This is a genomic window from Photorhabdus sp. RM322S (assembly GCF_042879395.1).
Taxonomy (GTDB): domain Bacteria; phylum Pseudomonadota; class Gammaproteobacteria; order Enterobacterales; family Enterobacteriaceae; genus Photorhabdus; species Photorhabdus khanii.
Genome location: NZ_JBHFKW010000033.1, coordinates 1 through 54,911, shown reverse-complemented (window position 1 = coordinate 54,911; position 54,911 = coordinate 1). Strand labels below are relative to the sequence as shown.

Annotated in this window: 50 protein-coding genes and 2 pseudogenes; 34 read left to right on the top strand and 18 right to left on the bottom strand. The window is 42.6% G+C overall.

Annotated features, from left to right (window positions below):
• The 13 genes from ACGF63_RS17760 to ACGF63_RS17700 form a co-directional block, all read left to right on the top strand.
• Positions 1 to 541, top strand: a 541-nt coding sequence (locus ACGF63_RS17760; RefSeq protein WP_387632429.1) for a recombinase family protein, incomplete at its 5' end; no start/stop codon positions are given.
• Positions 542 to 640: 99 nt separating this feature from the next.
• Positions 641 to 1,813, top strand: a complete 1,173-nt coding sequence (locus ACGF63_RS17755) for a phage tail sheath protein (RefSeq protein WP_387632427.1) — start codon at positions 641 to 643, stop codon at positions 1,811 to 1,813.
• A gap of 10 nt (positions 1,814 to 1,823) precedes the next feature.
• Entirely contained in the window at positions 1,824 to 2,339 is a 516-nt protein-coding gene (locus tag ACGF63_RS17750; RefSeq protein ID WP_387632425.1) for a phage major tail tube protein, read from the top strand.
• 83 nt (positions 2,340 to 2,422) lie between these two features.
• Complete coding sequence (locus ACGF63_RS17745) at positions 2,423 to 2,740, top strand: phage tail assembly protein (RefSeq protein WP_387632422.1); 318 nt, start codon at positions 2,423 to 2,425, stop codon at positions 2,738 to 2,740.
• Positions 2,741 to 2,754: 14 nt separating this feature from the next.
• Positions 2,755 to 2,874 (top strand): GpE family phage tail protein, encoded by a 120-nt coding sequence (locus ACGF63_RS17740; protein WP_200875311.1) that lies wholly within the window; start codon positions 2,755 to 2,757, stop codon positions 2,872 to 2,874.
• Positions 2,867 to 5,710: a phage tail tape measure protein gene (locus ACGF63_RS17735; protein WP_387632419.1), complete on the top strand. Its 2,844-nt coding sequence runs from the start codon at positions 2,867 to 2,869 to the stop codon at positions 5,708 to 5,710. The genes ACGF63_RS17740 and ACGF63_RS17735 overlap by 8 nt, the downstream gene beginning before the upstream one ends.
• Position 5,711: 1 nt before the next feature.
• Positions 5,712 to 6,197 carry a phage tail protein gene (locus ACGF63_RS17730; protein ID WP_387632416.1) on the top strand — a complete coding sequence of 162 codons (486 nt, stop codon included), beginning with the start codon at positions 5,712 to 5,714 and terminating at the stop codon, positions 6,195 to 6,197.
• Between the two features lies 1 nt (position 6,198).
• A complete protein-coding gene (locus ACGF63_RS17725) occupies positions 6,199 to 7,422 on the top strand; it encodes a phage late control D family protein (RefSeq protein WP_387632414.1) in 1,224 nt (407 codons plus the stop codon).
• A gap of 72 nt (positions 7,423 to 7,494) precedes the next feature.
• Positions 7,495 to 7,716: an ogr/Delta-like zinc finger family protein gene (locus tag ACGF63_RS17720; RefSeq protein ID WP_387632411.1), complete on the top strand. Its 222-nt coding sequence runs from the start codon at positions 7,495 to 7,497 to the stop codon at positions 7,714 to 7,716.
• Between the two features lie 277 nt (positions 7,717 to 7,993).
• The gene (gene asd / locus ACGF63_RS17715; RefSeq protein ID WP_387632409.1) at positions 7,994 to 9,100 is read left to right on the top strand and encodes an aspartate-semialdehyde dehydrogenase; all 1,107 of its coding nucleotides are present in this window, start codon (positions 7,994 to 7,996) and stop codon (positions 9,098 to 9,100) included.
• Positions 9,101 to 9,275: 175 nt separating this feature from the next.
• Complete coding sequence (locus ACGF63_RS17710; protein WP_239002586.1) at positions 9,276 to 10,034, top strand: DUF4225 domain-containing protein; 759 nt, start codon at positions 9,276 to 9,278, stop codon at positions 10,032 to 10,034.
• Positions 10,035 to 10,379: 345 nt separating this feature from the next.
• Complete coding sequence (locus ACGF63_RS17705) at positions 10,380 to 10,691, top strand: hypothetical protein (protein ID WP_152964067.1); 312 nt, start codon at positions 10,380 to 10,382, stop codon at positions 10,689 to 10,691.
• 239 nt (positions 10,692 to 10,930) lie between these two features.
• Positions 10,931 to 11,245: a hypothetical protein gene (locus tag ACGF63_RS17700; RefSeq protein ID WP_152964066.1), complete on the top strand. Its 315-nt coding sequence runs from the start codon at positions 10,931 to 10,933 to the stop codon at positions 11,243 to 11,245.
• Between the two features lie 218 nt (positions 11,246 to 11,463).
• On the opposite strand, the gene ACGF63_RS17695 is transcribed toward ACGF63_RS17700, so the two are convergent.
• The 5 genes from ACGF63_RS17695 to dnaA form a co-directional block, all read right to left on the bottom strand.
• Positions 11,464 to 11,943, bottom strand: a complete 480-nt coding sequence (locus tag ACGF63_RS17695) for an Hcp family type VI secretion system effector (RefSeq protein WP_132353413.1) — start codon at positions 11,941 to 11,943, stop codon at positions 11,464 to 11,466.
• 138 nt (positions 11,944 to 12,081) lie between these two features.
• Positions 12,082 to 14,496 (bottom strand): DNA topoisomerase (ATP-hydrolyzing) subunit B, encoded by a 2,415-nt coding sequence (gene gyrB / locus ACGF63_RS17690; protein WP_152964065.1) that lies wholly within the window; start codon positions 14,494 to 14,496, stop codon positions 12,082 to 12,084.
• A gap of 19 nt (positions 14,497 to 14,515) precedes the next feature.
• Positions 14,516 to 15,607: a DNA replication/repair protein RecF gene (gene recF / locus ACGF63_RS17685; RefSeq protein ID WP_152964064.1), complete on the bottom strand. Its 1,092-nt coding sequence runs from the start codon at positions 15,605 to 15,607 to the stop codon at positions 14,516 to 14,518.
• A 21-nt stretch (positions 15,608 to 15,628) separates the two neighbouring features.
• Positions 15,629 to 16,729, bottom strand: a complete 1,101-nt coding sequence (gene dnaN / locus ACGF63_RS17680; RefSeq protein WP_152964063.1) for a DNA polymerase III subunit beta — start codon at positions 16,727 to 16,729, stop codon at positions 15,629 to 15,631.
• 4 nt (positions 16,730 to 16,733) lie between these two features.
• Positions 16,734 to 18,122, bottom strand: a complete 1,389-nt coding sequence (gene dnaA, locus ACGF63_RS17675; RefSeq protein ID WP_036845344.1) for a chromosomal replication initiator protein DnaA — start codon at positions 18,120 to 18,122, stop codon at positions 16,734 to 16,736.
• 692 nt (positions 18,123 to 18,814) lie between these two features.
• Between dnaA and rpmH the strand changes: the two genes are divergently transcribed.
• The 7 genes from rpmH (at position 18,815) to ACGF63_RS17640 (ending at position 24,362) form a co-directional block, all read left to right on the top strand.
• Positions 18,815 to 18,955: a 50S ribosomal protein L34 gene (gene rpmH, locus ACGF63_RS17670; protein WP_036845347.1), complete on the top strand. Its 141-nt coding sequence runs from the start codon at positions 18,815 to 18,817 to the stop codon at positions 18,953 to 18,955.
• 16 nt (positions 18,956 to 18,971) lie between these two features.
• Positions 18,972 to 19,331 (top strand): ribonuclease P protein component, encoded by a 360-nt coding sequence (rnpA, locus tag ACGF63_RS17665; RefSeq protein ID WP_071992963.1) that lies wholly within the window; start codon positions 18,972 to 18,974, stop codon positions 19,329 to 19,331.
• The gene (yidD, locus tag ACGF63_RS17660; protein WP_036845351.1) at positions 19,295 to 19,555 is read left to right on the top strand and encodes a membrane protein insertion efficiency factor YidD; all 261 of its coding nucleotides are present in this window, start codon (positions 19,295 to 19,297) and stop codon (positions 19,553 to 19,555) included. The genes rnpA and yidD overlap by 37 nt, the downstream gene beginning before the upstream one ends.
• Positions 19,556 to 19,557: 2 nt before the next feature.
• On the top strand, positions 19,558 to 21,198 hold the full coding sequence (gene yidC / locus ACGF63_RS17655) for a membrane protein insertase YidC (RefSeq protein WP_036845353.1): 1,641 nt from the start codon (positions 19,558 to 19,560) through the stop codon (positions 21,196 to 21,198).
• A 99-nt stretch (positions 21,199 to 21,297) separates the two neighbouring features.
• Positions 21,298 to 22,662, top strand: a complete 1,365-nt coding sequence (gene mnmE, locus ACGF63_RS17650) for a tRNA uridine-5-carboxymethylaminomethyl(34) synthesis GTPase MnmE (RefSeq protein WP_036845354.1) — start codon at positions 21,298 to 21,300, stop codon at positions 22,660 to 22,662.
• Positions 22,663 to 22,761: 99 nt separating this feature from the next.
• The gene (locus tag ACGF63_RS17645) at positions 22,762 to 23,043 is read left to right on the top strand and encodes a helix-turn-helix domain-containing protein (protein WP_036845356.1); all 282 of its coding nucleotides are present in this window, start codon (positions 22,762 to 22,764) and stop codon (positions 23,041 to 23,043) included.
• Positions 23,043 to 24,362: a type II toxin-antitoxin system HipA family toxin gene (locus tag ACGF63_RS17640; protein ID WP_036845357.1), complete on the top strand. Its 1,320-nt coding sequence runs from the start codon at positions 23,043 to 23,045 to the stop codon at positions 24,360 to 24,362. Before ACGF63_RS17645 ends, ACGF63_RS17640 begins: the two co-directional genes overlap by 1 nt.
• An 87-nt stretch (positions 24,363 to 24,449) precedes the next feature.
• On the opposite strand, the gene ACGF63_RS17635 is transcribed toward ACGF63_RS17640, so the two are convergent.
• The gene (locus ACGF63_RS17635; RefSeq protein ID WP_387632398.1) at positions 24,450 to 24,968 is read right to left on the bottom strand and encodes a hypothetical protein; all 519 of its coding nucleotides are present in this window, start codon (positions 24,966 to 24,968) and stop codon (positions 24,450 to 24,452) included.
• Between the two features lie 339 nt (positions 24,969 to 25,307).
• Between ACGF63_RS17635 and ACGF63_RS17630 the strand changes: the two genes are divergently transcribed.
• Complete coding sequence (locus ACGF63_RS17630) at positions 25,308 to 26,072, top strand: transferase (protein ID WP_152964061.1); 765 nt, start codon at positions 25,308 to 25,310, stop codon at positions 26,070 to 26,072.
• Here the strand turns inward: ACGF63_RS17630 and fdhD are convergent.
• Positions 26,069 to 26,899, bottom strand: a complete 831-nt coding sequence (gene fdhD / locus ACGF63_RS17625; protein ID WP_152964060.1) for a formate dehydrogenase accessory sulfurtransferase FdhD — start codon at positions 26,897 to 26,899, stop codon at positions 26,069 to 26,071. The two genes, ACGF63_RS17630 and fdhD, sit on opposite strands and share 4 nt — an antisense overlap.
• Before the next feature lie 182 nt (positions 26,900 to 27,081).
• Here fdhD and fdnG point away from each other — a divergent pair, with 182 nt between their 5' ends.
• The 3 genes from fdnG to fdoI are packed head-to-tail and all read left to right on the top strand — an operon-like array spanning position 27,082 to position 31,708.
• A complete protein-coding gene (fdnG, locus tag ACGF63_RS17620; RefSeq protein ID WP_387632394.1) occupies positions 27,082 to 30,129 on the top strand; it encodes a formate dehydrogenase-N subunit alpha in 3,048 nt (1,015 codons plus the stop codon).
• An 11-nt stretch (positions 30,130 to 30,140) separates the two neighbouring features.
• A complete protein-coding gene (fdxH, locus tag ACGF63_RS17615; protein WP_152964058.1) occupies positions 30,141 to 31,070 on the top strand; it encodes a formate dehydrogenase subunit beta in 930 nt (309 codons plus the stop codon).
• Positions 31,067 to 31,708 (top strand): formate dehydrogenase cytochrome b556 subunit, encoded by a 642-nt coding sequence (gene fdoI / locus ACGF63_RS17610; RefSeq protein WP_387632391.1) that lies wholly within the window; start codon positions 31,067 to 31,069, stop codon positions 31,706 to 31,708. Before fdxH ends, fdoI begins: the two co-directional genes overlap by 4 nt.
• A gap of 181 nt (positions 31,709 to 31,889) precedes the next feature.
• Here the strand turns inward: fdoI and ACGF63_RS17605 are convergent, their stop codons facing one another.
• From ACGF63_RS17605 to ACGF63_RS17595, 3 genes are all read right to left on the bottom strand, one after another.
• A complete protein-coding gene (locus ACGF63_RS17605; protein ID WP_387632389.1) occupies positions 31,890 to 32,843 on the bottom strand; it encodes a methyltransferase in 954 nt (317 codons plus the stop codon).
• A gap of 69 nt (positions 32,844 to 32,912) precedes the next feature.
• Positions 32,913 to 33,866: a methyltransferase gene (locus ACGF63_RS17600; RefSeq protein ID WP_152964055.1), complete on the bottom strand. Its 954-nt coding sequence runs from the start codon at positions 33,864 to 33,866 to the stop codon at positions 32,913 to 32,915.
• 424 nt (positions 33,867 to 34,290) lie between these two features.
• The gene (locus tag ACGF63_RS17595) at positions 34,291 to 35,244 is read right to left on the bottom strand and encodes a methyltransferase (protein WP_387632385.1); all 954 of its coding nucleotides are present in this window, start codon (positions 35,242 to 35,244) and stop codon (positions 34,291 to 34,293) included.
• Positions 35,245 to 35,927: 683 nt separating this feature from the next.
• Between ACGF63_RS17595 and fdhE the strand changes: the two genes are divergently transcribed.
• The 8 genes from fdhE to ACGF63_RS17555 all read left to right on the top strand — a co-directional run bounded on the left by fdhE (position 35,928) and on the right by ACGF63_RS17555 (position 45,435).
• Positions 35,928 to 36,857, top strand: a complete 930-nt coding sequence (fdhE, locus tag ACGF63_RS17590) for a formate dehydrogenase accessory protein FdhE (RefSeq protein WP_036845379.1) — start codon at positions 35,928 to 35,930, stop codon at positions 36,855 to 36,857.
• Positions 36,858 to 36,878: 21 nt separating this feature from the next.
• Positions 36,879 to 38,270: an L-seryl-tRNA(Sec) selenium transferase gene (gene selA, locus ACGF63_RS17585; protein WP_387632382.1), complete on the top strand. Its 1,392-nt coding sequence runs from the start codon at positions 36,879 to 36,881 to the stop codon at positions 38,268 to 38,270.
• A 34-nt stretch (positions 38,271 to 38,304) separates the two neighbouring features.
• Complete coding sequence (gene selB, locus ACGF63_RS17580) at positions 38,305 to 40,164, top strand: selenocysteine-specific translation elongation factor (RefSeq protein WP_387632379.1); 1,860 nt, start codon at positions 38,305 to 38,307, stop codon at positions 40,162 to 40,164.
• A 129-nt stretch (positions 40,165 to 40,293) separates the two neighbouring features.
• The gene (locus tag ACGF63_RS17575) at positions 40,294 to 41,943 is read left to right on the top strand and encodes an LTA synthase family protein (protein ID WP_152964051.1); all 1,650 of its coding nucleotides are present in this window, start codon (positions 40,294 to 40,296) and stop codon (positions 41,941 to 41,943) included.
• A 570-nt stretch (positions 41,944 to 42,513) separates the two neighbouring features.
• Positions 42,514 to 42,771 carry an ADP-ribosylglycohydrolase family protein gene (locus ACGF63_RS17570; protein WP_331251382.1) on the top strand — a complete coding sequence of 86 codons (258 nt, stop codon included), beginning with the start codon at positions 42,514 to 42,516 and terminating at the stop codon, positions 42,769 to 42,771.
• An 88-nt stretch (positions 42,772 to 42,859) separates the two neighbouring features.
• Complete coding sequence (locus ACGF63_RS17565; protein WP_387632375.1) at positions 42,860 to 43,780, top strand: PfkB family carbohydrate kinase; 921 nt, start codon at positions 42,860 to 42,862, stop codon at positions 43,778 to 43,780.
• A gap of 46 nt (positions 43,781 to 43,826) precedes the next feature.
• Positions 43,827 to 45,044: an MFS transporter gene (locus ACGF63_RS17560; protein ID WP_387632373.1), complete on the top strand. Its 1,218-nt coding sequence runs from the start codon at positions 43,827 to 43,829 to the stop codon at positions 45,042 to 45,044.
• A gap of 76 nt (positions 45,045 to 45,120) precedes the next feature.
• Complete coding sequence (locus tag ACGF63_RS17555) at positions 45,121 to 45,435, top strand: hypothetical protein (protein ID WP_387632370.1); 315 nt, start codon at positions 45,121 to 45,123, stop codon at positions 45,433 to 45,435.
• Here the strand turns inward: ACGF63_RS17555 and ACGF63_RS17550 are convergent.
• On the bottom strand, positions 45,380 to 46,045 hold the full coding sequence (locus ACGF63_RS17550) for a metalloregulator ArsR/SmtB family transcription factor (protein ID WP_152964049.1): 666 nt from the start codon (positions 46,043 to 46,045) through the stop codon (positions 45,380 to 45,382). The genes ACGF63_RS17555 and ACGF63_RS17550 overlap by 56 nt on opposite strands.
• Positions 46,046 to 46,139: 94 nt before the next feature.
• On the opposite strand from ACGF63_RS17550, the gene ACGF63_RS17545 reads away from it, so the two are divergent.
• On the top strand, positions 46,140 to 47,555 hold the full coding sequence (locus ACGF63_RS17545; RefSeq protein WP_387632367.1) for an MFS transporter: 1,416 nt from the start codon (positions 46,140 to 46,142) through the stop codon (positions 47,553 to 47,555).
• 220 nt (positions 47,556 to 47,775) lie between these two features.
• Here ACGF63_RS17545 and ACGF63_RS17540 read toward each other — a convergent pair whose 3' ends face one another.
• The 6 genes and pseudogenes from ACGF63_RS17540 to ACGF63_RS17515 all read right to left on the bottom strand — a co-directional run bounded on the left by ACGF63_RS17540 (position 47,776) and on the right by ACGF63_RS17515 (position 53,300).
• Positions 47,776 to 49,245, bottom strand: coding sequence for a DNA translocase FtsK (locus tag ACGF63_RS17540; protein WP_051477319.1), 1,470 nt, complete (start codon positions 49,243 to 49,245; stop codon positions 47,776 to 47,778).
• A gap of 374 nt (positions 49,246 to 49,619) precedes the next feature.
• On the bottom strand, positions 49,620 to 50,540 hold the full coding sequence (locus tag ACGF63_RS17535; RefSeq protein WP_152964047.1) for a nucleotidyl transferase AbiEii/AbiGii toxin family protein: 921 nt from the start codon (positions 50,538 to 50,540) through the stop codon (positions 49,620 to 49,622).
• Positions 50,530 to 51,066: a type IV toxin-antitoxin system AbiEi family antitoxin gene (abiEi, locus tag ACGF63_RS17530; protein ID WP_036845408.1), complete on the bottom strand. Its 537-nt coding sequence runs from the start codon at positions 51,064 to 51,066 to the stop codon at positions 50,530 to 50,532. The genes ACGF63_RS17535 and abiEi overlap by 11 nt, the downstream gene beginning before the upstream one ends.
• A 342-nt stretch (positions 51,067 to 51,408) precedes the next feature.
• Positions 51,409 to 51,806: pseudogene (locus ACGF63_RS17525) on the bottom strand (reverse transcriptase/maturase family protein); the annotation flags it as partial.
• Between the two features lie 55 nt (positions 51,807 to 51,861).
• Positions 51,862 to 52,318 (bottom strand): annotated as a pseudogene (locus tag ACGF63_RS17520) (hypothetical protein); the annotation flags it as partial.
• A gap of 214 nt (positions 52,319 to 52,532) precedes the next feature.
• Complete coding sequence (locus tag ACGF63_RS17515) at positions 52,533 to 53,300, bottom strand: helix-turn-helix domain-containing protein (RefSeq protein ID WP_036845420.1); 768 nt, start codon at positions 53,298 to 53,300, stop codon at positions 52,533 to 52,535.
• Positions 53,301 to 53,411: 111 nt separating this feature from the next.
• Here ACGF63_RS17515 and ACGF63_RS17510 point away from each other — a divergent pair, with 111 nt between their 5' ends.
• Positions 53,412 to 54,581 carry an MFS transporter gene (locus ACGF63_RS17510; protein ID WP_387632362.1) on the top strand — a complete coding sequence of 390 codons (1,170 nt, stop codon included), beginning with the start codon at positions 53,412 to 53,414 and terminating at the stop codon, positions 54,579 to 54,581.
• A 139-nt stretch (positions 54,582 to 54,720) separates the two neighbouring features.
• Here ACGF63_RS17510 and ACGF63_RS17505 read toward each other — a convergent pair.
• A partial coding sequence (locus ACGF63_RS17505; RefSeq protein WP_387632360.1) for a hypothetical protein occupies positions 54,721 to 54,911 on the bottom strand: 191 nt, incomplete at its 5' end.

Sequence of the window (54,911 nt, the reverse complement as noted above, 5' to 3'; positions counted from 1 at the left end):
AAACGATCAGAACAGTGATTTACAGCGAAATGCATTATTAAGTATAAATTGTGAACAGATTTTTGAAGATAAAATTAGTGGTAAAACAGCCAATAGACCAGGTTTGAAACGGGCTTTAAAGTTACTTAAAAAAGACGATACATTAGTTGTTTGGAAGCTGGATCGACTGGGACGTAGCGTAAAAAATTTGGTCGCTTTGATTTCTGATTTAAGTGAACGAGGCATTCATTTCCAGAGTTTGACTGATAGCATTGATACCAGTACCGCTATGGGAAGGTTTTTTTTCCATGTCATGAGTGCATTGGCGGAAATGGAACGTGAATTGATCGTTGAAAGGACGAATGCTGGGTTGATAGCTGCTCGTGCTCAGGGAAGAGTTGGGGGCAGGCCAGTATCAATGACGTTATCCGAGCGGCAACAGGCAAAAAGACTGCTAGCCAGTGGTCATAGTCGGAAGAAGCTGTCGCTGATTTATGGTGTTTCTCTCTCCACTATCTATAAATATTTACCAGTTAGGTATTTAGAAAAACCAATAGATTAACTACCTAATTTGTATCATCTTCCACACATTTCCCATTGAGTGATTTAGTAAACCAGATACTTCAACATAGCGGTACACCTTAACAGGAGAACCGCTAATATGGCACAAGAATATCATCACGGCGTCCGTGTACAGGAAATTAACGAAGGTACTCGCACTATTGCGACAGTTAGCACTGCTATTGTCGGTATGGTGTGTACTGCTCCTGATGCAGACGCGAAAACTTTTCCGTTAAATACTCCGGTCTTGATTACCGATGTATTGAGCGCAAGTGGTAAGGCTGGTAAAACCGGAACGTTGTACCAAGCTCTCAAAGCTATTGCAGACCAATCCCAACCCGTCACTGTTGTTGTCCGTGTGGCACAAGGTGAAACGGAAGAGGAAACTGTCACCAACATCATTGGTTCTGTCACTGGTGAAGGCAGAAAAACCGGTATGCAGGCACTATTGGCAGCTCAAAGTCAATTAGGTGTAAAACCTCGTATTCTGGGTGTTCCTGGCTTGGATTCAAAGGCTGTGGCCTCTGAACTGGCAAGTATTGCACAGAAACTGAAGGCAATGGCTTATGCCAGCGCTTATGGTTGTAAGACTATCGCGGAAGTTATCAAATACCGTGAAAATTTCAGTCAGCGTGAACTGATGTTGATTTGGCCTGATTTCCTGAGTTGGAACACGGTTTCTAACAGCGAAGCTATTGCTTACGCTACCGCTCGTGCTCTGGGTCTACGCGCTAAAATTGATGAAGAAACCGGTTGGCACAAAACCCTGTCCAACGTTGGCGTCAATGGTGTAACCGGCCTTTCCGCAGATGTATTCTGGGATTTGCAGGACACCGCAACCGATGCAGATCTGTTGAACCAGAATGGTATCACTACTCTTATCCGTAAAAACGGCTTCCGCTTCTGGGGTTCCCGTACTTGCGCTGATGATCCTCTGTTCCAGTTCGAAAGCTATACCCGTACTGCACAGGTATTGGCCGATACCATGGCTGAAGCACATATGTGGGCAATCGATAAGCCACTAACTCCTTCTCTGGTTCGGGACATTGTCGAAGGTATTAACGCAAAATTCCGTGAGCTGAAATCCGGTGGCTACATCATTGACGGTCATTGCTGGTATGACGAAAAAGCCAATGATAAAGACACGCTGAAAGCGGGAAAACTGACCATTGATTACGATTACACACCTGTACCGCCACTGGAAAACATGATGTTACGCCAGCGCATTACAGATAGTTACCTGATGGATTTCGCAAAAAGCATCAATAGCTAAGGGGGCACTGATGGCATTACCTCGCAAACTTAAATACCTAAACCTGTTTAATGACGGCAACAACTACCAAGGCGTTGTAGAAGAACTTACTCTGCCTAAATTAAGCCGAAAACTGGAAGCCTATCGTGGTGGCGGTATGAGCGGCAGCGTCGCTATAGATTTAGGTCTGGATGAAGGCGCGTTGGATGCAGAATTCACTTTGGGTGGCATGGAATCCCAGCTCTATAAGCAATGGGGTATAGCAAAAGCGGATGGCGTTATGTTGCGTTTCGCAGGTTCTTGCCAGCGCGATGATACCGGTGATGTGGTTGCTGTTGAGGTTGTGATGCGTGGTCGCTTCCAAGAATTTGACCACGGTACTTATAAGCAAGGGGATAACACCCAGACTAAGATCACTGCTAAAAACACCTATTTCAAACTGACATGGGATGGTGAAGTTCTGATCGAAATCGACACCATCAATATGGTTGAAAAAGTCGGCGGAGTAGATCGTCTGGCGCAACATCGCCGCGCTATCGGTCTTTAATTTATACCCTAATCTCATCAGGCTATTTACCTATATCAACGCCTGATGGGATAGGTTCTTAATTGGATAAACAAGGTTGAACCATGACAGAAACACTTATTACTCAAAACGACGATCAGAAGACAATTGTATTAGAAGAGCCACTGGTGCGTGGCAATAGTGATATCACGGAAGTTGTAGTGCGTAAACCTAATAGCGGCGCACTGCGTGGTGCACGGTTACAGGCTCTATTGGAGATGGATGTGGATTCCATGGTGCTGGTTTTACCACGCATCACCACACCAGCGCTAACAAAAAGCGACTTGCTGACAATGTCACCTGGTGATCTGATTAATCTCAGTGTGGAGGTGGTCAATTTTTTGTTGCCGAAGTCGGTCAAGTCCGGTTCCCAGAACGACTAACAGTAGATGAACTGGTGGCAGATATTGCCACCGTTTTTCACTGGTCTCCGGTTGTGACCGACGAAATGTCACTGCCCGAGTTATTGGATTGGCGATATCGGGCTATTTTACGAAGTGGTGCAGAAAATGAGTAATATACAATCACAGTTAAAAACAGTTACAAGCGCTGTTGGTAAGCTGACCCACTCCTTTAAATCTGTTCAGCGAGACAATAGAAAACTGGTGGATTCGGTTTGGAAAATCCGAGATGAATTCAAGCTGTTAAATCAGTCCGTTAATGGTATCAAGCCTATTGTAAAATATGCGCAGGAAACTGCGCAAATGCGCACTTCTCTCAAATTGTTTAATCAGTCAGTCAATAAATCTCTGTCTATCCAGAACAATACGAAGGAGACTGTGCGGATCCACAATGATTTCAGGTTAGTTAATAAGTCAGTTAGTAAATTTCAGTTTATTCAGAACAATACACAGGAAATTGTGAGTTCCCATAATAGAGATAAAGGGAATAAAGACAACCGAAATTTAATTTGGCTAATTATTAACGAATTTAAGTTGTTAAATCAGTCGGTTAATGATCTTAAACCGATTGTAAAATATGCACAGGAAACTACGCGGATTCGTGACGATATCAAATCGTTAAATAAGTCCGTTGATAAACTTCAGTCTGTCTCGAATCATGCACAGGGAGCCGGATCTACTGATAATCAAGACAAAGAGAGTAGACAGAATGGTCGTCTTGGCAGGATCCGAGCGTTTGGCGAGCGTATTACGGACACTGGTGAAAAAGCAAAATCAACCGGGTTTAAGATGCTGGAAACCGGCAAAAATATAGTAATGCCGGGTTATGAATTAGAACCATTAATGTCCAGACTTCAGGTGCTCACTAACGTTGGAAAAAACTCTCCTGAATACGTAATGCAACGTAAACAGATTCGTGAAGAGAGTAAAAGCAGTGGACTTTCAGCTAGCCAAGTTGCACAGGGGCACCTTGCATACGCATCAGCAAGTTATATGCCAGAACAGATAAAAAATATGATGCCTGGCACGATAGCAATATCTCAGGTCAGTGGTATGGATTTGGCTGCTACTGCTGAGATTGGTGTGAGTGCATTGGCTAGTTTTAAGTTACAGTCTAAAGATATGAGTCATGTCAACGACGTGATGGCAGCCACTCTAATTGGTTCCAGAACCACATTGGCGGCGCTGGGTGATGCCATGCAATATGTTGGCCCGAAAGCGGCATCACTAGGGATTGATTTTGAAACTGTTGCTGCTGCTACCGGAAAACTGTCATATGCCAATATCAATGGGGTAGCTGCTGGTGGTGCTCTGGAAAATATTTTAGAGCGATTGGCAAATCCTCCAAAAATTGCAGCTGAGGCGTTGGAACAGCTTAATATCAAAACGCGTGATGCTAAAGGTAACCTACGGGAATTACCTGATATCTTGGCTGAGTTGGATAATAAAACCCGTTCTTTGAATCAAGTTCAACGTGATAGTTATCTTAATGCAATTGGTGGTGACGATGCAGCGCCTGCTTTAGACGTGTTGACTAGCCAAGCCGGGGCGGGAGGATTACAGGCTGAGGTTGGTAAGCTGAAAAGTCCGCAAGTTAATGGAACAGCGCAAAAAGCAGCATCTGAAATAACAAATAACCTCGAAGGTGATATTCAAAAACTTAATGCCGCTTGGCATGATTTGGGTATTCAAATTTTTTCTGGTGTAGATGGACCCTTGAGGAGTGTCACACAGAAAATAACGGTAGTTGTTGACAAAATTGGGGCGTGGATGGAAGCCAATCCGCAGCTGGTCTCTACTTTTGCAACTGTCACAATGGCTGTGGGTGGGATTTTGGTCGTATTCGGCACATTACTACAAGGAATTGGTTCATTATTGTCAATGGTAGTAACGGTAATACCTAGTTTCACCAAACTGAGAAGTGTTGGAGCTGGTTTAGGAAGTGTCTTTAGTTCGCTGGGAAGTATAACCTCAAGGATTGTTGGGTCAATAGGTAATGCCTGGAGAATACTGGCGAACATAGGTGTACAAGCTTTTGGTCTTTTAATTAATACTTTCAATATGTTGAGTAATACCATGATGCTTGTTGGCCGTTTAATGATGGCAAATCCAATCCTTGCCGTTATTAGTTTGATTGCAATGGCAGCTGTTTATATTTGGTATAACTGGGAGTCATTGGGGCCGAAATTCACCCAGCTTTGGGAAGGTATTAAAAATATATTCAGTAGTGCCTTGGAAAATATTAAAAGCTATTTCATGAATTACAGCTTAATAGGAATTATTTACCGGAACTGGGATGAGATTATCAATACCATGCACGGTATGCCAGAGAAATTCCAGAAATTTGGAACTGCAATTATTGACGGACTTTTAAAAGGAATTAAAGAAAAATATGAATTAGTAAAAGATAAATTTTCTTCCATTACTGACTGGTTTAAGTCGTGGTGGAAAGGAGATTCCAAAGCTGAAGTTACGGTAAAAGCATCACAGGAAGTCACTAATAGTACTAATTCTGATGCTGCTACAGTAATTGCTGCTACTGCTCACGATAAAGGCGGCATTGTTCCTGCTGGACGGTTTGGTATTGTTGGCGAATATGGCCCTGAAATTATAAGAGGTCCTATGAATGTTACCAGTCGGAGAAAAACAGCTGCATATGCTGCTTTAGGGTTGTCAGTGGGGGCAATGATGCCATTTATGGCTGCGGCTCAAACGACTCCGATGCATTTCCAGAGCTTGCCGGTTCATGCCTATCCTGAAATTCAGGAAAGAGCGGAAAGAAGTCAGCCGCAGCAACACCGCGAAGCACCGCAATATCACATTTATGTTTATGGTTCACCGGGACAATCTGCACAGGATATTGCCCGTATGGTCAGACATGAGCTTGAGCAGCGGGAGAGTATGCAACAGGCTCGTTTACGTAGTTCATTCTCTGACAGGGAGGATTTTTAATATGATGGCTGCATTGGGTTTATTTGTTTTTATGCTGAAAACTACACCATATCAAAATTTTCAACATAAGCAGTCGTGGCGACATGCTTTTAACAGCCGAGTTGGAATACGGCCTGCCTGGCAATTTTTGGGGCCAGAGAATGACACTATTACGCTTTCTGGGACATTACATCCCGAGCTTACCGGTGGAGCTTTATCATTGCTGGTTCTCAAACTTATGGCTGACAGTGGTAAAGCTTGGTCTTTCATTGGTGGCAATGGCGCGATTTACGGCATGTTTGTCATTGAAAGTATTGATGAAACAAAAACTGAATTTTTTTCAGATGGGGCTGCCCGCAAAATAGATTTTACCCTGACATTACGGCGAGTAGATGAATCTCTGTTTGAGATGTTTGGCGACTTGCGGAATCAACTTTCTGATATTAAAGATAAACTTCCTAGTGTCAAAGATAAACTGGTAGATAAAGTCACAGGGGTGTTCTCATAAAATGGATTGGATACCTAAACTCGATATAGTGACAGGAAAAGATAGTGCTCCGGCATTTCTTCTGGAAATTGATAACAAGGATATCAGTGAGCGTATTCAATCACGCTTGATGTCGCTGACAATGACGGATAACCGAGGTTTGGAGGCTGACCAGCTCGATATCGAGCTGGATGATGCAAACAATATATTACAACTGCCTTCTAGGGGAAATATCCTTTCGCTGGAATTGGGGTGGCATGGGCATCCATTAACTCCTAAAGGTAAATTTATTGTCGATGAAATTGAACACAGTGGAGCGCCTGATAGGTTGACTATCCGTGCGCGCAGTGCCGATTTCCGTGGGATCACCAACACGAAACGTGAAGAGTCTTTCCATAACAAAAAGATTGGTGAGATTGTTCGTACAATTGCCGCCAGAAATAACCTGACAGCTTTAATAGGTAAAGATATTGAGAACATCATTATTCATATCGATCAGACAAATGAATCTGATTGCAGCTTCCTTACCCGGCTAGCAAAGAGGGAAGGGATTGCAGCTTCGATAAAAAATGGTGAATTGATCTTTATTCGGCAAGGGCAGAACAAAACGGCCAGTGGTAAAGATATCCCTATCATAGTGGTAAATCGCCAGTCTGGAGATAACCATAGATTCACTTTATCTGATCGCCAAGCCTATACCGGAGTAACAGCACAGTGGCAGGATACGCGCAATCCAAAGGAAAAACAGACGACCTCTGTCAGCTCAGGAAAAGAGCATAAAGAAGAAAGCAATTTGGAAGAAAAGAGGGAGGTAAAACAGGAAACCTCTATGAAATATACTGAATCAAAAAGTGAGAGTAAAGGAAAAATCCAGTGGGAGAGAGAACAGACAGCTTCAATGGAATTCACTCGATCGGAGAGTATGAATAAGGAAACGACCTATTTGATAGGTAGTGAAGATAACCAGCTAGTGCTTTCTCATATATATCCGGATAAAGCCAGCGCTGTACGTGCTGCCGAAGCTACTTGGAAAAAAATGCAACGGGGAGTGGCGTCATTTTCTATTCAACTAGCTCTGGGACGTGCCGATCTCTACCCTGAAACGCCAGTGAAAGTTATTGGTTTTAAACCAGAAATAGATGCAGCAGAGTGGACTATAACAAGAGCTACTCACATGATAAATCAAGGAGGTTTTACGACAGCGCTAGAGTTAGAAGTAAAAGTTAATGATCTCGATATGAAATAAATGTTCTCTATATGGGATCATATGTTATAATGTTCACGTAATGAGATGGTGTATTAAATAAGGGTAAAGAATATGATCAAATGTCCTCTCTGTGGTAAAGCAGCCCATGCTCGCAGCAGCTTTGAACATTCCTGCCAGACAAAAGAACGTTACAACCAATGTCAAAATATCAATTGTGGTGCAACATTCGTCAGTCATGAAACATTTGTGCGTTTTATTTCTAAGCCGAGTGAAGTGGCAAGTGTGAAGCCGCATCCTAAAGAAAAACCTAAAAGCCAGCTGAGCTTGATTTGAAGATTAAAAGCTAACTTGTAAACACTTTGCCACCGAAAGGTGGCTTTTTTATGGTGTGCCAGTCATGTACAACAACTTGAACCGCTTACAGAACTGATAGGTACAGATAGTGTGAGAAGATGAAGTTCCAAGTTTGCCTCTACATCTATTTGACTTAACTATGTTGCTAAATATCCTATAAATAATTAAGAAATTCACTTGCGTCCCCGGTCATATTTTGTCAGCTTTAGTGTAATTATAATCTCTGATTGACACTCCCCAAGACAGGACAATAACGATGAAAAATGTGGGTTTTATCGGCTGGCGTGGTATGGTCGGCTCAGTATTAATGCAGCGTATGATTGAAGAACGGGATTTTGATATTATTCATCCTACATTCTTCACGACATCACAACATGGGCAGACTGCGCCTGATTTTACAGGTCAACAGGGTACCTTACAGAATGCTTTCGATATTGAGGCGCTTAGTGTTCTGGACATTATTATTAGTTGCCAGGGTGGCGATTATACCAATGAGGTTTATCCAAAGTTAAGAGCAACGGGTTGGCAGGGATATTGGATTGATGCGTCATCAGCGCTGCGTATGAATGATGATTCCATCATTATTCTTGATCCGGTCAATTATGCTCATATTCAGGAAGGTCTTAATAAAGGTATAAAAACTTTTGTTGGTGGTAATTGTACTGTTAGTTTAATGCTGATGTCTTTGGGCGGTTTGTTTGCTAATGATTTGGTTGAATGGGCTTCTGTTGCGACTTATCAGGCAGCTTCTGGTGCCGGTGCCCGTCATATGCGCGAATTACTGGTTCAGATGGGATCTTTGCACATTCAGGTAGCAAAAGAGCTGCAAGAACCGGCATCTGCTATCCTGGATATTGAAAGAAAGGTAACAGATTTCACCCGTAGCGGTTCTTTACCAACAGATCAATTTGGCGTACCACTGGCAGGTAGTTTGATCCCGTGGATTGATAAACAACTTGATAACGGCCAAAGTCGTGAAGAGTGGAAAGGTCAAGCAGAAACCAACAAAATCCTGAATACTGGTAATAATATCATTACTGTAGATGGTTTGTGTGTCCGTATCGGAGCTTTACGTTGCCACAGCCAAGCATTTACTCTGAAATTGAAAAAAGATATTCCGATTCCTGAAATTGAGCAATTACTGGCTGCGCATAATGATTGGGTAAGAGTGATCCCAAATGATCGTGAGCTGAGTATGCGGGAATTGACCCCGGCAGCGGTAACAGGCACGTTGAATACTCCTGTGGGGCGCTTACGCAAGCTGAATATGGGCCCGGAATATTTATCTGCTTTTACGGTAGGTGACCAATTGTTGTGGGGAGCAGCAGAGCCTCTGCGTCGTATGCTGCGTATCCTGGCTTAATCATTTTAATCTATTTATTTATGTGAAAATCCACTCGTTATTTGGGTGGATTTCTCTATATGGCATTTGATGGTTCTGTTGATTGTTTCTTTATTGGTTTATTTTTGTTATATTCCATAAATTATATTTATGATTTGTATCTACCTAGTAAATCATTTTTATGGAGATGACGGGGATGGAACAAGATAAGCTACTGAGTTTAAAAGTAAGAGAATTAAGAGAGCTGGCAAGAACGTTATCTTTTCGCTATATCAGTCATAGTAAAATCAAAATGGATTTTAATTCAGATGTAAATCTTTTTATAGAGGATATATTGGGACGGGTTCGTGTTCATTGTTTATCTTCAAGTGGTGCAATTGAATTAATCCAATTTGAAATAGATCACCTGAAAGAGCAAGCTTTCTATTTAACAGCAAATAGAGTAAAGCAATATGCAATAATTGAAAGGGAAAAAGAGAAATCAAGTTATGCTAATCTTATATTAAAACAGATCGGATTTGTTGGTGGTGGTACTCAGATTCTTGCGGGTTACACAGTCTGTAAGGCTTCTTTGGGGTTAGCATGTGCTTCATTCGGTGCTCCATTAATGGCTCATGGGTACAATAATGTTGTTGAAAATGGATATTATCTACTGTACAGAGAAAATATTAATGGTGGTGTCAGAGAAGGATACAGATATATTGCTAACAAAATAGGTTTAAGTGATAAAGATGCAGATATTACTTATGCAACTGTTGATTTAGCACTTTCAGGTTATGGGATTTTTAGAAAAGTTTTGAAGCCAAGAGAGAAATCTTGGAGTTTATTTAGAAATATTAATAGCGATTTTACCAGAGGATGGAAAGAAATGAATTCTTTAAGCTTAAGTATGGAAATGGCGGTTGATGGTGTTACTCTTTGGAGTGTTTATAAGATAACAGAAGAAGAGAAATAATATGAGCCAGGAGATAATTATATCTACTCAATCGTCTGATATGGATTTTTTAATATATTTTTTATTTATAATGATTTTTTCTATGTTTTTTTTGTTTCTTAAAAAATACACAGAAAGTAAAAAGAGTATTTTTCTATTTATAATTAATATTTTGTTTTTATTTTCTTTTTGCACAGATCAACTAATTATATCTAAATTTAGTTATTCCTTGATTCCACCATTTAGATTTTTAAATTTAAATAATGAGGTAATAAGAGTAAGTGCGGTGATATTTTCAATTTTAATCATGATAATGTTCCCAAGGAAGTTTAAATGTTGACGATAAATTACTGGTGAAAAAGAATAATGGATTATACTGACATTATTATTTCAACTAAATCATCATGGTTAGACATATTGTATTATTATTTTTTTTCTATTATTATGTTATTTATTTTGTTTATTATAAAAAGAATTGTAGAAGAAAGTAGTAATAATATTTTTATTGTTTTTGGTGTTATTTTTGTTCTTATATTATCTAGCATTCAGCTAATTTTAACAGGATATGAATACGATATACCTTATTTTATTAACTTTAAAAGTGAAAGTATAAAGTTTGGGGGTATTATATTTTCAATATTATATGCTTTTTTGATGCCAAGGAAATACTCTAAATAACTTTTGTTTTATAAATGGCTATTTTATCCTATATAAAGGAAAGATCTTTTTAATATTAAGCACAGAAATGGTGGCTGATGGTGTTACTCTTTGGATTATAATAAAATGATAGAAAGATATAAATAATATGAGTCATGGGTTGTTAGAGGCTGTAATGAGCCTGTAATTTCTATTTTAATTATAATTATTTTTTTCAATAAAATTCAAATAGTTATACTGACTTGATAATGGTAACAATAATGAATTATATCGATGTTACAATTTCCACTCAATCTACTTGGCAGGATATTTTTCTGTACTATCTTTTATCATTAACGCTGTTATTTTTTCTTTTTTCCATGAAAATTACTATAGAGAAAAGAAGAAGTTATATTCTCTCTATTCTTGGTTTTTTTGTTATAGTAATATTGGGTTCAATTCAATTGTTTATTGTTAAATATGGTGGTTATGATGAGATTATATCAATGTTTATTAATTTAAATAGTGAGGTAATTAGAGTAGGTAGTGTGATGTTTTCTATTTTATATGCTTGCATGTTACCAAGAAAATATTGAAATTAGTTTTAGATTAGATGCTTATGAAATGAATTTGTTAATGGATAGGATAAGTTTATAATAACTATCTAATTACTGAAAAAATCATAATATGCTTGTTGAGTATTTGTTGATTAAAATAGGAAGTATGATATTCTCTGTTTTATATGCTTTGGTCCTACCAAAAAAAGTTCGTTAATGAAACAAGGCGTGAAGTTAAAACGCCTTGTTTTGCTCTTTTAATAAATCCTATCATCCCAAATACTATAACCGCCAGTACCTGCGATAAGGTGATTCCAGGTAATGTTTGTATATTTTAACGAAATACTTTCCTGTGGTGGAAGCTCATTATGATTCAATGAGTGTGGATGTAACACACTTATTTCAGTGATTGTGGCACCAGTGATTTTTATATTGTAATAACGTTCTTGAGCACCATTTGAGTTAGTTCGGTAAAAATCAATAGAGCATTCAAGAGACTCATTATCAGAAATAGCAACACCAAGTAATGGTGATGATTTGTCGATAGGTTTTTGAATAACAATGGGTTGATGTTCGACGTTTTGAGCTCGTGTTATCGCGTGGCTTAAGCTATAAACTAATATTTGATCAAAGTGGTTTGCTTGATATTTATTACCAATAGAATCAACAGAAGAACATCCCGCTGATATTAATCCTTGTTTCTTTCCCTTTATCGTCATGTAAATCATGTCAGCCATATTATATCCTTAGATTATATTTAAGTGATGTTTTACAGAAACATTAGATAAATTACACTTTATTGGTTATAAATAACAGATAAAAAAGCGCTCATAGAGAATAAATATGAGCGCTTTGGAGATTGTTAAGAATAGCAATTAGATATCAATATTGGCCGCTTTCAGGGCGTTCTCTTCAATAAATGCACGGCGAGGTTCAACAGCATCACCCATCAGGGTTGTGAACAGTTGATCAGTTGCAATAGCATCTTTTACTGTCACACGCATCATACGGCGGGTTTCTGGGTTCATGGTTGTTTCCCATAACTGCTCAGGGTTCATTTCTCCCAGGCCTTTGTAACGCTGTATGGACAGGCCACGACGTGATTCTTTGGTTAGCCAGTTCAGAGCCTGCTCAAAATCAGAGACAGGTTGGCGGCGTTCACCACGCTCAATATAAGCGTCTTCTTCGATCAAATTGGCAAGTTTGTCGCTCAATTGGGTAATACGGTGATATTCACCACCGTGGACAAAATCGAAGTCTAGTAGATAGTCAGTATCAACACCATGTGTACGAACACACAGAACGGGTTCATACATTTGGCGCTCACGGTTTTCATGGAGGCGATAGCTGTAGCTGCTGCTGTGTTGTTCACGGTCATTCAGACGAGTAACCAGCGTTTTAATCCATTCTTCAACTTTGGTTTTATCAAACAGCTCTTCTTCAGTTAGCTTTGGATGATAAATCAGATTGTTCAACAGACTTAGTGGATACAGGCGCTCCATACGTTTAATGATTTTCTGCACGCTATTGAATTCTGTCACCAGTTTTTCCAGTGGTTCCCCTTTCAGGGCGGGTGCGTGTTTGTTGGTGTAAAGTGATGCTCCATCCAATGCAATGGACAGTTGGTACTCATCCATTGCTTCATCATCTTTAATGTATTGTTCTTGTTTGCCTTTTTTCACTTTATACAGTGGTGGTTGCGCAATAAATACATGACCACGTTCAATGATTTCTGGCATTTGACGATAGAAGAAAGTCAGCAACAGAGTACGGATATGAGAACCATCGACGTCCGCATCTGTCATGATGATAATACTGTGATAACGCAGCTTGTCCGGGTTGTATTCGTCACGGCCAATACCGCAGCCCAGCGCAGTGATCAGGGTTGCGACTTCCTGAGAAGAGAGCATTTTGTCGAAACGCGCTTTTTCAACGTTCAGGATTTTACCTTTCAATGGCAAAATTGCCTGATTTTTACGATTACGCCCCTGTTTTGCGGAACCTCCCGCAGAGTCCCCTTCCACTAAGTAGAGTTCGGACAGTGCCGGATCACGCTCCTGACAATCTGCTAGTTTGCCGGGCAGACCAGCTAGATCAAGAGCCCCTTTGCGGCGTGTCATTTCGCGTGCTTTACGGGCTGCTTCACGGGCGCGGGCGGCGTCGATAATTTTACCGACGACGGTTTTAGCGTCATTCGGGTTTTCCAGCAGGTATTCCACCAGCTTCTCGTTCATCAGTGTTTCAACCGCCGTTTTCACCTCGGAAGAAACCAGTTTGTCTTTGGTCTGAGAAGAGAATTTTGGATCAGGTACTTTAACGGAAATAACTGCGACCAAGCCTTCACGGGCATCATCACCGGTGGCGCTGACTTTAGATTTCTTGTTGTACCCTTCTTTGTCCATATAGCTATTGAGAGTACGGGTCATCGCAGTACGGAAACCAACTAAGTGAGTACCACCATCACGTTGCGGGATGTTGTTGGTAAAGCAGTAAATATTTTCCTGGAAACCATCGTTCCATTGCAATGCGACTTCAACACCGATGCTATCTTTTTCTGTAGAGAAATAGAAAACATTGGGATGGATTGGTGTTTTGTTTTTATTTAAGAATTCAACAAACGCCTTAATACCACCTTTATAATGGAAATGGTCTTCAATATTGGTGCGTTTATCAAGCAGGCGGATAGATACACCTGAGTTCAGAAAGGACAGCTCACGCAGACGTTTAGCCAGAATGTCGTGCTGGAATTCAGTGTTGTTACTGAAAGTATCCATGCTCGGCCAAAAGCGGACACGGGTACCGGTCTGTTCGGTTTCACCAACGACTTTTAGTGGGCTTTGTGGCACACCAAGGTGATAAGTCTGTTCATGAACTTTGCCGTCACGGCGGATAACCAGTTCCAGCTTTTCAGACAAGGCGTTAACAACAGAAACCCCTACGCCGTGCAAACCGCCGGAAACTTTATAAGAGTTATCGTCGAATTTACCCCCCGCATGCAGCACAGTCATAATAACTTCAGCTGCTGAAACACCTTCTTCTTCGTGTATACCGGTAGGAATACCGCGACCATCATCCTGTACAGAGACAGAGTTATCGGCATGGATAGTGACGATAACTTCACTACAGTGGCCTGCGAGGGCTTCGTCGATAGCGTTGTCGACAACCTCGAAGACCATGTGGTGTAAGCCGGTACCATCGTCTGTATCACCGATATACATGCCCGGACGTTTACGAACCGCATCCAGCCCTTTTAATACCTTGATACTTGAGGAGTCATATGTATTCGACATCAACGTTTCTCGCTCATTTTTAATCCTGTGGTTGAACCTCTATTTTGCCATTTTCCACGCGAAACATCCTGCTATTTCCATCAAGCATATCTGTGACCTGACCAGGACTTATTGCACTGACAAAGACCTGAGCTTGCGTGGATTTTAGACGTTCGGCCAATAACTGACGGCGGCCGGCATCCAGTTCGGAGGCAAAATCATCAAGCAGATACAGACATTGTTGTCCGCTCTGTCGGGTGAAATATTCACCCTGTGCTAGCCGCAGTGCACACATCAGCAATTTTAATTGACCGCGGGATAGCATATCTTCTACTGGCGTTCCTTCTGCACGGATGCGCAGATCTGCCTTATGCGGGCCGGAAGCCGTGTAGGTTAATGCTCTGTCACGCTCAAACTGGCGTTCCAGCAATTCAGCGTAATCACTCTCTTTGTCCCATCCCTGTTGGAAAGAGAAACTCAATATAAATTCGGGTAAGAACTGTTTACAGGTATCAGCAATATCTTGAGTGATGTTTGTAACGTATTCAGCTCGCCACTGGTTTATCTGGTTGGTCAGGGGTGCCAATTCTTGATCCCAGGGCCGTATCTGGCTGTAGCGGGTAACTTGTCGCAGTGCTGCATTGCGTTGTTTAAGCAGCCGTTTCAAGTTTACCCATGCAGAAAAAAAACGTGGCTCATTGTGGAAACAACCCCAATCAATAAAGGCCCGGCGATACTTTGGCCCGCCATTTAACAGGGTGAATCCTTCCGGGGTAATAAGCTGTATAGGCAACATCTTGGCTAGTTCTGAAATTTTACCGCCATCATTGCCATCAATTCTGACTCTGCTATCGCCATGACGGTTTTTGCTCAAACCGATAGACAGTTCTCGCTCATTCTTCCGTTGTCCTAGTCGTCCATGTAAAACAAATTCATCACAGTCATGACGGATGACTCGCCCAGCCTGAATGCTGCGAAAAGAGCGCCCGTGACCCAGAGTATAAATCGCTTCCAGTATACTGGTTTTGCCGCTGCCATTAGAGCCAACCAGAAAATTAAATCCGGTAGCCAGAGGCAAATCTGCGGCGGCGATATTACGAAAATCGCGGATAAGTAAACGCGTAAGAGTCATATACCTGAAATGTAAATCCTGTTACAGGCGCATTGGCATCACGACATAAGCCGCATTGTGGCTGGCACAGTCTTCTATCTGAACACTGGAAATAGCGTCGGTCAGCAGTAAACGAACCTCTTCACATCTTAATGTGTTGAGTACGTCCAAAACATAACTGACATTAAAGCCTATTTCCATTTCAGTACCTTGATAGCTGACATCAACAATCTCTTCGGCTTCTTCCTGTTCGGGGTTATTTGCTGTGATTTTTAGCTGGTTCTCACTAAAATAGAGGCGAACTCCGCGGAATTTCTCATTAGAGAGAATTGCCGCGCGTGAAAAAGCCTGTTTCAACATATCGCAACTGGCTTCCAGGGTTTTATCTGGGTTCTTCGGTAATACGCGGCGATAATCAGGGAAGCGCCCATCTACCAGTTTAGAGGTGAAAATAAAGTCGCCAACGTGGGCACGAATATTGTTACTGCCGATTTGTAACTGTAACGGCGTATCGCCACCATCCAGCAATCTCATCAGTTCGATAACGCCTTTACGTGGCACGATCACCGAATGGGAAGGCAGATTTTGACCAATTCCCATAGAGCAGACTGCCAGACGGTGACCATCCGTTGCCACTGTCCGCAATTCTTCGCCTTCGGTTTCAAACAACATACCGTTGAGGTAATAGCGGACATCCTGATGAGCCATTGAGAATTGCGTCGATTCAATAAGACGTTTTAGTGTGGCTTGTGGCAGCGAAAATTCCACTTCACTTTGCCAGTCATCAAGATTTGGAAAATCAGCAGCGGGCAATGTAGAAAGCGAAAAACGGCTACGGCCGGAGCGTACCAGCAGGCGGTCTCCATCCAGTTCCACACTGATTTCAGCTCCATCCGGCAAACCGCGCCAGATATCAAAGAATTTACGTGCTGGTACAGTGGTTGCACCTTCTTCATGTGGCAATGAAAGCGCGACACGCGCCATCATTTCCATTTCTAAATCTGTGCCGGTCAGCAATAGAGAACCTTCCGTGACCTGTAGTAATAAATTACCCAGAATCGGTAGAGTAGGGCGCCCACCCAGTGGGCTACTGACTTGTTGCAGTGGTTTTAACAATTGCTCACGTTCGATGATAAATTTCATAGCGCTAGGAAGACAATGTTCTGATTAAGTTAGAAAAATCCTCTTTGATGTCATGACTTTCTTCGCGCAGTTGCTCGATTTTACGACAAGCGTGCAGCACGGTTGTATGGTCACGTCCACCAAAGGCATCCCCGATTTCAGGCAAGCTGTGATTGGTTAACTCTTTTGCCAGCGCCATTGCCATTTGCCTTGGTCGGGCAACGGAACGGGAGCGCCGTTTGGAAAGTAAATCGGCCACCTTGATTTTATAATACTCAGCGACTGTTTTCTGAATATTATCAATGGTAACCAGTTTTTCTTGCAGTGCTAACAAGTCACGTAATGCTTCACGTACAAAATCAATAGTAATCGCCCGGCCGGTAAAATTGGCATTCGCTATTACCCTGTTCAATGCGCCTTCAAGCTCGCGGACATTAGAACGCAGGCGTTTGGCTATAAAGAAAGCGACTTCTCCCGGCAGCTGGATTTCGTTTTCGTCCGCTTTTTTCATCAAAATAGCGACACGAGTCTCCAGTTCCGGTGGTTCAATAGCAACGGTTAGCCCCCAGCCAAAACGGGATTTTAACCGATCTTCTACCCCATTGATCTCTTTTGGATAGCGATCTGATGTCAGAATAATCTGTTGATTACCTTCCAGTAATGCGTTGAACGTATGAAAGAATTCTTCCTGAGAACGCTCTTTATTGGCAAAAAACTGAATATCATCGATCAGTAATGCATCGACAGAGCGGTAATAGCGTTTGAACTCTTCTATTGCATTGTTTTGTAATGCTTTGACCATATCCTGAACAAAACGTTCAGAATGCATATAAACCACCTTGGCGTTTGCCTTACGTGCCATAATACTGTTACCTACGGCATGTAATAAGTGGGTTTTACCCAAACCTGTACCGCCATAAAGGAATAGTGGATTGTAGGCACCACCCGGGTTATCGGCTACCTGTCTTGCGGCAGCGCGGGCAAGCTGGTTGGATTTACCTTCAACAAAGTTATCAAAAGTATGTTTGGGATTAACATTAGAGCGATAAGACAGCTCTGGTTGTACCGCAGTGTTATCCCAACTGGGACGTACTGATGCGTTCTGTGGTGCAGGTGTAACCGGTGTATGAGCAACAACCCTCTGTGGTGGGCTGTCGTTTTGGGAAACGGGTTTATTGCCAACTTCGAAACGTAATAACGGTACTTCTGCCCCACAAAAGTCATTCAACAACCCATTGATATTGTTGATATACTTTTCTCTTACCCAATCCAGAACAAACCGATTTGGGGCATAAAGTGCCAGAGTGTTACCACTTAGCTCTGCCTGAAGGGGGCGTATCCACATACTGAATTCTGTGGCAGGTAATTCATCCTGCAATCGGGCAAGACATTGCTGCCAAAGCGAAAGTGACACGGCGGACTCCCCTAAAACAAGGCCAATTAACAATATAAAGAAATCGGAGTGGTTAGCTCATTAATATTGGGTACAAAACAACGATTCCCTCAGGACAAGGAAGGATCAATTGTCATGTTTATGGCGATTTTTGATGTCATCGCTCACCCATGATCCGCAGATGAGATCCAGATCATGACTTGCGATCATAGCGCAAAAGACGATATAGATCTTCATTCTTTTACACAGTTTAAGCGCTTTTTATCCACAGGTTAAAATTGCCTGTGAAATAAAAGGCTGTAAAAGGTGCTTTAATGTGGTTATGGCATATATCAAACAAAGATCGAGGATAAGCCGATATTTAAGACAAAATCGGGCCTATGATCATAATAGAAAACGAAGATCAACGGGTGATCATTGCGCTTTGCTCAACAGTCCGTATAATATTGCACCCTGCGTGCAATGCCAGAGTTTTTTGCCAGTAGTCGCTGGTGAGGGGTTCTGGTGTAAGCACGGGCAGGTTGTTGGTAAACATTCAACTCAGTAGAAAAGCCGGCCGGCTTGTGTCATGTCAATTGACTCATAGCTGTACATTTTATTACAATCCCGCTTCTTTATATTGATGTTGCGATTGAGGCATCGGTGTCTACTTCTCACTGGTTGCCAACGCGTTTACTGAATCAGTAATAATTTTAAGTTAGGTAGAAATCGCTATGAAACGCACTTTCCAACCGTCCGTACTGAAGCGTAACCGTTCTCACGGCTTCCGCACTCGTATGGCCACCAAAAATGGTCGTCAGGTTCTGGCTCGCCGTCGTGCAAAAGGCCGTGCTCGTCTGACCGTTTCTAAGTAATAAAGCTAACCATCTAGTGGTTACGCTCGCTTTTCCGAGGGAGTTACGCTTGTTAACTCCCAAGCATTTCACGTATGTTTTCCAGCAACCCCAACGGGCAAGTTCGCCAGAGATTACTATCCTTGGTCGCCTTAATGAGCTGGGGCATCCCCGCATCGGTCTTACTATAGCCAAAAAAAATGTTAAACGTGCTCATGAGCGTAACCGGATTAAGCGGTTGGCCCGTGAAAGTTTTCGTTTGAACCAACATAATTTGCCTCCTATGGATTTTGTGGTATTGGTTAAGAAAGGGGTTGCTGAGCTTGATAACCGTGCGTTAACGGAAGCTTTGGGTAAATTATGGCGTCGTCACTGTCGCTTGGCTCGCGCTTCCTGATTGCATTAATCCGGGGATACCAGTTAGTGATAAGTCCACTGCTGGGGCCTCGTTGTCGTTTCAATCCTACGTGCTCTCACTATGGAATTGAGGCGCTACGCAGGTTTGGGATGATAAAAGGCGGTTGGTTAACGGTGAAACGCATATTAAAATGCCACCCTTTACACGAAGGTGGTGATGATCCTGTCCCACCTGAAAAAAACAACGATAACAGAGAACACTAACGATGGATTCGCAACGTAATCTTCTTCTCATCGCTTTGCTGTTCGTTTCTTTCTTGGTCTGGCAAGCATGGGAAGCAGATAAAAATCCGCAACCAACTACAGTACAGGCCACGCAACAAACGGATATGCCTAGCAGTGAGAATCAGGCAGTGCCAGGCAGTGGAAAAGGTAAACTGATCACGGTTAAAACTGATGTGCTCTCTTTGACCATCAATACTCGTGGCGGTGATATTGAAGAGGCTGACCTGTTAGCCCATCCTGATACCCTGGGTTCAAGCAACCCATTCAAATTACTGGAAACAACATCTGCTTTCACTTATCAGGCGCAAAGTGGGTTGACTGGTAAAGATGGCCCGGATAACCCGACAAATAGTGAGCGCCCGCTGTATACCGCAGCACAGGATAGCTATGTATTGGCTGATGGGCAGGATGAATTACGAATCCCAATGAATTTCGTCGCTAAAGATGGTGTTGCTTATGTCAAAACGTTTGTTTTGAAACGTGGTGCATACGCGATTAGTGTGGATTACCGCATTCATAACACGACAGAAAACCCGTTGCAGATGACCTTTTTTGGTCAACTGAAACAGAGTGTTGAATTGCCGAAACATCGTGATACCGGCAGCAATAACTTTGCATTGCATACTTACCGTGGTGCGGCTTACTCTTCAGACGAAACTAAATATAAAAAATACAGCTTTAGCGATATTGAAAGTGAACCGTTATCCGTCGCTACCAAAGGTGGTTGGATTGCCATGTTGCAGCAATATTTTGCTACGGCTTGGGTTCCCGCTGCGAATGAAACCAGCACCTTCTATACTGCCGCGTTAGGTAAAGAGATGGCTGCGATTGGTTATAAAAGTGCGCCAATCTCTGTTGCGGCTAACAGTGAAAAAACGATCTCTTCTACGCTGTGGATTGGCCCGGAAATTCAAGATGAAATGGCCGCAGTAGCTCCTCATCTGGATCTGTCCGTGGACTATGGCTGGTTGTGGTTTATTTCTCAGCCGTTATTTAAGCTGTTGAAATTCCTGCATGGTTTCATCGGTAACTGGGGCTTCTCCATTATCGTTATTACCTTTATCGTGCGTGGTATCATGTACCCGCTGACCAAAGCGCAATACACTTCAATGGCGAAAATGCGCCTGTTGCAGCCTAAATTAGCGGCTATGCGTGAGCGTATTGGTGATGATAAACAGCGCATGAGCCAGGAAATGATGGCGTTGTATAAAGCAGAGAAAGTGAACCCATTGGGGGGTTGTTTGCCTTTGCTGATCCAGATGCCAATCTTCCTTGCTCTGTATTACATGCTGATGGGCTCTGTTGAATTGCGTCATGCGCCATTTGCTGGCTGGATCAATGATTTGTCTGCACAAGATCCTTATTACATCCTGCCATTGCTGATGGGTGTGACGATGTTCGTCATTCAGAAAATGTCTCCGACGACCATCACTGATCCGATGCAGCAGAAGATTATGACTTACATGCCTGTCATGTTTACCATATTCTTCCTGTGGTTCCCGTCAGGTCTGGTTCTGTACTACATCGTCAGCAACCTGGTGACCATTATTCAGCAGCAGTTGATTTATCGTGGGCTGGAAAAACGTGGTCTGCATAGCCGTGAGAAAAAGCCGGCGAAATAAAATATAGCTTCAGTCAGAACGCGTTCTGGTAGTTATAACAGAAAAGGCGGTCATTGGCCGCCTTAACTATTTGAGCTAAAAAGTAAAAGAGAGATAACCATGAATACCACTGATACGATTGTCGCTCAGGCTACCCCACCAGGACGGGGCGGTGTTGGCATTTTACGCGTTTCCGGCCAGAAGGCAGTACAAGTGGCTGAGGTGGTATTAGGGAAAATACCCAAACCCCGTTATGCAGATTATCTGCCATTTCGTGATGCAGATGGCAGTGTGCTTGATCAGGGGATTGCTCTTTATTTTCCTGGTCCCAATTCCTTTACTGGGGAAGATGTACTGGAGCTTCAAGGGCATGGTGGACCGGTTATTCTCGATTTACTGCTGAAACGTATTCTGACTTTGCCTGGTGTGAGAATCGCTAATCCTGGTGAATTTTCTGAACGTGCTTTTCTTAATGACAAACTGGATTTGGCTCAGGCGGAGGCCATTGCTGACCTGATTGATGCCAGTTCGGAGCAGGCTGCCCGTTCAGCGATGAATTCCTTACAGGGTGCCTTTTCTGCTCAGATTCATCAGATGGTGGAAGCACTTACTCACTTGCGAATCTATGTGGAAGCCGCTATTGATTTTCCAGATGAAGAGATCGACTTTCTTTCTGATGGAAAAATCGAAGCCAATCTGGATAAAGTGATGGTTGAACTTGAGCGTGTACGTTCTCAGGCTCGTCAGGGTAGCCTTTTGCGTGAAGGGATGAAAGTGGTTATCGCTGGTCGTCCTAATGCGGGGAAATCCAGTCTACTTAATGCTCTGGCAGGCCGTGAAGCGGCAATTGTGACAGATATTGCAGGTACAACCCGCGATGTGCTGCGTGAACATATCCATATTGACGGTATGCCGTTACATATCATTGATACTGCGGGGCTGCGTGAAGCCAGTGACGAAGTGGAACGTATTGGTATTGAGCGGGCATGGCAGGAAATTGAACAGGCTGATCGCGTACTGTTTATGGTGGACAGTACGACAACCGATGCGGTTGAACCGGTGGAAATCTGGCCTGAATTTATGGCTCGTCTGCCTGAATCACTTCCTATCACCGTCGTTCGTAATAAAACGGATATGACCGATGAAAAGGTGGATATTACTAAAGTAAGTGGTTACTCACTAATCCGTCTTTCTGCCCGTAGTGGTGAAGGAATAGATTTACTGCGCGATCATCTGAAAGAAACGATGGGTTTCAACAGCAATACGGAAGGTGGCTTTTTGGCTCGCCGTCGCCATTTACAGGCATTAAATACGGCGGCAGAGCATCTGCAACAAGGCCATGAACAGCTTGTGGTTGTTCGCTCAGGTGAATTGCTGGCGGAAGAGCTACGTTTGGCACAACAGGCATTGAGCGAGATCACCGGTGAGTTTACTTCTGATGATCTGTTGGGCAGGATTTTTTCGAGTTTTTGTATTGGGAAGTGAATGGGTAAAATTAGTTTAACGGTTTTAGCGTGTAAAATTTGATTTACCTGCTATAGCGTGTGACAATGAGGTTAACTGCTCAAATTGGTTGATCCTGATATGAAAGTAACTAACTCGAAACAGCTCAGTGCATATTTAAAAGATGTCAGGCGCACTCAAAAGCTTTCCCAAGGTAAAGTGGCAAGCAAAGTGGGTATTCGTCAGGACACAGTATCAAGCTTTGAGCAGCACCCAGATTCTACCAAGTTGGAGACCTTCTTTAAGATTCTGTCGGCGTTGAATTTAGAACTCGATATCCGGCCAAGAAACTCTACTGAGATAAATTCGTCAGTGGAAGATGACCGCACAGTGTCAGACCGAGTGTGGAAAGAGGAGTGGTAATGGCAGCGTTGGATGTCTACATGAACGGCTACCGAGTTGGAGTATTCACTAAAACCAATACCGGTGCCCATCACTTCAAATATGATGTGGCTTGGCTTAAATTACCAGGCAGCCGTCCCATTTCACTGTCTATGCCGCTGCGCCACCAGGCCTACCAAGGTGACGAGGTATATAACTTTTTCGATAATTTGCTGCCGGATAACCCGGAAGTCAGAAGACGAATCGTTGCCAGGTACAATGCAGAATCAACACAACCTTTTGATCTGCTGGCTAAAGTGGGCCAAGACAGTGTTGGGGCTTTGCAACTGGTACAACAAGGCACTCCCGCCAATGATATCAAGAAGATTGAATACAAGCCCTTGTCTGAGGCGGAACTGGAGAAAGTGCTGACCGGCTATCAGGATGATGCGCCATTGGGGATGATCGAAGGCGAGGAAGATTTTCGCATATCCATTGCTGGCGCACAGGAAAAAACAGCGCTTTTAGATATTGATGGACATTGGTATTTACCGTTAAATGCCACGCCGACAACACACATCATCAAACTTCCCATCGGCAAAATTGAGAGTCATTCATACTCCATTGATATGTCTGACAGTGTGGAAAATGAATATCTATGCATGTTGATTGCGAGGGAGTTTGGGCTGTCTGCTCCTCACTGTTTAATGATGAAAGTGGGAGGGATAAAAGCACTGGCAGTAGAACGATTTGATCGCAGGTATTCATCTGACAACAGTTGGATTATGCGACTGCCTCAGGAAGACTTTTGTCAAACCTTGAACGTGCCTTCAGTGAAAAAATATGAGAGCCATGGTGGTCCAGGGATTACCGAGATCATGTCCTACCTCTTGGGCTCGGTTAATGCTCAATTTGACCGTTATGTGTTTATGAAGGCTCAGGTGTTGTTTTGGTTATTGGCTGCGACAGACGGCCATGCAAAAAACTTTTCACTGTTTATCGAGGCTGAGGGGAGTTATCGGCTAACGCCTTTTTATGACATCCTTTCCATGTATCCTGTATTCGGAGGCAGAGGGCTTCATCCCCGAGATGCCAAATTGGCAATGGGGCTAACGGGGACAAAAGGTAAGAAGTACAAAATAGAGCAGATATTTCCAAGACATTTCTTTCAAACAGCCAAGGCTGTTGGGTTTGATAAGGATGCTATGGCAAGAATTCTTATTGAGTATGCTGAGACTGTTGATACAGTTATCATGGATGTCAAAAACCAGTTGCCAGCAGATTTCCCTGCCCATATCAGTGACTCGATATTGGGAGGACTGCAAGTCAGAGCTAAACGTCTGGTAATTGGATGGGATTAACATTCTCGTCATCAATATTGTCTACTGTAGATGAAGCACAGAAATAATTATCCCCCAAAGAATATCATTCTGGGGGATAAGAGAACATTAACGTCCCAATGCTTTGTTTATTAACCCAGTGGCAATGTTACAACCATTGGGTTTTGATATTTCTGAGTGTGCGCAATCTACCAACTCTACGGTTATTCTGTTGGAGCATTTTAGCTGGTCGATAAAGTATTTTTCATCGTTGGAGAAAAACAACGACGTAGGTTTTACTGATTTCACATCCAGGTAATCGCGGATACGTGAACCAAAGATGCAAATAAAATGCTGAACGGGTAAATTTCTATCATTAGAAAGTCGCCAGGCTACTGTCGCGCCGATACTGAATCCAACCAGTATCACTGGAGTGTTGATATATGTAAGGGTATCCCTTACTTTGCATGTGTATTTATCTATTGATGAAACGTTATGGAAATATTCGTACATCGCCTCTTGATTATTTGGAGTTTCATTTTCTTTTTCGTAAGGGGAAATGAATGATACATCACCACTTAAACGTTCCGTAATTAATTTTGCGTGTTCTGAAATTCCATGGATATCCGTTAAAAATATAAATTTCATTTAATTATCATTGGGTTGGTTTAGTGTAATATTAACATACATGAGTTAGTTATATAACTAAATTGATGTTGTTTGATTTGTTGAATAATAAGTTGTTGTAGTTGGCCCCATGTTAATATATTATTTTTTGTTGTTATGAATTCAATTGAAGTGAGTTTTCATTATCTCTTCACTTTTAATTCATTATAAGTATAAAAAATTCTAAGTTGTTAATAGTTATTACCTTAATAACACCCGGCTTATCCATTGCCAGGTCATGAGGTTATTGCTGTTCTGTTTAACTGTCAACTAATGATTTTTTTATCAGCCTTACAGATTATATTTACTGGAAATCGTACTTTGAAAGCACAAATTATTATTCAGTCCGCAGCACAACGACCTGATTTAAAAGATGCCGCTGATGAGATTATTTATCATAACTGGCCTTTGTTTATGCAGAATTCTCCAATGGGAGATGAGTATTGGGACGAATTATTTAAGCCAGACTTTAGCCATTTTCAACAATTTGCTATTTTACAGCAAGGGGAAAAACAGCGGTTAATTGGTGTTGCTAATTCAGTGCCTTTCCCTTGGGAAGGAGGTTCATTGGAACAACTGCCGGATAGTGGCTGGGATGAAGTTTTACGCCGAGGTATGCTTGCCCGTGGAAAGACGGGGACGAAAATGTTGTCGGCATTATCAGTAACGGTATCTCCTGAATTTCGGGGTAAGAATTTACCGGCATTGCTTATTGGTGGTTTAAAGCAAGTGGCGATTAAAGTCGGGTTGAAAGGATTGGTTGTTCCTGTCAGACCAACGTTGAAGAAGTGCTACCCTTTACAGGATTTCGCACAATACTGCGAATGGAAAAATGACAAAAATGAACCTTTTGATCCTTGGATTCGGACGCATTGGCGGCTGGGAGCGAGGATTATTCAACCTGCCATGCGCTCAATGTATATCGATGCTACGCTTGATAAATGGCAGGAATGGACAAGCATGAAATTCCCGCAAAGTGGTCAGTATGTTATTCCTGGTGGTTTAGTGCCGTTGGTAGTGAATGTACAACAAACAGGCTATTACATTGAGCCCAATTTATGGATGTCTTACAGCCTGAATGATTAATCTATTAACCGCTCAACATGGGTATAAACCGTTGCCCTGCCGGGTTTACAAAAACCAACCAGTGTCAGATTACATTGATCAGCGACTTCTACAGCCAGTGAAGTCGCTGCTGAAACAGCAAATAAAATCTCAACGCCACAGGTAGCAGATTTTTGTACCATTTCATAGCTGGCACGGCTGGATACCAGAACAGAGCCTTGTTGCCAGCCTGCTTTGGCTTTCATTCCCAGCATCTTGTCCAACGCAACGTGACGGCCTACATCTTCGCACCCCCCCAATAACTCACCTTTTGGACTGATCCAACTTGCCGCATGAGTACAACCGGTCAGTGCGCCAATATCCTGAACATGAATCAATTGGGAAAGGGCATAATCAAGATGGCTTAATGAAAAGGTTTGAGTGAAAGGCAGTGGGATAATTGGACGAAAAATATCAGAAAGTTGTTCTGTACCGCAGATCCCGCACCCCGTCCGTCCTGCCATATTGCGCCTGCGCTCTTTTAACCCAGCAAAGCGGCGGCTGGAAAGCTCTATTTGCAGCTCAATTCCGCCACGACAATTGACGAGAATATCAACGCCCCGAATTTCTTGTTGAGATTCAATAATGCCTTCAGACAGTGAGAACCCAATAGCGAAATATTCGAGATCTTTGGGACTGGCCATCATCACAACATGTGAGATACCGTTGTAGACCAAAGCCACAGGAATTTCTTCTGCAACCCAATCGGCTTTGAGTGTATTGAGCTGATACTTTTGTTGCACATTCGTTTGTTTTGCACCTTCAATCACATCAAATTGCAACAACTTCCCTGATCTTGTGTTATGCATTAAATAAATTACCTAATAGTGTTGCTACATAATAATAATGTGGAAAAAAGAGTCTATACTATTTGTCAGACAATGAATCTGATCACGCTACGGAAAGTGATTAATAATAGAGAACACATTCAAGATTTTTCCCGTGAGGGAATGGATGGTTGTTTAAGACAATGTGAATGAGGAGATCCCCCATGCAAGTCAGCAGAAGGCAGTTCTTTAAGATCTGCGCTGGCGGTATGGCGGGTACGACGGTGGCAGCGTTGGGCTTTGTTCCAACTGCGGCTCTTGCACAAACACGTAGCTATAAACTATTACGTGCGCGTGAAACCCGAAATACCTGTACGTACTGCTCTGTCGGTTGTGGACTGTTGATGTACAGCCTTGGCGATGGCGCAAAAAATGCGAAAGAAAGTATTTTCCATATTGAGGGTGATCCAGATCACCCGGTGAACCGTGGCGCGCTGTGCCCTAAGGGGGCGGGTCTGATTGACTTTATCCACAGCGAAAGCCGCCTGAAATATCCAGAATACCGTGCTGCCGGTTCTGACAAATGGCAACGTATCTCTTGGGATGAGGCATTTGATCGCATCGCTAAGTTAATGAAAGCCGATCGTGATGCTAATTTTGTTAAAACCAACAAAGGGGGTGTCACAGTCAACCGGTGGCTGACGACGGGGATGCTATGTGCGTCCGCTTCCAGTAATGAAACAGGTTATCTGACGCAAAAATTTAGTCGCGCTCTCGGCATGCTCGCCGTAGACAACCAGGCGCGTGTCTGACACGGACCAACGGTAGCAAGTCTTGCTCCAACATTTGGTCGCGGTGCGATGACCAACCACTGGGTTGATATTAAGAACGCGAATCTGATTGTCGTGATGGGGGGTAATGCAGCCGAAGCGCATCCGGTGGGATTTCGCTGGGCAATGGAAGCGAAAATCCATAATAACGCCAGGTTAATCGTGATCGATCCACGTTTTACCCGTACAGCATCTGTAGCGGATTTCTATACGCCAATCCGTTCCGGTACTGATATTGCCTTCTTGTCAGGTGTAATTTTATACCTGCTAACCAACCATAAGATTAACCGTGAATATGTTGAGGCGTACACTAACGCCAGTCTTATCGTGCGTGAAGATTACTCGTTCGATGATGGTTTATTCAGCGGTTATGATGCAGAAAACCGTAAATACGACAAAACCAGTTGGAACTATGCACTGGATGAAAATGGTTTTGCCAAACGTGATATCACACTAAGTCATCCGCATTGTGTATGGAACCTGTTAAAAGAGCACGTTAGCCGCTATACGCCTGATGTTGTCAGTGATATTTGTGGCACGCCAAAAGATGATTTTCTGAAAGTCTGTGAATATATTGCAGAGACTTGCGTTAAGGACAAGACCGCTTCCTTCTTGTACGCACTGGGTTGGACTCAACACTCAGTTGGTGCACAAAACATCCGTACTATGGCAATGATCCAACTGCTGTTGGGCAACATGGGTATGGCTGGTGGCGGTGTTAACGCATTGCGTGGTCACTCGAATATTCAGGGATTGACTGATTTAGGGCTATTGTCGCAGAGCTTGCCGGGATATTTGACATTGCCGTCAGAGAAACAGGCCGATTTGCAAACTTACTTACAGGCAAATACACCGAAACCCCTGTTGCCAGGTCAGGTTAACTACTGGGGTAATTATCCGAAATTCTTTATCAGTCTGATGAAGAGCTTCTATGGTGATAACGCCCGTCAGGATAACGATTGGGGTTTTGACTGGTTGCCTAAGTGGGACAAAAGTTATGACGTTCTGCAATTTTTCGAAATGATGTCGAAAGGTGAAGTGAACGGCTATATTTGTCAGGGCTTTAACCCGGTTGCTTCATTCCCGGATAAAAACAAAGTGGTTGATGCACTGTCAAAGCTGAAATTCCTAATCACTATTGACCCACTTAATACTGAAACATCCACTTTCTGGCAGAACCACGGTGAATTTAACGACGTTGATTCAGCTAAAATTCAGACAGAAGTTTTCCGTCTGCCGTGTTGCTGTTTTGCAGAAGAAAACGGCTCGATTGTTAACTCTGGCCGCTGGTTGCAATGGCACTGGAAAGGGGCTGATGCGCCGGGAGAAGCTATCGGTGATGGCGAAATCCTCTCTGGTATCTTCAAACGTATGCGGGATATGTATCGTGCAGAAAGAGGAGTATTACCAGAGCAGGTGCTGAATATGACTTGGGATTACTTCAACCCGGACAGTCCTACATCGGAAGAGGTAGCTCAGGAGAGTAATGGCCGGGCACTAGTTGATCTGATTGATGCTGATGGCAAAGTTATGGTGAAGCAAGGTCAGCAATTGACCTCTTTTGCCCAGCTACGTGATGACGGCACTACCGCCAGTGGTTGTTGGATCTTTGCCGGAAGCTGGACACCAGAAGGTAACCAGATGGCCCGTCGTGATAATTCTGACCCGTCAGGTTTGGGTAATACACTGGGTTGGGCCTGGGCGTGGCCGCTAAACCGTCGTATTTTGTATAACCGTGCATCGGCTGATCCGCAGGGTAAACCGTGGGACCCGAAACGTCAGTTATTGACGTGGCGTGGTGCTAAGTGGGATGGGGCTGATATTCCTGATTACAGTGTGGCTGCACCGGAAACCGATGTAGGTCCGTTTATCATGCAACCGGAAGGTATGGGGCGTCTGTTCGCTATTGATAAGATGGCAGAAGGTCCGTTTCCTGAACACTACGAACCCTTTGAAACGCCGTTGGGTACCAATCCGTTGCATCCGAATGTGATATCTAACCCGGCTGCCCGTGTGTTCAAAAGTGACTTTGAGGCTATGGGGAAGGCGGATAAATTCCCCTATGTGGGAACCACTTACCGCCTGACTGAACATTTTCACTACTGGACAAAACATGCATTACTGAACTCGATTATCCAGCCTGAGCAGTTTGTGGAAATCGGTGAAAAACTGGCAGAGAAGAAAGGCATCAAACACGGAGATACTGTCAAAGTCAGTTCGAACCGTGGCTACATTAAGGCGAAAGCGGTCGTCACCAAACGTATTCGGACTCTGCATGTGCACGGACGTGAAGTGGATACTATCGGTATTCCCATTCATTGGGGTTTTGAAGGCGCGGCTAAAAAAGGCTTTATTGCTAATACGCTGACACCCTTTGTTGGTGATGCGAACACACAAACGCCTGAATTCAAAGCGTTTCTGGTTAATGTGGAAAAGGTATAAGGGGAAAAATTATGTCATTGCAAACTCAAGACATTATTCGTCGCTCTGCCACCCACTCTTTCACTCCTGCGCCCCGGGTGCGGGATGACCAGGAAGAAGTTGCGAAGCTGATTGATGTCACAACGTGTATTGGTTGTAAAGCTTGTCAGGTGGCCTGTTCCGAATGGAACGATATCCGTGATGAAATCGGTTATAACGTGGGTGTTTATGATAACCCGGCTGATTTAACCGCTAAATCATGGACCGTGATGCGCTTTTCGGAAGTTGAAGAGAATGGCAAGCTGGAGTGGCTTATCCGCAAGGATGGTTGTATGCACTGTGCTGATCCGGGCTGCTTGAAAGCTTGTCCGGCGGAAGGTGCGATCATCCAGTATGCTAATGGGATTGTTGATTTCCAGTCAGAACACTGTATTGGTTGTGGTTACTGTATCGCGGGTTGCCCGTTCAATGTGCCGCGTATTAACAAAGAGGACAACCGGGTATACAAATGTACCTTATGTGTTGACCGCGTTGGTGTCGGTCAGGAGCCTGCTTGTGTGAAAACCTGTCCGACCGGTGCAATCCATTTTGGCAGTAAAAAAGCGATGAAAGATTTGGCTGCTGAACGGGTCACTGAGTTGAAAGGCCGTGGTTATGAGAATGCTGGCCTGTACGATCCGGCAGGGGTTGGGGGTACTCATGTGATGTATGTGTTGCACCATAGTGATAAACCTCAGTTATATCATGGCCTACCGGATAATCCGTCTATCAGCCCGACAGTCACCTTCTGGAAAGGTATTTGGAAGCCTCTGGCTGCGGTGGGGTTTGCGGCGACATTTGCTGCCAGTCTTTTCCATTATGTGGGTATTGGTCCGAATCGTGTGACTGAGGAAGACGAGGAAGATGCGCGTCGTGATGCAGAATCTTCACAGAAATCAGCCAATGGGGAGGAGCAGAGATGAAAAAGAGAAAGGATATTATTATCCGTCACTCACCGGTTGAGCGGGTAAACCACTGGGCGGTAGTACTCTGTTTTCTGTTTACCGCCATCAGCGGATTGGGATTCTTTTTCCCCTCTTTTAACTGGCTGATGAATATTTTCGGTACACCTCAGTTGTCACGGATTTTGCATCCGTTTGCTGGCTCTGTGATGTTTGTTTTGTTTATCTTTATGTTTTTTAGATACTTCAAACATAACTTTATCGACAAAGACGACATTGTATGGCTGAAAAATATTCGTAAGATTTTGAGAAATGAGGAAGCCGGTGATATCGGTCAATACAACTTGGGTCAGAAAGGTGTCTATTGGTCTATCAGTGTCTGTCTGATATTGCTGGCCGTCAGTGGTATTATTATCTGGCGTCCATATTTTGCTGATTTCTTCTCTATCCCGGTTATCCGTGTTGCTCTATTGGTTCATTCAATGTCAGCCATTGGTTTGATCTTGACCATTATTATTCATGCTTATGCGGCATTCTGGGTGAAAGGTTCTATCCGGGCTATGGTTGAAGGCTGGGTGACTCGCGGGTGGGCGAAGAAGCATCATCCACGTTGGTATCGTGAAGTGATGAAACAGGAGAGACAGGAAGATAAGCTCTGATATATAATAATCAAGGCAGAGTAGTTATATTCTGCCTATTACTCATTAAGTTTGAGCAATACAGGAAATTATTAAAATAAAAATGGCATCAAATATTTCGATACCATTTATTATATGCCCAGTTCTTAAAAAAACAATATCCATATGATTATCTTTAAAGGTGTCCTGACTGGCTTGTGATTTATTTTACACCCAGTTCGATAATTGAATATAACTCATTTATATTTTTAGTGTTTTTAATAACAAGTCCTGCTTGGTCAGCCAGATATTCGAATTCAGTCAAGTAACGCTCTTTTCCTGATAATAGTACATCCATTGTAATATCTGTAGATTTTATTCTTTCTGATTGCGATTTTTTTATTAATCCTATCAATAAAATAGTTGCATCATTGTCCATCGCTTTTCGACAATTTTTTAAAATTAATATTGAATCATTATCAGACCAATTATGGATAATATTCTTTAAAATATATAAATCGTAACCTGAAGGAATTGATTTAAAAAAATCTCCATCTATAAACTCTATATTTTCTGAAACAGGAATTTCATTATATATATCTAATACAGCGTAATGTTTTCCTTTCACCTTTTCGCTAATTCTTATTAAAAGATTTCCTTCTCCTCCTCCAAGATCTAATATTCTGTTGTATTGACTAAGATCATAAGTATCAAGCAGTTTTCCAATTATTTTGTCTGAGTTTTTTGACATAAAACGATCAAAGTTTGATTTAAGTAATTGATTACTTTTCAAATAATCAAAGAATGGTTTTCCATGTGCTATTTCAAATGCGGGTTTGCTATTATTTTCAAGTAGGGATTTTGAATACATTAACCAAGCGTGCCAAAACTCTGGGCTAATCTCACATTTTGTCATGAGTGATTCCATACTTTCAGGATTGGCAAGTGCACTGCATTCATCAGAAAGCGCGACTCTATCGTTGTTGCCAACTAATACCCCTATTTCGATTAAGAAATCACATAATCGGCTAAGGCGGGAATGATCAATACCAGATTTATGGGAAAGTTCGTTGATATCGATATAAGCTCCATTTTTAAAGTGAACTGATAATCCTGTATCAACAAAAGCATAAATTACGGCTGATTTTCTATATGATGTAATCAGATCGATTAGCATAGCGTTATCCTTATATCTTCATATTTATAGAGAAATGAAGTATTTTCTCAAATATACATTACCTATAGTTTATTTTATTCCTAGTTGGATAATTGAAGATGATTCATCTATATCTTTAGTATCCTGAATGACCAGCCCGGCTTGGTTAGCTAAGTATTCGAATTCATTCAAGAAACGTTCTTTTCCTGAAAATAGTACATCCATTAATATGTCTAAAAATATAACCATGCTGGATTGTGATTTTTTCGTGTAGTTTATCAATAAGACAGTTGCACCGTTATCCATTGCCTTTCGGCAATTTTCCAAAATTAATATTGCGTCATTATCAGACCAATCATGAAGAATATTCTTTAAAATATATAAATCATAACCTGATGGAACTGATTTTAGAAAATCTCCATTTATAAACTCTATATTTTCTGAAACAGGAATTTCATTATATCTGTCCAATACAGCGTAGTGTTTTACTTTTACTTTTTCTCTGATTTTTATCAAAAGATTTCCCTCTCCACCTCCAACGTCTAATATTCTGTTGTATTGACTAAAATCATAAATATCAAGTAACTTTTCAATTATTCTGTCTGAGGTTTTTGACATTGCGGAGTCAAAAATTGATCTGACTAATTTATTGTTATCAAAATATTCAAAGAATGGTTTTCCATGTGCTATTTCAAATGCCGATTTTCCATCATTTTCAAGTAAGGATTTGGGGTACATTGACCAAACGTTCCAGCAATCTGGGCTGAGTTCCCACTTTATAAATAATGATTCCATACTTTCAGGATCGGCAAGTGCACGGCATTCATCAGAAAGTGCAACTTTATCGTTTTTGTTCACTAATACCCCTACTTCAATTAAGAAATCACATAATCGGTTAAGGCGAGAATGATCAATACCAAATTTATGAGAAAGATCACTGATATCGATATAGGCCCCATCTTTAAAATGGACCGATAATCCTGTATCAACAAAAGCGTAAATTGCAGCTGATTTTCTATATGAGGTAATAAGTTCGACTAGCATTGAGTTATCCTTTATGTATTTATATTATAAAGAAATGAAGTGTTTTATCTAAAGTCCAGGAAGTGCCATTACGACTGATTGGATATTTTTACTAAAATGTGATTATTAGCTTTGTTATTTTTTCCTGGTGATATAGTGAAGATCTAATTCTCTTTACTTGATAATTGTTTAACTTAATTTGAACACGTGTTTGAGTTAGGCTATTAACTATCAGACTATCTTAAATCTGATAAAAAGAAATGATGAAGATCACAATTGGCAGAACATAACCTGCTCGCTGAATATTATTTTAATACGTATATGTCACGTTGATATAAAATGAAAATTGGCATCTAAGATTATGATGCCAATTTTATATATAAATTTCTTAATAATGCAATATCCATATAATTATCTTTGGAAGTAATCCATAACTACCTATAATTTATTTTACCTTTAGTTCAATAGTTGAAAATGTTTCATCTATATCTTTATTATCTTTAATGGTGAGTCCTGCTTGATTAGCCAGATATTCGACTTCATCCAAATAGCGCTCTTTCGATAAAAATAGCATATCCATTAATATGCTCATAGAGTTAGCTATTGGGGATTGTGGCTTTTTCATCATGCTTATCAATAAGATAGTTGCACCATCATCCATTGCTTTTCGGCAATTATTTAAAATTGATATTACGTCATTATCACTCCAATTATGGATGATATTCATTAAGATATATAAATCATAACCTGATGGAATAGATTTCATAAAATCTCCATTTATGAAATCTATATCTTCTGAAACAGGAAGTTCATTATATCTATCTAATACAGCATAATGTTTTCCTTTTACTTTTTCATTAATGCTTTTCAGAAGATGTCCTCTTGCGCCTCCAACATCTAACATTCTGTTATATTGATTAAAATCATAAACATCAAGCAAATTTTTAATTAATGTATTAGAGTTTTTTGTCATTAGAGCATCGAAATCTGCTCTGAGTGATTTATTATCCGCTAGATGTTCAAAAATTGTCTTTCCATATACCATTTCAAATGCTGATTTACCATTGTTTTCACGTAGAGATTTTGAATACATTACCCAAGAGTTCCAATGTTCTTGGTTGGTTTCATATTTTATCATTAATGACTCTAGACTTTCAGGGTCGGTAAGTGCACTGCATTCGTCAGAAAGTGTTATTCCGTGATTGTTGCTAACCAATACTCCTATTTCAATTAAATAATCACATAATTGATTAAGGCGAGATTTGTCAACGCCAGATTTATGGGAAAGCTCGTCTATATCTACGCAGGCCCCATTTTTAAAGTGATCAGATAATCCTGTATCAACAAAAGCGTAAATTGCGGCTGTTTTTCTATGCGATGTAATCAGGTCGATTAGCATTGAGTTATCCTTTATGTGATTATTTTATAAATAAGGTATTTCATCTAAAGTCCAGGAAATATCATTATGACTAATTAGATATCTTTGGAACATACTTTAACCAAATTGTAATTATTAACTTTGCTATTTTTTCCTTATTAGGTGATGAGGTTTTAATTCGGCTTGCTTCCCAATTGGTTAACTCAATTTGATTGATCATGGTTAATTTATCCAATATCAAGATAGCATAACATTTGGGACGTCAGAATTACATGAACAGAGCAGTAAATCAACAATGTATTATTAAAGTATTGCATCTGTCACCTTAATTACTCATTTTTAGGAATGAATGATTAACTAAAGATTATATTAAATCGAATAAAAATAAATGACGAAGATCACAATTAACTATTTTTGTTTTTACAATCAAATGGCAGGAAATAACATAGTGGGATATTTTTTTATAGATTAATTTATGAAAAAAATTAATAATTATAAAACCTGAAAAATTGTAGGTGTTTTTTGAATATATTGGTTGCTGTTGAGTACACAACTTTCTATATCATTACCTAGATTTTTACTGTAATTTCCTAATTCTCTCTGTGGCCCAGAGCCCGCTTTTGATCTATGCTGAGACTAAAAACAGGCTTAAGATTATTATTAGCCTAAAAGCCGCAAAGCAGATAACAGGAAGATAGAACTTAATGAGTATTCGCATCGTTCCTAAAGAACAATTGAGCAAAGATCGTACCAATGAAAAAGCAACAGATTATATCCCGCCACTGCTTTTTGCTAATCTGAAAAATCTCTATCAGCGCCGGGCTGAACGTCTGCAACAACTGGCAGAAGATAACCCATTTGCTGACTATCTTAACTTTGCAGCGGAAGTTGCTCAGGCCCAACAAAAAGTGCTGCATGACAATCCATTGAAAATAGAGATAGTGGATATTCTGGAAAAATCTGCCGCTGAAGGTAAACCACCTCTGGATTGCAAAACATTTCCACGCACTCAGCATTGGCAAAAACTGTTTCACTCTCTGATAGCAGAATTAGCGCCGGATGCACCGGAACACGTCAGTGCCGCTCTGGATAATCTGGAAAAAGCGTCGGAGCAGGAACTGGAACAGATGGCTGATGCTTTGCTGAAAAATGAATTTAATAAAGTTAGTTCTGAAAAAGCACTCTTTATCTGGGCTGCACTTTCCCTGTATTGGGCACAAATGGCAAATCAAATTCCAGGAAAGGCGAGAGCAGAATATGGTGAGCATCGTCAGTTTTGCCCGGTTTGCAGCAGTATTCCCGTCGCCAGTGTTGTTCAGATTGGCACAACCAACGGGCTGCGTTACCTGCATTGCAGCTTGTGTGAAAGTGAATGGCATATGGTACGGGTGAAATGCAGTAACTGTGAACAGACCCGTGATCTGAATTATTGGTCATTAAAGAGTGAGCAAGCCGCAGTGAAAGCGGAAAGTTGCGGTGATTGTGGCAGTTATCTGAAAATCCTCTATCAGGAAAAAGATCCAAAAGTTGAGGCGATTGCTGATGATCTGGCTTCACTGATCCTTGATGCTAAAATGGAAGAGGAAGGTTTTGCCCGCAGTAGCATCAACCCGTTCTTGTTTCCAAATGAGTAAGTGTTAATCGACGGAATTGCCATGACACAAAAACCGTGCCCGTTATACAGCCAGATCCCCTCCATTGATCGCCTGTTGCATGAACCACAGATAGCACCGTTTGTGGAACAATATGGACAGACGTTAATCACTGTGACATTAAGAAGAATGCAGGAGCAGGTCAGAATAAATATCAAGCAGTATCAGGAATTACCTGATTGGTGTGATAACTGGGCTGCGGCACTTGGTCAGCGACTGGAGCGGAAGCAAGCTTTGGCTTTAAAGCCGGTGTTTAATCTTAGTGGCACTGTGCTTCATACCAATCTTGGCCGGGCATTACTGGCCGAACCGGTTATTGAAGCGGTAATACAAGTGATGCGTTCACCGGTAACGTTAGAATATTCTCTCAATGGCGCCGAGCGTGGGCATCGCGATCGCGCTTTGGCGAATTTACTGTGTGAATTAACGGGTGCGGAAGATGCCTGTATCGTTAATAACAATGCAGCGGCTGTATTGTTATTGTTGGCAACGGTGGCGTCAGGTAAGCAAGTTGTCGTTTCCCGTGGTGAGTTGGTGGAAATCGGTGGCGCATTCCGTATTCCTGATGTGATGGTTCAGGCAGGGTGCCAATTGGTTGAAGTCGGTACGACTAACCGTACTCACCTGAGAGATTATCAGCAGGCTATCAATGAAGAGACCGCCCTTCTGATGAAGGTGCATGCCAGTAATTACAGCATCGAAGGTTTTACCGCGGAAGTGTCTGGTCTTGAATTGGCCGCTTTGGGAGTGAAATATCAAATTCCTACAGCAATTGATTTGGGTAGTGGCTCCATGGTTAATGTGGCGCAATATGGGCTGCCGGCTGAACCGATGCCTCAGGACTATCTGGATAAAGGCATCGATTTGGTGACTTTCTCTGGTGATAAATTACTGGGGGGGCCACAGGCTGGAATTATTCTGGGTAAAAAACAATGGATAGAAGCTATCCAGCGTCATCCACTGAAACGTGCTTTGCGGGCAGACAAAATGACTTTAGCCGCTCTGGAAGCGACTTTACGGTTGTATCAGCGCCCTGAACAACTCTGCCAGCAGTTGCCAACGTTGCGTTTGTTAACCCGCCAACAGCAAGAAATGCATGATGTGGCACAACAGCTATTGCCTGAGATTCAGGCATATTATGGTGACCGATTTATTGTTCGTAGTGAGCCATGTTATTCACAGATTGGCAGTGGTTCGCTGCCGGTTGATCGTCTGCCTAGTTGGGCTTTAACTTTCGTTGCCGCTGATGGTCAAGGGAGCACACTGGAACAGCTGGCCCGTTGTTGGCGTGGATTGGCGAAACCCGTTATTGGCCGTATCTCTGGAGGGCGCTTGTGGCTCGATTTACGTTGTCTGGAAGATGGAAAGGCATTGTTGCAGGCACTATTACTATAATTTTCTGGAACTACCATAATTTTCTGAAACTACTATGATTTTTGCCACAGCAGGTCATGTTGACCATGGTAAAACCACACTGATTCAAGCTATTACCGGCGTTAATACGGCACATTTGCCGGAAGAGAAAAAACGGGGCATGACCATCGATCTCGGTTATGCCTATTGGCCGCAGTCGGATGGATCTTCGATTGGTTTTGTGGATGTGCCCGGACATGAGAAATTCCTCGCCAATATGCTGGCAGGGGTCGGTGGTATCGATCATGTTTTGTTAGTGGTCGCCTGTGACGATGGGGTAATGGCTCAGACTAGAGAACATTTAGTTATTCTGCGTTTGATTGGCTGCCCAGCGGTGATAGTTGCTCTCACTAAAGCAGACCGGGTGGAACCGCAACGGATAATTGACGTTCGCCAACAGGTTGAATATGAGCTGATAACTCAAGGTTGGATTGATTTCCCTCTGTTTGTCACGGCTGCTACTGAGGAAGAGAGCGTTGTCCCTCTAAGGCAACATCTGTTGCAGTTACATCAGCGAAATCAGCAGCATGAAAAATTACATCAGCGTTTTCGTTTGGCGATCGATCGCGCTTTCAGTGTAAAAGGTGCGGGTCTGGTGGTGACAGGCACGGCATTGGCCGGCCAAGTTAGTGTAGGCGATATTCTCTGGCTGACCGGCAGTGATAAACAAATCAGAGTGCGTGGCCTGCACGCTCAGAATCAACAGACAAGTACGGCTCAGGCCGGGCAGCGTATTGCACTGAATATCATCGGTGATGTGAGTAAAGAACAGGTTTCCCGTGGTGACTGGCTACTTTCCCAAAAACCTTTTGAAAATGTGGAGAAGGTACTGGTGGAAGTGGAAACTGATGAACCTTTGCGAAATTGGCAATCTCTTCATATTCATCATGCCGCCAGCCATATAACGGGTCGGATTTCGTTACTGAATCAGCTTTCTGATACGCCTCGGTTGGCTGAATTGGTGCTTGATAGCCCATTATGGTTGGTTGAGAATGACCGGCTGATATTGCGCGATATCAGTGCCAGAAAAACACTTGCCGGGGCTCGGGTGATAAACCTCAATTCTCCCCGCCGTGGTAAGCGCCAGCCAGAATTTTTGCATTGGCTCACCCAGCTTGCCAAAACATCGGACCATGCGACTAACTTAGCGCTCCATTTGCTACGAGGTGCACTTTCTCTTAGTCATTTTTCTTGGGCGCGCCAGTTAATGGAAACGGATCTCCATCAGTTACTGGCTGATATGGATGTGATTATTGCCGATGGTATGGTGTTATCACAAAGCAATGCCAGATTGGCGGAACAGAAATTGTTACAGGTTTTGGCTGAATACCATCAGCAACATGCTGATCAACTGGGTTTGGGAAGGGCGCGCCTGAAACGGATGGCGTTGCCAACGCTGAATGAAGCGCTGGTTTATACTCTGATAAATCTCTTGCTCAGGGATGGGCAATTAAAACAGTCACATGGTTGGTTATATCTTCCTGAGCATGGTTTGGCTTTCAGTGATGAACAGGCAAAACTGTGGCAACGAGTAGCTCCCTATTTTACCGATGATCCCTGGTGGGTACGTGAATTGGCTTCTGATTTAAAGGAAGAAGAGGCGACAATTCGTAGTTTGTTGAAAAAATCAGCTCAATTGGGACATATTACCGCTATTGTTCCGGATCGCTATTATTGTAGCCAACGAATTCAGCAGTTTGCGGAACTTATCCGCAAGTTTAATCAAAATCATGGTGCGATTACTGCCGCCGACTTTCGTGATGAATTAGGTATTGGTCGTAAATTGGCTATTCAGATCCTAGAGTTCTTTGATCACAGTGGTTTTACCCGCCGTCAGGCTGAATCACATATTCTTAGGGATAATGGACTATTCTGATAATTTTTTGCCCAAAATGTAGGCAATTTTAGCAGAATGACAGTTTTGTTTCTGTTGATTTAACCAGCTTGTGTTATTTTTGCTAACTGTTATCGGCGTGAGCTTTCTATTAACGGGATTTGGTACGGTATGAAAAGAAAGATAATATCGGGTGTTTATCTGGGATTATTGTTTATTGCAACTTTAATACTGGTTTTTGAAAAAAGTGAAGATATTTATCCGGCGCTGATCGCTGTCGGTGTGTTTGGTGTGATATTTGGTCTGGTATTTTTTGTGTCAGCCCGGTTACTGTTTTCTGCCGCCTTTACCGGAACACTGTTTATTATCTTTAAGTTCCTTAATCAGATAAAGATTCATTACTACAAAGAACAGTTGATGTTCTCTGACCTTAACCTGATGTTTGATCCTTCTAATCAGGAAACATTGCGACACTATTGGCTGGCTGGCCTGGGAGTTGTCGCTATGTTTATCTGGTTGATATTTAATATGACTCTGAGCTGGAAAAAATCATCACCTTTACGTGGCTTCAAATGGCGTACTGCCAGCCTGGTGCTGGTTGCGTTCTGTACATGGGAAGTGAGCTTTACTGCCAACGCGTTTAGAGATCAATGGGAATCTTCACTGCCAAAAGGGCGTGGTACAGTGACCAATATGGTGATGTCAGCTAAAGATGCCAAACATCGTGTGCCTCAGTTTGGGCAATCATCCGATTATTTCCTGCAACAGGCTAAGAATATCACGCTGCCTGTGTCTCAGTCAGAAATCAAACCCGATGTGGTGTTGCTATTGCAGGAATCTACTGTTACTCCGCATATTTATCAGCTGCCTGATGATTCCCGCCTGCCGGATCTGTATATGTTCCAGCGGGATTCTGGGGTCAGCGCACAAAGCCCAATGCGGGTACAAACTTTCGGTGGGGGTACCTGGTTATCTGAATTCTCTGTTCTGACGGGTTTGAATACCGATGATTTTGGCTCACGTAAGAATGCTGTTTTTTATTTTATCGTTGATCACCTGAAATACAGCCTGTTCCGCGAGATGAAACAGAATGGCTATTACACTGTTGTTTTGACTCCATTTAATAAATCCTCCTATCATTCTGGTCATGCTTATCAGACGCTGGGTGTTGACCGTATTATCCAGCCGCAGGAGCTAGGGTATCCCGCCAGTCCTGATGAAAATCTGTGGACCATCTCTACACAAGAGATGTTGAGCTATGTGAAAGAAATTCTGGCACAGGAAACCGATAAGCCGTTGTTTATTTTCTCACTGACTATGTATGAACATGGCCCATATGATGAAGATCATTCAGATGATTACGGACTTTCCGGGCATGTGAAAAATTCACAAGCTGTTGGTAAGTTCAGTCACTATATGGAGAAAATCAAAGCTTCTGACCCGGCAATCAGAGATTTCAGTGAGTTTGTTGCTAAACGGGAAAAACCTACCATTTTTCTCTACTTTGGTGATCATCAACCCAACATCGAACTAGGTCAGTACAATAGCGTATTTTCAAATCCGGGTTATATCACTCAGTTCACTATGCGGGATAACCTAAAACAGGGAAGCCCTGTTCAGACTGATGAGCTGACGGATATTTCATTCCTTGGTGGAATGATTGTAGAGAGAGCTAAACTGGATGCTTCACCTTTTTACCGGGCGAATATGACGATGCGCCACCTTTGTCGGGGGGCGCTGGATGATTGTCAGGATAAAGCGCTGGTGGATAGTTACAAACACTATATTTATCAGCAATTGGAAGTGGCAGGTAAAAAATAAGCCGTAAAATAATGAGTGGGTGGGTGCCATATAAATATGGCGCTTGCTGCACTTCAGATGCAGGTAAACACTCTCCAATTTCAACTTTCTGCAACTGTTTTTCAATTTCAATCATTTATTGCGACAGAAATATAGCAAAGAGAATCATTTTTCTTATCGGACTGTTCGCATACCTAGTTAACAATATCATTTTATGTTATTGATAATAAAGTATATTTTATGGATTCAATGTACGTCAGTATTGACTAATAAATTTAGAGTCAGCGGGACTCGTCGTTTCTGCTCATTAAGGCTTGTGTCAGACGTGTCAAGGGCGAGCAACAACGGATGAAGTAGTCAGTCTGGTCCGATCTGGCAGGGAGCAGTCACATTGATATCACATAATTATACAGGCCGACTTTTATTGAAGCTGATTGATGTTAAAGTATAAATATTTCTTATGCATTTTGTTCGGGTATTCAGGATGATTAAACCCGTATCAGATACCACTCCAGGTTATTTCTATGGTTATGGTTAGGCAAAATTGGTGATGCAACAGGTATGTTTTCTGAACGATGGATTTTGTAATAAGTGGCTGCATTTTGGCTGGATAAGCTGAAAGAACTTTATGACTTTCTTGGTGCCGGAATGGACATCATGGAGTCTGTTTCTTGTGCTCTGGTCATGGTGGATTTAGTTGATGGTCATTCGGTTCGGTGTGTGATTTTTTGCGCCAACCTCGGGGGAGATGCGGATGCCATCGGTGCCATGGCCGGGGCCATTTCTGGGAAGCGATCTTTATCTACCGTAGATAAGATGACAACAGTGGATTTATTGATGGTCTGTTGATGTGGATCCCAGTTCTGGATTATTTGCCTCTTTCTTTGTCAGTCTGATGGAAGTATGGCTTATATTTGGACAGTAAAAGGAGGAACTAATGGGGGATTTACTGCCGATTACCGTAATGGGCGCTGCCGCAGGAGATATTGTTCTTAGCTTACCAAGGCTTCCTCGCAGTGGTGAAGACCAGGAAGCCAAAGAGATTGATCAACAGGTCGGTGGTTCAGGTTTTAATGTTGCCCGGGCTTTGGTTCGCCTGCAAATTCCTGTAGTTAATGGTATACCCGTTGGTAACGGGTACTGGGGTAAGCGGATAACTAAAGAGATGCAGGCTCTTGGGCTTGAGGTCACATTAACCAACTCATCGCTTGATAATGGCTGGTGTCTGGCAATGGTTGAACCGGATGGTGAGCGAAGTTTTGTCTCTATTAGTGGTTGTGAAGTTGACTGGAGTTCGGCAATGCTCTCAGCTATTACTTTGCCGGAAAGGGGATATATCTACTCTAGTGGTTATGTCATGGCGAGTAAAACAACGGCGATTTTGTGTGACTGGTTATTGGCGTCACCACCTGGGCAGACATTATTGCTGGATTTTGGACCTCGTTTACCCAATATAGATCCCGCTTTCATTGATGCGTTGCCTGTTGGCCGAACCATTTTGACACTGAACCGTGATGAAATGACGATATTGTGTGGAGCAGGTGATCCTGTCGCTCAGGCCAGTAATTATTCCAGCAAAAGAAAAATCACTATTATCTGTCGGTTAGGTTTACAGGGTACATGGATATGTTTGCTTGATCGTGACCCAGAACATGTTGCTGCCTATAAAGTGAAAGTGGTGGATACCATCGGTGCTGGTGATGCTCATAGTAGTGGCATGCTTGCTGGTTTATCACAGGGAATGTCGCTGAAAGATGCGGTTGAACTTGGCAATCGCGTTGCTGCCATTGTTGTCAGTCGTTCTGGTGCTGCGGGTGCGCCAACCATAAAAGAACTAAAGGAATTTGTGTTTGAATAATTATCAATCAAATACAAGGGATTCAGGTTTCTAAGGTGTGATTAAAATGAATGCATTACATACAGGTTGGAAACGAAAAACGACTCTTTTTTTATTAGCTGAGACAATTTCTCTGCTGGGTTCTTCCATTGTCCAGTTCTCGATCGTCTGGTATATCACCTTAAATACTTCATCAGGAGAAATGCTAGCTATCGCGGTGCTCTGTGCATTTCTTCCACAGGTATTAATCTCTTTATTTGCCGGTGTTTGGGCTGATACTTACAACCGTAAGTTACTTTGTATTGCTTCTGATGCGCTGATTGCATTAGTGACTCTTGGTCTGGCGATCTCTTTTATGTTTGGGTTTAAGAGTATTGAGCTGCTATTTGTGGCACTGATTATCCGCTCGTTTGGTACTGGCATTCAGGCTCCGGCGGCTAGTGCTATCATTCCACAACTGGTCCCGAAAGAGAAACTGTTGCGGGTTAATGGTCTTAATACTTCTCTGAATTCACTGACGATGCTGGCTTCTCCAGCCATTAGTGGTTTTTTGTATTCTCAGACTTCGATTGAGAATATTCTTTTAGTGGATGTTGTTACTGCTGTTATTGGTATCAGTATTGTTGCATTTATTCCTATTGCCAAAATAGCTTCTGATTCCATACCGGATAATAAATTTCAGGCGATGCTAGCGGGTTTTCGCTATCTGCAAGAGAATAAGCTAATCAGAAATATTTTGATTTTCCTGATTTGTGTTTGCTTCCTGATTAGTCCGGCTGCTTTTTTGACACCTCTATTGGTTAACAGGACATTTGGTGAAGATTCATGGCTTTTAGCCGTTAACGAAATAACTTTTAGTGCCGGAGCATTGTTAGGTGGATTACTGATTTCTTTTTGGAGTGAATATAAAAATAAACTGCGTATAACAGGAATAGCTTGCACACTGTTTGGTGTATTTATGATTGCTCTTGGCAATGCATATTGGTTTCCGCTGTATCTGGCATTAAATATCTTGTTGGGTGCTATAACGCCTTGTTTTAACGCACCAATAATCTCTATTATACAGGAAAAAGTTGAACCAGAAATGATGGGGAGAGTATTTAGTTTAGTTCAAATTGCTATGTCCTGTTCTCTGCCATTAGGCATGGTGATATTTGGTCCAGTTGCTGATTATATTAATATTCAACTCCTTTTAATGATATCCGGTGTATTGATATTACTGACTGGCGGGATATTTTTTATGTTTAACGGAGAAGAGAGCAGAGAAAGTAGCAGAGCAGTTTAATAAAGCTGGTATTGCCAAAGACATCGCGTTCATGGTTTGCTTTGTGCAATACCGGTGCTTGTTTGAAGAGAAAAAAATGGAAAACACAGATAATCATTCACAGTTTATTATCTATCAAACCGAAGATAGGGAAACCCGATTGGACGTTCGTTTTCAGGATGAAACAGTTTGGCTGACACAAGCATTGATGGCGGAGTTGTTTCAGACCAGTAAGCATCTCAGTTGGTTATCGGGTACAGAGCCATATTGCAACACGTTTTCGCCAATGGGCAACCCTATAACTCGTCATTTGCGGAAGTTTGGATTGAGTGAATATTCATTTTTTATTTTTAGTTTTATTCTGGGTGAATATTGTCTGTTATGCGATAAGCACAGCGCCGTGAATCGGTGAGCATATACTCCACCCGTTCTACCTGAGCTTGAAGTATATCTTGAAATACGTTTAATTCAGCGCGGCAAAAACCTTGGCAGACAGTAGCGGCAGCGCAAATTGGGCAATGGTTTTCTATCAGCAAAATGGCGCCATCTTCTGTATGTGACCATTGAGCCATGTAACCTTCACGGCATCTTATGGCAACCAGACGTTCGACCCGTTCTTGCAGATTGGTTGTTCCATTCATTGCCTGCTTGTAATTGATACGGGTTTCCTGCTCGCGGGTATCGATCAACAAATCTATCGCTTTCTCACCTAATTGTTTACGAATAGTGTTTAGTAATTGTACTGTCAGTTCAGCATGAGCATCCGGGAAATGAGCATGACCTGCGGCTGTCAGATGCCAAAGTTGTATTGGACGACCAACGCCTCGTGCTTCCGCGACAGCTTCTACCAATCCTTCTTTAGCTAACTTCACAAACTGTTGCCGGGCGGCTTCTCCTGTTGTTCCCAGTATTTTTCCGGCGTCAGAAGCTTGCTGAGGGCCACGGGTTTTCAATAGCATCAGTAACTTCTCACCCACGGATTGTGTGGCAGTTGTGCTATTTTTAACGCTTTTCCTTGACATATTCCTTCACCTCGCCTTAATTTATTCCAAGCTAATTCTTGTTTAATTTAACGTAAGACTCATATTAACTCAATGCTAATTCAGGATAATGACTGTGATAACAACCGATGAAAGCCACTGGAGCGATTTGTTCTCCGGTAAAAATGCGGCCAGTGCTCTGGCTTTATCGCTGGGAGTTGCGTTACATGCGATTAATATCTTAATTGCTACCACTATCTTACCTTCGGTTGTGCAGGACATTGGCGGCTTGAACCTTTATGCCTGGAATACAACGCTGTTTGTGGTCGCTTCTATTATTGGTTCGGTACTGTCTGCACGTCTGCTTAGCTCACAGGGGGCACGTAATGCTTATCTGGTTGCAGCAATATTCTTCTTCTTTGGCAGTTTGTTGTGCGCGTCTACTCCAACGATGGAAATGATGCTTATCGGACGGACAGTTCAGGGTTTCGGTGGTGGGTTACTGTTTGCACTTTCCTATGCCATGATCAATCTGGTATTTGAACAGGCGCTTTGGCCACGGGCAATGGCACTGATATCCGGTATGTGGGGGATTGCGACGTTGGTTGGCCCTGCTGTGGGGGGGATTTTTGCTGAGATAAATGCATGGCGTTATGCCTTTGGTATCATGCTGCCAATAATGCTGTTGTATGCGGTTTTTACTTACTTAATTTTGCCAAAAGGCAAACCTCAGGATCAGAATAAAGCAGCGTTACCACTGGTGCAGTTAGTTTTATTAGCGGGAGCAGTATTGATAGTTTCTGCTGGCAGTGTATCTGACAACGTGGAGCTGAATTTTGCAGGGATTATGCTGGCATTAGTATTAATAATATTACTAGTTTGCTATGAACGTCGTGCAGTGATACGTCTGTTGCCTCATGGTGCATTACATTTGGGCTCACCTCATACTGTGTTGTTTGCTACTATTTCATTATTGGTGATCGGCATGACCAGTGAAGTGTTTATCCCGTATTTCCTGCAAATGTTGCATGGTCAGTCACCGCTGGTTTCCGGTTATATGGCTGCGGCAATGGCAGCAGGCTGGACAGTTGCGGAGATAATCAGTGCGGGTTGGCGTGGGGCGGGTATGCGCCGGGCAATTGTCAGTGGGCCGATATTGGCACTGATAGGTATGCTGATTCTGTCATCGATATTATCACAGCCCTCGGCTGGACATTGGCAAGTGATGATTCCCATTGTGATTGCATTGACTTTGGTGGGATTTGGTATTGGCTTTGGCTGGCCACATTTGCTAACTCGTATCTTACAGGTATCGTCGGATGCCGATAAAGATATCGTAGGTGCCTCAATTACAACGGTACAGTTATTTGCCACTGCTTTTGGATCAGCATTGGCGGGTATGGTAGTGAACCTTTCCGGATTGAATGAACCCGGAGGTGTGGCAGGTGCCGCTTCAGCCGCACACTGGTTGTTCCTGCTATTTGCTATCGCACCGTTATTGGCACTGTTTACTGCGTGGAGATCGGCGAAGATTAGGGCGGTGGTGTCGTAATCCTATTTATAGTGGTAACAGTAAAGTACCTGACGATTTAATAGCAGGTGAAATATCCAGAGGGTAGAGCATGATATAGGCGCTTGTTGATGACTCGTCGATATTTTCTTGTTTTTTCGACCCATGGTTTTTATATGTCAACATCATCGACATATCGCTAACGGCATACAACGAGAAAAAAGTTGTATGTGATTTGCAGAAGTAACTTGCTCTTCATTTTTTATGATGGTCGAGCTAATACTCTCCGGTTGCCATTATTATCAGGCATACTGATGATACCAGAGGTTTCCATTTGTTCAATAATACGCGCAGCCCTATTATAGCCGATTCGAAATTGGCGTTGGACTCCAGATATTGATACCCGTTGTTTTTCTACGACGAAAATGACAGCCTGATCAAACAATGGATCAAGCTCTTCATATTCAAACGTTAGTGTTTCATAATCATTTTCAGGAATAATTTCAATATATTGAGGTTGACCATATGCTTGCCAATATTGTATTACTGCGTACATTTCTTGTTCATGGACTAATGCACCGTGTAAACGAAGCGGTTCAACCAAGTTAGGAGCCATGTAAAGCATATCTCCTATGGGCAGTAATTCAGCGCCATTTTGGCCTGAGATAATACGTGAATCAGTTTTATCGAATACTGAAAAAGCAATTCTTGTAGGGATATTACTTTTAATCAGATTGGTAATGATATCAACTGAGATATATCGAGTAGCAAGTATTAGATGAATACCAGTAATGTGAGCTTGCTGAACAAGAGATATTAGTAATGTTTCTACCTCTTTACCTGCTTTAAGTATCAAATCGGAAAACTCATCAATTACAACAACAATATTGGGTAATTGCATCAACATGGTCATATTTTCCCCATCAGCAGGGCCCCAGAAAGGATTAGGGATAGGGTGTCTCAGATCTACTGCTTGCTGTACACGTCGGTTATATTCAACCAGACTACGAACGCCAAGTGCTGACAGTAGTTTATAACGCCGTTCCATCTCACTGATGCACCAATGTAGCGTATGAACAGTCCCTTCTGTATTGTGAATGATTCTTGTCAGTAAATGAGGTAGTTTTTTGTAAACAGAAAGTTCCAGCATGTTCGTATCAATCATGATAAAGCGAACGTCTACCGGTGTGGCTTTATATAGTATGCTAAGAATCATGGAGTGAATAAACGTAGACTTACCAGATCCTGTAATTCCCCCGATTAGCAAGTGCTGCATATTAGTCAAAGTTGTGATGATGGGTTTTCCAGAAATATCTTTGCCCAAAGCTATTGCTAGATGAGAATCAACTTCTCTAAACTGAGCGCAATCCAGAACTGTACGTAGGTAAACGGTATCACGACTATTTTTAAGTACATCCAGGCCGATATATGGTGTACCCGGTATGATTGGCACAACTTGTATAGAAGATGCAGAAAGAGAGCGTGTTATATCGTGAGATAAATTAGCAATCTGGGAAACTTTAATGCCGGATGCTGGAAGCAGATCAAAATGAATATACATTGGCCCTAGAGATATATGCTCCACATTGGCCGCAATGCCATAAGCAGCCAAGCATGATTCTATTGATTCAGCCATTTTAGCCAGTTCTAAACTGCCTGCCTGAGCTGCATTTATAGGAGGAGAGATTAATAAATCAAATGCTGGAAGACTATTTATCATAGTGTTAGACATAAATTCCTCGGCTTTGATATCTAGAAAGTTTTACTGTAATCCAGAGCGTGTTCAGAATTCTGTGTTATCTAAAAACCCCTTAGTATAGCTATTTCGTCAAGATGATCGAATCTGAATATTGGGTGATGGTTTATTGCCTTTAATTTTATGTATTTTTTCGTGATCTATTTTTTTAATTACATGTAAAACAGGGCAGTATGGGGTGCTATAAATTTGATGTGTCCAGCTTGATAGTATTGTTACCATAATATGATATTACAATTTGTTGCACTGAGTGCAAAATAGGTTCTTGGGCTTCACTCCAGTGCGGGCACGGTCTAGCGCCGTTTTCGTGGCGTGTGTTTTTCCTGCGTTAGGGGCATTTTACCCATTTTTTAAAGTTTGAATTTGGGCTGAACTTCATTCTTGGTGAGAGCAAGCCGGAGCTCTTTGAGTTGGCTTTCTAATGTAGCGACTAGGTAGCTACTGAACTTTTCTTTTGCTAAGGTGCGTTCAAATACATTGCTTGGTAAAAAGCGTTTCATTTCGTTCATGAACGCATTACTGGCAATCACATTTGGTAAGGATTGAATGCGTTGTTCTAGCAAGTTTGCAAAGTCAGCAAGTTTGTAATCAGCAACTTTTTGTCTAATTAAGTCAACATCTGGTTTTGCGCCTTGCTGTTGTAACCAAGCTAGATCCCAGATATCGCGGTGGCGGACGTACTTCTGTGTGGCAGGTAACGAAACCATCTTATCCGCCATCACTTCATCAAGGGTTTCTGTGTAGATTAAAGTGTCGTCATAACCATCGGGCAGAAAATCGTAATTGTTGCGCAGGGGCAGGGCATTTCTGGTATAGGCTGGGATATTAGCGATTTCAATTTTGATGCGTTGTTTGGGAACGTCCTTTCTATCTAACGTAGTTACGATGGCAATTTGCCATTTATCAATATTTAGTTCTGCATATTTAGGTTCTTGTTTGAGCGATTCAGGTTCTTTCACTGTCACTTCCAAGCTATATCGTGCACCGATGTAATCTTCAATACATTGCTTCATTGTAGCCAGTTGCTTTGAAGAAAAGTCTTTACCACCTGCAAAATCCAAGTCTTCACTAAAACGGTTACCACCATAGCATAATCGTAGAGAGGTACCCCCTTGGAAAACAAGATTATCGAGTAGTCCGGCCTGATCAAGACAAAACAGGATGTCATAGTGGAGCAGTTCTTTTTCGATGACTGGGCGCATATGTCCAACCTGGCTATTCTGCATGGCCCGCTCAACTAGCAGCTCAAAATCCTCGGGATTAATCTTCATATACGGTTTCCTCTTCAACTAAATGTGTGTTTCTACCCACGCGTTTTAGATCTCGATAAGCGGTTTGCTTATTAACTAAGCGAAGTGGCCTACCGACGTTTTGGATATGGTTAACAATGTCTGCTACTGATCGCTTGGTGTGGGTAAACTCAATGGTGCCGAAGGGGGTTTTGTATTCACCTTTGCGGCCAGTGGTCATGACCGTCAATCGGTCAATAGGGATCTGTGAGATAACACCATACTCGGATAGGGCAGATTCCAGGCTTACATAGTTGTATTCACCGCGCCGCATTGTTTTGGCAATCAGTTCCAAGGTATTGGAACCTTTGTGTCGTGACAAAGCAAACACGTAAACCCCTTTACTGGCTCGAGTTAGTACACATTGTTTAACGAGGCGATTCAATCCAGCCTGAAAGGCTCGCTTACTGTCTTCTGGAAACAACTTGGACAAATCTTTGTTGGTAAAGACGTAACGACCTTGTTGATCAAACTGGCTCAAGCGTTGAATAGCAGTGGTTTGGTTCATCGTATTAAGTAGACTCTAATGTCACTAATAAGTGATTCTTGTGTCTATATAATAGCATCATAATAAGTAGACGTGAAATACACATTAAAGTGTTCTATATGTCTACTTGTATGTGTGAAATCCTGTTTACCTACTGTACAGAGAGGAATTTAACTGTTGGTGAGGCGAAAGTGGAGGTGGGCTGTTCAGCGGCTGATGAAGCTGAATTTTGAGTAATGACTTATTTCTCTTGATTTTATTGGTTTTTATTTAATCTGTTTTTCGGTTAATTACACAGAATTACTTACAGGGTCTGTTTTTCCTGCCCTCAACTGTGGTTTTCTTGATTGCAGCCTGTTCGTTAAGTTTACGCTCCAGTCTGTCAAGATACATGTTAGCAAGTACCGGAGAGATAATACCGCCTTGGGGCGTCCTGGCTCTGGTGGTGTTGAAGGCCCCTTTTTCTATATATCCGGCCTTCAGCCATTTTCTGAGTATCTGCCTGTCTATCGGAATATTTTCAAGCAGCCAGTCATGACTGATATTGTCGAAACATCCTTTGATATCCCCTTCCAGTATCCACACTGGTGCTGTTTTTCGGCAGAGACAGTTAAATACCTGCTCCATCGTGTCAGCAGTGCTTCTTGCCGGGCGAAATCCGTAACTGTTGTGATCGGCAGTGGTTTCCGAGAAGGATCCAGAGCCAGCAGATAAAAAGCCTGCATGGCCCGATCCTGGGGTTTAGGGAGCAACGGAACAGTAAACGTTGTTAAGCAGTCATTTTAAATAGCCATTTAAATATAAATCAATATGTTAACTATCTTCATTGAATGCTCTCAATTCCCCTCTGCTGACAGCTTCCGGAACCGTAAAGGTGTAGCACCCCTGCATGTTAATATGCCCGCATAGCAATGGAGACAACCTCTTTACATCTTCGTCATGCACCGGATATCCTTCTCGCCTGAGTTGTTGCACTGCGGCATCCATGTAAATCGTATTCCACAGAACGATCATATTTAACACTAAACCTAATGAACCCAACTGATCTTCCTGGCCTTCGCGATATGCCTGTCTCGGTTCACCTCGTTTTCCATGAAACACATTTCTGGCTACCGCGTGTCGTCCTTCTCCACGATTAAGCTGTTTGTAAGGTTTTCATGATCGACAGGATGTTCAGACGTTCCAGTTTGAGTGAGGCTATCAGTCGCAGAATATCATCCCAGTGCGGTACGACTTTTTTCTCAAAATTCAGGCGATGTGAGGAGATGGCCGAGTTATAGCGGTGATAACGTTGGCAACCAATCGATCATACTGATTACTGAGCTCTGTTTCAATATCGGTTAGCCCGGTAAGTTCTTTTTTTACTATCAATTAGAGTGATAGACGAGCGTAACTGATGATTACTCAAAGCGATTCTGTGAGCGATGCACGTTCCGTTTTAACTACGGAGCACCCAGCTTGTCGGATTGGTTACCTAAACGGCAAGCTTATCTGCGCATTGCCATATATGTCCTTGGAGGGCAGCCTACCATATTTTTAAAAAAGGTGGCAAAAGCGCTATCGCTGGAAAAAGCCAGTTGGCTGGCGACGTCAGATTGAGCGTATCCCTCTGCTAATAGCTCAATTGCTTTGATTAGCCGCCATTGTTGCCGCCACTGTTGATAGTTCAGCCCAGTTTCACGCTGAAAAATGCGGCTAATGGTTTTTTCTGATGCGCCGATATAACTAGCCAGCTCGTACAGAGGCGGAACTGTGATCATATCGGCTAAATTTCTCAGGCGGCGGTCACTGGGCAGGGGCAACAGGGTTAATTCGCGTGGTGCCAGTTGTATCTCATCTAGGCATACCGCTAGAATATTAGCGGTCGCACCGTGCTGCCAGTTGGTATCGAACTCGGCGATGGCAATGCGTTCCAGCACTTCGCGTAGCAAAGGTGAAGCTGTCAGAACTTCTAAGCATTCAGGCAGACTAGGGTAATGGGAGCGATCGAGATACACCGATCGATAACCTGCCACACCGCTAACTTGCACCCGATGCTCTAGCTGTGGTGGAATCCAAGCGATACGACCCGGCGGGAGCATGCAGATGCTCTCATTGAGCGTAATTCGCATGCAACCTCGCTGACTAAACAGTAGTTGCCCCATCCTATGCCAGTGTGGACCAGAGTCATGCTGAGCCAATTCGGCTGCGATGCCCAATACGCTGTTGCCGAGCGAATCTGGATCAAAGGTATCCTGAGCGTTAAGCCATGTCATATACTGTGCTGTCCGATTATGTAAATTATTTGTCTTTTATATTGTAACAGACGATAGAGTGAAGATGATACCTTGATATCCCTAATTTTATCTTTAGACACAGGACTTGCTATGCAACGCAAACTTACCCTTACACTGGCAACATCTATGATGATGTTTCCCCAAGTGGTGGAAACGATCTACAGCCCAGCGCTTACTCATATTGCTGAAGGGTTTCATGTCAGCGCGGAAATGGCCGCGCAAACGTTGTCCTGTTATTTCTTTGCTTTTGCTCTCGGCGTTGTGGTATGGGGACGAATGTGTGATGTTATTGGACGGCGTCCTACTATCCTTGCCGGACTAGCGTTATATATGTTGGCATCGATCTTAGCTGTCTTCTGCGATAGTTTTACCATATTATTGGTGGCGAGGGTGTTGGCAGCCTTTGGTGCGGCGGTGGGATCAGTGGGTACTCAGACCGCCATTCGTGATCAGTTCAGTGACTACGAATTGGCGCGGGTGTTTTCGGTGATGGGGATAGCTATAGCGGTTAGTCCGGCGATTGGTGTACTGAGCGGTACGTTACTGACCCATTATTGGGGCTATCAGGGCGTCTTTAGCGGCCTGGCGATATTAGCGGCGGTGTTGTTGGCTTATGCTGCATGGCAACTGCCAGAAACGCGCCCACAAGAGGTCGTAAAAAGCTCCTTTTTCGGTACTTTGAGCCGTATGACTAAAGATGGTGACATTTGGCACAGTGCATTGTTGGTCGCTTTATTCAATATCTGTATGTTCAGTTATTACCAGTTAGCACCGTTCCGTTTTGAAGCACTGGGTCTTCCTGCGCAATGGTTTGGCTATACAGGACTGGTGTTGGCAGCCGGTGTGGGTCTTGGCGCAGCCATTAACAAGCTGTTGATCGCCAAGCACTGGTTATTTACTGCGTTGCTGATACTGGCGTGTGTTCTGCTGCTTTCTGGCGGTATCTTGGTGTTTTTGCTGGAAGAAACGGTATGGTTTGTCTTGCCAATGATGCTGGTTGTGATGGCATATGGTATTGCCATTCCCAATATTCTAGCGCGTGCCCTGCGGCATTATAAAGATTGTATGGGAACGGCGGGGGCGATCCTTGGTTTGATGTATTACCTGATGTTAGGGGGCGGCCTAGTTCTGGCAGGGTTGGCGCAACACCTTGGCATGGTACTGACAATCAGCAGCATTTGTGCACTGATGCTGGCAGGGAGTATCGTACGTAGCGAACGGAAACTCGCCTTGCCAGAAGGTGAAAACGAACGCTCCTGAGTATTTAAACGTTGGTCGGTGCTAAATGACCGGCCAACAACCGATGGAGCCTTGCGACTACGGAGTCATATTCCTCTGCCAGATACATATGTCCAACGTCAAAACTATGTTGTTGAAACTCTCCGCTTGCGATCTGGCGCTAATCAGCTAAATCTTGCTCATCAATCCAGTTATCACGGTTCCCCTGAAAAACAGCCAACGGTGCCTGATAGCTGGTGCTTTGTGGAAATAGCAATTGGGCTGAAAGTAACAAATCTGCGCGGATTATCGGTAGGTAAAAATCGAGTAATACACTCTCGTTACGCAGCGTGTCGCTTATACCTCCATTAA

What these genes read in the sequence shown, in the direction of transcription:
- ACGF63_RS17595 (WP_387632385.1), bottom strand. Translation starts at nt 35,244, where the DNA reads ATGCTAATCGACCTGATTACATCGCATAGAAAAACAGCCGCAATTTAC.
- yidC (WP_036845353.1), top strand. Translation starts at nt 19,558, where the DNA reads ATGGATTCGCAACGTAATCTTCTTCTCATCGCTTTGCTGTTCGTTTCT.
- ACGF63_RS17640 (WP_036845357.1), top strand. Translation starts at nt 23,043, where the DNA reads ATGGCAGCGTTGGATGTCTACATGAACGGCTACCGAGTTGGAGTATTC.
- ACGF63_RS17555 (WP_387632370.1), top strand. Translation starts at nt 45,121, where the DNA reads ATGGAAAACACAGATAATCATTCACAGTTTATTATCTATCAAACCGAA.
- dnaN (WP_152964063.1), bottom strand. Translation starts at nt 16,729, where the DNA reads ATGAAATTTATCATCGAACGTGAGCAATTGTTAAAACCACTGCAACAA.
- ACGF63_RS17510 (WP_387632362.1), top strand. Translation starts at nt 53,412, where the DNA reads ATGCAACGCAAACTTACCCTTACACTGGCAACATCTATGATGATGTTT.
- ACGF63_RS17550 (WP_152964049.1), bottom strand. Translation starts at nt 46,045, where the DNA reads ATGTCAAGGAAAAGCGTTAAAAATAGCACAACTGCCACACAATCCGTG.
- ACGF63_RS17575 (WP_152964051.1), top strand. Translation starts at nt 40,294, where the DNA reads ATGAAAAGAAAGATAATATCGGGTGTTTATCTGGGATTATTGTTTATT.
- fdhD (WP_152964060.1), bottom strand. Translation starts at nt 26,899, where the DNA reads ATGCATAACACAAGATCAGGGAAGTTGTTGCAATTTGATGTGATTGAA.
- ACGF63_RS17725 (WP_387632414.1), top strand. Translation starts at nt 6,199, where the DNA reads ATGGATTGGATACCTAAACTCGATATAGTGACAGGAAAAGATAGTGCT.
- asd (WP_387632409.1), top strand. Translation starts at nt 7,994, where the DNA reads ATGAAAAATGTGGGTTTTATCGGCTGGCGTGGTATGGTCGGCTCAGTA.
- recF (WP_152964064.1), bottom strand. Translation starts at nt 15,607, where the DNA reads ATGACTCTTACGCGTTTACTTATCCGCGATTTTCGTAATATCGCCGCC.
- rpmH (WP_036845347.1), top strand. Translation starts at nt 18,815, where the DNA reads ATGAAACGCACTTTCCAACCGTCCGTACTGAAGCGTAACCGTTCTCAC.
- ACGF63_RS17695 (WP_132353413.1), bottom strand. Translation starts at nt 11,943, where the DNA reads ATGGCTGACATGATTTACATGACGATAAAGGGAAAGAAACAAGGATTA.
- abiEi (WP_036845408.1), bottom strand. Translation starts at nt 51,066, where the DNA reads ATGAACCAAACCACTGCTATTCAACGCTTGAGCCAGTTTGATCAACAA.
- ACGF63_RS17565 (WP_387632375.1), top strand. Translation starts at nt 42,860, where the DNA reads ATGGGGGATTTACTGCCGATTACCGTAATGGGCGCTGCCGCAGGAGAT.
- selA (WP_387632382.1), top strand. Translation starts at nt 36,879, where the DNA reads ATGACACAAAAACCGTGCCCGTTATACAGCCAGATCCCCTCCATTGAT.
- ACGF63_RS17700 (WP_152964066.1), top strand. Translation starts at nt 10,931, where the DNA reads ATGAATTATATCGATGTTACAATTTCCACTCAATCTACTTGGCAGGAT.
- yidD (WP_036845351.1), top strand. Translation starts at nt 19,295, where the DNA reads ATGGCGTCGTCACTGTCGCTTGGCTCGCGCTTCCTGATTGCATTAATC.
- fdxH (WP_152964058.1), top strand. Translation starts at nt 30,141, where the DNA reads ATGTCATTGCAAACTCAAGACATTATTCGTCGCTCTGCCACCCACTCT.
- ACGF63_RS17705 (WP_152964067.1), top strand. Translation starts at nt 10,380, where the DNA reads ATGGATTATACTGACATTATTATTTCAACTAAATCATCATGGTTAGAC.
- ACGF63_RS17540 (WP_051477319.1), bottom strand. Translation starts at nt 49,245, where the DNA reads ATGTCTAACACTATGATAAATAGTCTTCCAGCATTTGATTTATTAATC.
- ACGF63_RS17560 (WP_387632373.1), top strand. Translation starts at nt 43,827, where the DNA reads ATGAATGCATTACATACAGGTTGGAAACGAAAAACGACTCTTTTTTTA.
- ACGF63_RS17535 (WP_152964047.1), bottom strand. Translation starts at nt 50,540, where the DNA reads ATGAAGATTAATCCCGAGGATTTTGAGCTGCTAGTTGAGCGGGCCATG.
- ACGF63_RS17730 (WP_387632416.1), top strand. Translation starts at nt 5,712, where the DNA reads ATGATGGCTGCATTGGGTTTATTTGTTTTTATGCTGAAAACTACACCA.
- ACGF63_RS17735 (WP_387632419.1), top strand. Translation starts at nt 2,867, where the DNA reads ATGAGTAATATACAATCACAGTTAAAAACAGTTACAAGCGCTGTTGGT.
- ACGF63_RS17635 (WP_387632398.1), bottom strand. Translation starts at nt 24,968, where the DNA reads ATGAAATTTATATTTTTAACGGATATCCATGGAATTTCAGAACACGCA.
- selB (WP_387632379.1), top strand. Translation starts at nt 38,305, where the DNA reads ATGATTTTTGCCACAGCAGGTCATGTTGACCATGGTAAAACCACACTG.
- ACGF63_RS17755 (WP_387632427.1), top strand. Translation starts at nt 641, where the DNA reads ATGGCACAAGAATATCATCACGGCGTCCGTGTACAGGAAATTAACGAA.
- ACGF63_RS17710 (WP_239002586.1), top strand. Translation starts at nt 9,276, where the DNA reads ATGGAACAAGATAAGCTACTGAGTTTAAAAGTAAGAGAATTAAGAGAG.
- fdoI (WP_387632391.1), top strand. Translation starts at nt 31,067, where the DNA reads ATGAAAAAGAGAAAGGATATTATTATCCGTCACTCACCGGTTGAGCGG.
- ACGF63_RS17745 (WP_387632422.1), top strand. Translation starts at nt 2,423, where the DNA reads ATGACAGAAACACTTATTACTCAAAACGACGATCAGAAGACAATTGTA.
- mnmE (WP_036845354.1), top strand. Translation starts at nt 21,298, where the DNA reads ATGAATACCACTGATACGATTGTCGCTCAGGCTACCCCACCAGGACGG.
- ACGF63_RS17645 (WP_036845356.1), top strand. Translation starts at nt 22,762, where the DNA reads ATGAAAGTAACTAACTCGAAACAGCTCAGTGCATATTTAAAAGATGTC.
- ACGF63_RS17720 (WP_387632411.1), top strand. Translation starts at nt 7,495, where the DNA reads ATGATCAAATGTCCTCTCTGTGGTAAAGCAGCCCATGCTCGCAGCAGC.
- fdhE (WP_036845379.1), top strand. Translation starts at nt 35,928, where the DNA reads ATGAGTATTCGCATCGTTCCTAAAGAACAATTGAGCAAAGATCGTACC.
- ACGF63_RS17605 (WP_387632389.1), bottom strand. Translation starts at nt 32,843, where the DNA reads ATGCTAATCGATCTGATTACATCATATAGAAAATCAGCCGTAATTTAT.
- ACGF63_RS17515 (WP_036845420.1), bottom strand. Translation starts at nt 53,300, where the DNA reads ATGACATGGCTTAACGCTCAGGATACCTTTGATCCAGATTCGCTCGGC.
- ACGF63_RS17600 (WP_152964055.1), bottom strand. Translation starts at nt 33,866, where the DNA reads ATGCTAGTCGAACTTATTACCTCATATAGAAAATCAGCTGCAATTTAC.
- gyrB (WP_152964065.1), bottom strand. Translation starts at nt 14,496, where the DNA reads ATGTCGAATACATATGACTCCTCAAGTATCAAGGTATTAAAAGGGCTG.
- ACGF63_RS17750 (WP_387632425.1), top strand. Translation starts at nt 1,824, where the DNA reads ATGGCATTACCTCGCAAACTTAAATACCTAAACCTGTTTAATGACGGC.